This window comes from Synechococcus sp. R50.1 (genome assembly GCF_047462115.1).
Classification (GTDB): Bacteria; Cyanobacteriota; Cyanobacteriia; order Thermostichales; family Thermostichaceae; genus Thermostichus.
Window position 1 is genome coordinate 1 of the sequence record NZ_JANSIN010000015.1, and the last position, 49,404, is coordinate 49,404.

The 49,404-nt window shown below is 58.2% G+C and carries 44 protein-coding genes, 1 pseudogene and 1 riboswitch; of the genes and pseudogenes, 28 read left to right on the plus strand and 17 right to left on the minus strand.

The features are described from left to right. Positions 1-207 precede the first annotated feature (207 nt). Positions 208-4,335, plus strand: coding sequence for a hypothetical protein (locus NW870_RS05730; protein ID WP_414374400.1), 4,128 nt, complete (start codon positions 208-210; stop codon positions 4,333-4,335). Between the two features lie 27 nt (positions 4,336-4,362). Here NW870_RS05730 and NW870_RS05735 read toward each other — a convergent pair whose 3' ends face one another. From NW870_RS05735 to ffh, 3 genes are read right to left on the minus strand one after another with little or no spacing between them, the layout of a single operon-like run. Continuing rightward, positions 4,363-5,424: a histidinol-phosphate transaminase gene (locus NW870_RS05735; protein WP_011431927.1), complete on the minus strand. Its 1,062-nt coding sequence runs from the start codon at positions 5,422-5,424 to the stop codon at positions 4,363-4,365. Between the two features lie 48 nt (positions 5,425-5,472). Beyond that, a complete protein-coding gene (locus tag NW870_RS05740; protein WP_011431928.1) occupies positions 5,473-5,931 on the minus strand; it encodes a tRNA (cytidine(34)-2'-O)-methyltransferase in 459 nt (152 codons plus the stop codon). 9 nt (positions 5,932-5,940) lie between these two features. Then, positions 5,941-7,404, minus strand: coding sequence for a signal recognition particle protein (gene ffh / locus NW870_RS05745; RefSeq protein ID WP_011431929.1), 1,464 nt, complete (start codon positions 7,402-7,404; stop codon positions 5,941-5,943). A gap of 166 nt (positions 7,405-7,570) precedes the next feature. Between ffh and NW870_RS05750 the strand changes: the two genes are divergently transcribed. From NW870_RS05750 to NW870_RS05780, 7 genes and pseudogenes are all read left to right on the plus strand, one after another. After that, positions 7,571-9,019 carry a carotenoid oxygenase family protein gene (locus NW870_RS05750; protein ID WP_414374402.1) on the plus strand — a complete coding sequence of 483 codons (1,449 nt, stop codon included), beginning with the start codon at positions 7,571-7,573 and terminating at the stop codon, positions 9,017-9,019. Positions 9,020-9,489: 470 nt separating this feature from the next. Next, complete coding sequence (locus tag NW870_RS05755) at positions 9,490-10,452, plus strand: hypothetical protein (protein WP_414355376.1); 963 nt, start codon at positions 9,490-9,492, stop codon at positions 10,450-10,452. An 82-nt stretch (positions 10,453-10,534) separates the two neighbouring features. Beyond that, the gene (locus NW870_RS05760) at positions 10,535-10,825 is read left to right on the plus strand and encodes a hypothetical protein (RefSeq protein WP_414355373.1); all 291 of its coding nucleotides are present in this window, start codon (positions 10,535-10,537) and stop codon (positions 10,823-10,825) included. 87 nt (positions 10,826-10,912) lie between these two features. Beyond that, positions 10,913-12,640, plus strand: a complete 1,728-nt coding sequence (locus tag NW870_RS05765; protein ID WP_414374404.1) for an ABC transporter permease — start codon at positions 10,913-10,915, stop codon at positions 12,638-12,640. A 28-nt stretch (positions 12,641-12,668) separates the two neighbouring features. Then, on the plus strand, positions 12,669-14,042 hold the full coding sequence (locus NW870_RS05770; RefSeq protein ID WP_414374406.1) for a nitrate/sulfonate/bicarbonate ABC transporter ATP-binding protein: 1,374 nt from the start codon (positions 12,669-12,671) through the stop codon (positions 14,040-14,042). A gap of 331 nt (positions 14,043-14,373) precedes the next feature. Next, positions 14,374-14,487 (plus strand): annotated as a pseudogene (locus tag NW870_RS05775) (macro domain-containing protein); the annotation flags it as partial. 96 nt (positions 14,488-14,583) lie between these two features. Then, a complete protein-coding gene (locus NW870_RS05780) occupies positions 14,584-15,201 on the plus strand; it encodes a hypothetical protein (protein WP_414374408.1) in 618 nt (205 codons plus the stop codon). 63 nt (positions 15,202-15,264) lie between these two features. Here NW870_RS05780 and ndk read toward each other — a convergent pair whose 3' ends face one another. The 3 genes from ndk to NW870_RS05795 all read right to left on the minus strand — a co-directional run bounded on the left by ndk (position 15,265) and on the right by NW870_RS05795 (position 17,035). Then, the gene (gene ndk / locus NW870_RS05785; protein ID WP_011431937.1) at positions 15,265-15,714 is read right to left on the minus strand and encodes a nucleoside-diphosphate kinase; all 450 of its coding nucleotides are present in this window, start codon (positions 15,712-15,714) and stop codon (positions 15,265-15,267) included. 87 nt (positions 15,715-15,801) lie between these two features. Beyond that, the gene (locus NW870_RS05790; protein WP_011431938.1) at positions 15,802-16,473 is read right to left on the minus strand and encodes a HupE/UreJ family protein; all 672 of its coding nucleotides are present in this window, start codon (positions 16,471-16,473) and stop codon (positions 15,802-15,804) included. A gap of 49 nt (positions 16,474-16,522) precedes the next feature. Then, positions 16,523-17,035 carry a hypothetical protein gene (locus NW870_RS05795; RefSeq protein ID WP_011431939.1) on the minus strand — a complete coding sequence of 171 codons (513 nt, stop codon included), beginning with the start codon at positions 17,033-17,035 and terminating at the stop codon, positions 16,523-16,525. Between the two features lie 61 nt (positions 17,036-17,096). Between NW870_RS05795 and NW870_RS05800 the strand changes: the two genes are divergently transcribed. The 7 genes from NW870_RS05800 to NW870_RS05830 all read left to right on the plus strand — a co-directional run bounded on the left by NW870_RS05800 (position 17,097) and on the right by NW870_RS05830 (position 23,961). Next, the gene (locus NW870_RS05800; RefSeq protein ID WP_414329999.1) at positions 17,097-17,450 is read left to right on the plus strand and encodes an MGMT family protein; all 354 of its coding nucleotides are present in this window, start codon (positions 17,097-17,099) and stop codon (positions 17,448-17,450) included. Positions 17,451-17,662: 212 nt separating this feature from the next. Beyond that, a complete protein-coding gene (locus tag NW870_RS05805) occupies positions 17,663-19,615 on the plus strand; it encodes a bifunctional metallophosphatase/5'-nucleotidase (protein ID WP_414374435.1) in 1,953 nt (650 codons plus the stop codon). A 345-nt stretch (positions 19,616-19,960) separates the two neighbouring features. Next, positions 19,961-20,488, plus strand: a complete 528-nt coding sequence (locus NW870_RS05810; protein ID WP_011431942.1) for a hypothetical protein — start codon at positions 19,961-19,963, stop codon at positions 20,486-20,488. Positions 20,489-20,539: 51 nt separating this feature from the next. Further along, positions 20,540-21,004 (plus strand): GUN4 domain-containing protein, encoded by a 465-nt coding sequence (locus tag NW870_RS05815; RefSeq protein WP_414374409.1) that lies wholly within the window; start codon positions 20,540-20,542, stop codon positions 21,002-21,004. A gap of 40 nt (positions 21,005-21,044) precedes the next feature. Then, positions 21,045-21,782, plus strand: coding sequence for a DUF1995 family protein (locus NW870_RS05820; RefSeq protein ID WP_414374411.1), 738 nt, complete (start codon positions 21,045-21,047; stop codon positions 21,780-21,782). 112 nt (positions 21,783-21,894) lie between these two features. Continuing rightward, positions 21,895-21,995, plus strand: a riboswitch (TPP riboswitch). A gap of 5 nt (positions 21,996-22,000) precedes the next feature. Next, a complete protein-coding gene (gene thiC, locus NW870_RS05825; RefSeq protein WP_414374413.1) occupies positions 22,001-23,368 on the plus strand; it encodes a phosphomethylpyrimidine synthase ThiC in 1,368 nt (455 codons plus the stop codon). 206 nt (positions 23,369-23,574) lie between these two features. Continuing rightward, positions 23,575-23,961: a VOC family protein gene (locus tag NW870_RS05830; RefSeq protein ID WP_414330014.1), complete on the plus strand. Its 387-nt coding sequence runs from the start codon at positions 23,575-23,577 to the stop codon at positions 23,959-23,961. Between the two features lie 138 nt (positions 23,962-24,099). On the opposite strand, the gene psbM is transcribed toward NW870_RS05830, so the two are convergent. Together psbM and NW870_RS05840 are read right to left on the minus strand one after the other, a co-directional pair. Next, the gene (gene psbM, locus NW870_RS05835; RefSeq protein ID WP_071818137.1) at positions 24,100-24,207 is read right to left on the minus strand and encodes a photosystem II reaction center protein PsbM; all 108 of its coding nucleotides are present in this window, start codon (positions 24,205-24,207) and stop codon (positions 24,100-24,102) included. An 86-nt stretch (positions 24,208-24,293) separates the two neighbouring features. After that, the gene (locus NW870_RS05840) at positions 24,294-24,590 is read right to left on the minus strand and encodes a 2Fe-2S iron-sulfur cluster-binding protein (protein ID WP_414350488.1); all 297 of its coding nucleotides are present in this window, start codon (positions 24,588-24,590) and stop codon (positions 24,294-24,296) included. A 360-nt stretch (positions 24,591-24,950) separates the two neighbouring features. Between NW870_RS05840 and psbB the strand changes: the two genes are divergently transcribed. The 3 genes from psbB (at position 24,951) to NW870_RS05855 (ending at position 27,517) form a co-directional block, all read left to right on the plus strand. Further along, positions 24,951-26,483, plus strand: coding sequence for a photosystem II chlorophyll-binding protein CP47 (gene psbB / locus NW870_RS05845; RefSeq protein WP_011431948.1), 1,533 nt, complete (start codon positions 24,951-24,953; stop codon positions 26,481-26,483). 125 nt (positions 26,484-26,608) lie between these two features. Next, on the plus strand, positions 26,609-26,707 hold the full coding sequence (locus NW870_RS05850) for a photosystem II reaction center protein T (RefSeq protein WP_011431949.1): 99 nt from the start codon (positions 26,609-26,611) through the stop codon (positions 26,705-26,707). A gap of 399 nt (positions 26,708-27,106) precedes the next feature. Then, the gene (locus tag NW870_RS05855; RefSeq protein WP_414343594.1) at positions 27,107-27,517 is read left to right on the plus strand and encodes a response regulator; all 411 of its coding nucleotides are present in this window, start codon (positions 27,107-27,109) and stop codon (positions 27,515-27,517) included. Positions 27,518-27,547: 30 nt separating this feature from the next. On the opposite strand, the gene purQ is transcribed toward NW870_RS05855, so the two are convergent. Next, positions 27,548-28,225 carry a phosphoribosylformylglycinamidine synthase subunit PurQ gene (gene purQ / locus NW870_RS05860; RefSeq protein ID WP_414374415.1) on the minus strand — a complete coding sequence of 226 codons (678 nt, stop codon included), beginning with the start codon at positions 28,223-28,225 and terminating at the stop codon, positions 27,548-27,550. A gap of 115 nt (positions 28,226-28,340) precedes the next feature. Continuing rightward, complete coding sequence (gene purS, locus NW870_RS05865) at positions 28,341-28,598, minus strand: phosphoribosylformylglycinamidine synthase subunit PurS (RefSeq protein ID WP_011431952.1); 258 nt, start codon at positions 28,596-28,598, stop codon at positions 28,341-28,343. A 62-nt stretch (positions 28,599-28,660) separates the two neighbouring features. On the opposite strand from purS, the gene NW870_RS05870 reads away from it, so the two are divergent. Together NW870_RS05870 and NW870_RS05875 are read left to right on the plus strand one after the other, a co-directional pair. Continuing rightward, entirely contained in the window at positions 28,661-29,434 is a 774-nt protein-coding gene (locus tag NW870_RS05870) for an ABC transporter permease (protein ID WP_414330211.1), read from the plus strand. A 16-nt stretch (positions 29,435-29,450) separates the two neighbouring features. Beyond that, positions 29,451-30,179, plus strand: coding sequence for a 2-phosphosulfolactate phosphatase family protein (locus NW870_RS05875; protein ID WP_414374436.1), 729 nt, complete (start codon positions 29,451-29,453; stop codon positions 30,177-30,179). A gap of 136 nt (positions 30,180-30,315) precedes the next feature. Here the strand turns inward: NW870_RS05875 and NW870_RS05880 are convergent, their stop codons facing one another. Further along, entirely contained in the window at positions 30,316-30,600 is a 285-nt protein-coding gene (locus NW870_RS05880) for a hypothetical protein (protein ID WP_011431955.1), read from the minus strand. Between the two features lie 228 nt (positions 30,601-30,828). On the opposite strand from NW870_RS05880, the gene argC reads away from it, so the two are divergent. The 4 genes from argC (at position 30,829) to NW870_RS05900 (ending at position 36,251) form a co-directional block, all read left to right on the plus strand. Continuing rightward, positions 30,829-31,935 carry an N-acetyl-gamma-glutamyl-phosphate reductase gene (gene argC, locus NW870_RS05885; protein WP_011431956.1) on the plus strand — a complete coding sequence of 369 codons (1,107 nt, stop codon included), beginning with the start codon at positions 30,829-30,831 and terminating at the stop codon, positions 31,933-31,935. A 38-nt stretch (positions 31,936-31,973) separates the two neighbouring features. Then, positions 31,974-33,440 carry a hypothetical protein gene (locus NW870_RS05890; RefSeq protein WP_414374417.1) on the plus strand — a complete coding sequence of 489 codons (1,467 nt, stop codon included), beginning with the start codon at positions 31,974-31,976 and terminating at the stop codon, positions 33,438-33,440. Between the two features lie 299 nt (positions 33,441-33,739). Further along, a complete protein-coding gene (gene murD, locus NW870_RS05895; RefSeq protein ID WP_414374418.1) occupies positions 33,740-35,182 on the plus strand; it encodes a UDP-N-acetylmuramoyl-L-alanine--D-glutamate ligase in 1,443 nt (480 codons plus the stop codon). Then, complete coding sequence (locus tag NW870_RS05900) at positions 35,127-36,251, plus strand: FtsW/RodA/SpoVE family cell cycle protein (RefSeq protein ID WP_414374419.1); 1,125 nt, start codon at positions 35,127-35,129, stop codon at positions 36,249-36,251. Before murD ends, NW870_RS05900 begins: the two co-directional genes overlap by 56 nt. A 428-nt stretch (positions 36,252-36,679) precedes the next feature. On the opposite strand, the gene NW870_RS05905 is transcribed toward NW870_RS05900, so the two are convergent. Continuing rightward, entirely contained in the window at positions 36,680-37,303 is a 624-nt protein-coding gene (locus tag NW870_RS05905; protein ID WP_414374421.1) for a hypothetical protein, read from the minus strand. A 346-nt stretch (positions 37,304-37,649) separates the two neighbouring features. On the opposite strand from NW870_RS05905, the gene NW870_RS05910 reads away from it, so the two are divergent. Continuing rightward, complete coding sequence (locus NW870_RS05910; protein ID WP_011431964.1) at positions 37,650-37,829, plus strand: hypothetical protein; 180 nt, start codon at positions 37,650-37,652, stop codon at positions 37,827-37,829. A 204-nt stretch (positions 37,830-38,033) separates the two neighbouring features. Here NW870_RS05910 and NW870_RS05915 read toward each other — a convergent pair whose 3' ends face one another. Then, positions 38,034-39,620: an NAD(P)H-quinone oxidoreductase subunit 4 gene (locus NW870_RS05915; protein ID WP_414374422.1), complete on the minus strand. Its 1,587-nt coding sequence runs from the start codon at positions 39,618-39,620 to the stop codon at positions 38,034-38,036. Positions 39,621-39,873: 253 nt separating this feature from the next. Beyond that, the gene (gene pdhA / locus NW870_RS05920) at positions 39,874-40,875 is read right to left on the minus strand and encodes a pyruvate dehydrogenase (acetyl-transferring) E1 component subunit alpha (protein ID WP_011431966.1); all 1,002 of its coding nucleotides are present in this window, start codon (positions 40,873-40,875) and stop codon (positions 39,874-39,876) included. 326 nt (positions 40,876-41,201) lie between these two features. On the opposite strand from pdhA, the gene NW870_RS05925 reads away from it, so the two are divergent. Continuing rightward, complete coding sequence (locus NW870_RS05925) at positions 41,202-42,014, plus strand: phosphatidate cytidylyltransferase (protein ID WP_414374424.1); 813 nt, start codon at positions 41,202-41,204, stop codon at positions 42,012-42,014. A gap of 60 nt (positions 42,015-42,074) precedes the next feature. On the opposite strand, the gene NW870_RS05930 is transcribed toward NW870_RS05925, so the two are convergent. After that, entirely contained in the window at positions 42,075-42,242 is a 168-nt protein-coding gene (locus NW870_RS05930) for a hypothetical protein (protein WP_414374426.1), read from the minus strand. A 574-nt stretch (positions 42,243-42,816) separates the two neighbouring features. Between NW870_RS05930 and NW870_RS05935 the strand changes: the two genes are divergently transcribed. Continuing rightward, a complete protein-coding gene (locus NW870_RS05935) occupies positions 42,817-45,555 on the plus strand; it encodes a valine--tRNA ligase (RefSeq protein ID WP_414350735.1) in 2,739 nt (912 codons plus the stop codon). A 246-nt stretch (positions 45,556-45,801) separates the two neighbouring features. After that, positions 45,802-46,125: an RNA recognition motif domain-containing protein gene (locus NW870_RS05940; RefSeq protein WP_414374428.1), complete on the plus strand. Its 324-nt coding sequence runs from the start codon at positions 45,802-45,804 to the stop codon at positions 46,123-46,125. 206 nt (positions 46,126-46,331) lie between these two features. Here NW870_RS05940 and cobN read toward each other — a convergent pair whose 3' ends face one another. Beyond that, positions 46,332-48,548: a cobaltochelatase subunit CobN gene (gene cobN / locus NW870_RS05945; protein WP_414374430.1), complete on the minus strand. Its 2,217-nt coding sequence runs from the start codon at positions 48,546-48,548 to the stop codon at positions 46,332-46,334. After that, positions 48,536-48,802 carry a hypothetical protein gene (locus NW870_RS05950; protein ID WP_414374432.1) on the minus strand — a complete coding sequence of 89 codons (267 nt, stop codon included), beginning with the start codon at positions 48,800-48,802 and terminating at the stop codon, positions 48,536-48,538. Before NW870_RS05950 ends, cobN begins: the two co-directional genes overlap by 13 nt. Positions 48,803-49,404 lie beyond the last annotated feature (602 nt).

Consider the following 49,404-nt stretch of genomic DNA (forward strand, 5'->3'; position numbering starts at 1 on the left):
TTAGCTGTCCTCTGGGGCCGCTAGGGATTGGGATAAAGCCCGCACCCTGCGCATAGCGCGGGTGTCGGGTAGTTTACAAAAGCTTGAATCGAGATGTTTTGTGAGTTTGCAAATGGCTACATAGGTAGTTGTGGGCTACGTGGGGATTATGAAAAAAATTAAGACTTTTGGCACAGCGGCAATTTTCGCCAGTAGTCCGGCACTAGGATGGCTTCCAGGTATACCCGGCGGGATCCCATGTATGTATATTGCCCGGAGGAGTTTCTGGGAAGCAAAACCCAGTGCAACCTAGAAGCATTGATAGAACGGCTGGAAGAGGGGGGTCGCACCCTTTTGAGCCAGTTGTTTGACGTTCGTTACCCTTACTGGAAGCGTAATCTCCGCAACAACATTCGCTTGGTGGGGGAGCTGCGCTATGTAGGCGAGGTACCCGTTCTGGTTTTGTTTGGCCTCTGGCCGAGAGGCAGTCACGAATACCGGGAGTTCTTAGACCGACGGCGAGATCCGGATTATCAAGAGCGGGTGCGGAGCTGGGTGCCCGATGACCGGTTGCAGGCGTGGCTGGCGCAACGGCGGGAACCAGTGGATCCGCCAAACCATCTCCCCCCTCTGCCCGACGAGCTGTATGAATGGACACAGTTCTTGAATGCTCCCAATCCGCAGGAGCGGCTTGTGTTGGAAAGCGGGGAATGGGTTCGGCAAGTGCAAGCCCTTTCTCTAGAACAGCGGCGCCAAGTGTATCGGGCGGTAGAGCAATTCATTGGCGATGAGAAAGGGAATCTCTACTGGAAACTACCACTGTTTTATCCAGAAACTGAGGTTAGGTGCTGGCGGGAAGGCTCGATACATCTGGCTATCAGCCTGGTGCAGGTATGTGAGCAGGAAAAAGTCTTATCTCCATTTTTAATTGGAGTTTACGACCACGCTCCGGAGCAGAGAGAGCGGTTTGACCTGGGGCGCCGAACTTGCCTATTTGGGAGGGGGGCCGATCAGCCGGATATTCTCCAACACCCACAATCTTTAGAGATTTGGAAGCGATATGCCCGCCGCGCCTACCCCGACTACATGGTGATGGATGAGACCATTTGGTTGGAAATGCAGGAGATCACAGAGGGAAATTTGGCTTTGTCCATGGAGGAGGAAGAAATCCTGCAGAGTACATCCATGCCCCTACTGATCAACGGAAGGGCCGGGAGTGGCAAATCTCTGATGTTGTACTACCGCTTTGCCGACTATTGCAGCCACTACCTCAAAACTTCAAAACAGAGACCTCTTGAGTACCGCCCTCTCTTTTTGACCTACAGCCCCAGTTTGGTGCAGCAAGCCCGCGACAGGGTAAGTTCAATTTTGCGCATCAGCCACCGCTATCGGGAGAAGGGGTGCAGCTTCTCCACGGAGGAAATTCAGCAATGTCAAACTTTTTTTAGCACTTTTCAGGATTACCTGCTGAACTGCCTTCCTGCCGAGCGGCAAGAACGCTACCAACCGGATCGGTATGTCAATTTTTATCGATTTCAGAGCTGGTATTGTGGTCGCCGCGATGTAGAGCTGGCTTGGCACACCATTCGCACGCTGATCAAAGGCTATGAGGTCAGTGACTATTTGGATCCCGATAGCTACCGAGAATTGCCTGAGGCCGACCGCAGTGTGGATGAAGAAGCCTTCGAGCGGATTTACGAAGAGATTTGGCCGGGTTACCGGGATCGAACCACCCATGAGGGCTACTGGGATGACCAAGATTTGGCCAGAGATGTGCTGCAGAATGGCACTCTTAATCCTATTCATCCAGTCATTTTTTGCGATGAGGTTCAGGACTTTACCCAACTTGAGCTGAATATCATTTTTTGCTTATCTCCTTGGGGAAAATACAAGTTGGATTGGGCTATTGAGCGCCTGCCCTATGCCTTTGCCGGGGATCCCTTGCAAACCATTAACCCGACGGGATTTCGTTGGGCTGCCCTGAAAAAATACCTCTACGAGCATATCCGCGCCTACTTGTTGCCGAGCCATCCCTTTGAGATTGCAGGCCCACAGGAGCTGAGAAACAACTATCGCAGCAATCCACAAGTTACTCGTTTTAGCAATGTAGTCAACCTGTGGCGGCGAGTTCTCAGCAAGAGTCGAGAAATCTATCCCCAACAGCCCTGGCGTCCCCATGAGCAGGGCATGCCGGTTCAAAGGTTTGTGCTGGATGGTCAGGAAAGAAACTTAATCGAAGATGAGCTTAGAAAAATGCTTAGTGATCTCACAGGAACAGTCTGTATCTTACCCTGTCCTGTGGGAGAGGAGCTGAACTACGTGCGTCAGGATCCCGAACTCCAGAAGATCTTTGCCGAGGAATTGAAGCAGAATCTTAAACCACCGCTCCTGCAAACTGCTACGTCTGTTAAGGGAATGGAGTTCAAAAAAGTTATCCTCTACAAGTTTGGAAACGCCTATCGACAAAACTTTAACCGGCAGCTTAATTATTACGCCCGAGGAGCTGGGGAGGCGATATCCCTGCAACTCCATTATTTTCTCAACCAATTGTATGTCGGCATTACCCGCCCCATCGAGGCCCTGGCCATTGTGGACACCTCTGCCGGTTGGCGGGAGTTCTGGGATCCAAGCTTAGAATCCAACTCTTGGCTCGATCATCCTTCTCTGCAACCGGATCGGTCGGAATGGGAGACCGACCCACCGGTATTGGGTTACCCTGTCAAAGGCATCAATATCCAGTACTGGACCAATACAAGCTTGGAAGATCTGCAGGAGGCAGCTCTTGAGCTTCTCAGGCGCGGCATCGAGGAGGGCAACCTCAAACTTCTGGAGGATGTTCAAACTCTGGCGCGGAAGGCAAAAAAACCACCTCTAGAACAGGAATGTCAGGCCTGGCTCCTCAAGCTCCAGAGGGATTACGTTTCCGCAGGGCAAAAGTTCCTGAGCCTGGAGCAGTCTGCTTTGCCCAACAAAAATCTCCAACGAGAAGCCTGGGAGTGCTTTTGGAGAGGGAAGGCCTGGTTGGAGCTGCAGCGTAACGCCGCCTACTTTGCTGGATGTCCTGGGATCCCAGACTACAGCCCCTTGGTGGACTTGATGGTGGTGGTGCAAAAAAACTCCGCCAAGCCTGCAGAGCGCTTTCGACAACTGGTGCGGGTGCGAGATTGGCTGAGCGTTGAAGTCAGCCCCAAAGATAGGGACTTCGTCCCGCTTACACGAACGGATTCCACCTGGAAAGAGTGTGTACAGCAATTTTTGGCAGAGCTTGAGCAAGTTCTCAACAACTTGGGAACTTTCTGCCCCCAGGAAGAGGCCCGCAGCTGGTTTTTGCAAGAGACCCTTGAGGCTTTGAAGGGACGTCTGGCCTTTCTCGGCCAGCGGCAGCCGTTCGCGAATCAGTACTACAAGATTTGGGGTATCTGTCACTTCTATCGGCAGGAATTTGAGCGGGCGGTAGAGGTTTGGGATCAGGGGGGCCAAACGGAGCATTCCCCCTACTACCGGGCCAAGATCCACCTGGAACCCCTTCCCGGCAAGGTGAGGTGGCTATCCAAAGACCGCCAAGACTCGGTGGTGCTGGACCGATGGCAGGAGGCGGGACGTCCCCTCACAGGCGAGTGGGCAGAGTACATCGGCGACGTCGTCACCAGTCTGGAGCGCTTGAAAGACTGGCCGCTGATGCTGCGAGTTCTGATCCAGTGCCGAGAGTGGGAGAAGCTCTGGAAAAAGGTGCAGGCCCATCCTCAGGCGTGGCAGCGGGGACACGATTACGAGCTGGTGGCCTGCATGGCCCGGGACACCCAGACCAACTGGGAAGAGCTGAGGCGACAATTGCCCGGCCTGCGAGATTTCCTGCACGAGGTGGTTACCAGCACACAGATGGAGCGGGCCTGGTGGCTACAGCCCCTGGAGGTGGGCTTGGCTTGTGAGCGACTGGGCCACTACCGAGATACGCTCAGGTTTTACGAGCGCTTTACCGAAAGCAGAACCGGCAGGCAGCAACGCTCTCAAATCCGGCAGCGCTGGCTGGTGACCCACCAAAGGTATCAGGAGTTTCTCCAAGCAGAAGGACGCCCAACAGACCGTTTGGCAGAGGAGTTTCGACAGGCTCAAGAGCGCTGGGGGGAGCAACTGCCCCAGGCAGAACCTGAGCTGGACGAACGGGATCCCTGGGCGTTTGACTTTGTGGAGTACCCCAGCCCGATCCAAAGTTGGCTGCTGCAGCGGGCCCAAACCGACACCCAGAGCCGACTCAGAGCGGAAATCGCCCAGGCGCTGGAGCATCTGGACGAACGACACTTGCAGCAGGTGCACAGCTTGATCCAGCGCTTTTCGCGCGCCGACCCATCCACCTAGGCTGGCTCCGAACGCAGGCCGGGAGGCCTATTGCAGGATTTGGCGCAGGCGCTCCAAGGCCCGTCGGTTCTCTTCAGGGGTGCCCACCGTCAGACGCAGCCCCCCACCCGTGTAGCGCACACCAGTCCCCAGCTCCTGCCAGGCCCGCTGCAGCTCTTGGGGATCCCAGCCGGCCACCCGGAAGTAGAGGAAGTTGGCTTGGCTGGGCCACACCCGCACCCCTGGCAGCTCCTGCAGAGCTTGATAAAGGGCTTCCCGCTCCTGACAAATTAGCGTCACGTCGGCCAAAAGCTCCTCGGCATGCTCCAAAGCCATCTGAACCGCCCACTGAGAAAGGGCCGTGAGGTTGTAGGGCAGGCGGATCCCATCCAACACTTGCATAAGCTGTGGATGACCCACAGCATAGCCCACCCGGTGGGCCGCCAGGCGAAAGGCTTTGGAGAAGGTGCGCAAGATTACCCAGTTGGGATGCTCCGCCAATTTGGGCAGGGCTGTGTGCCGGCTGAACTCAAAATAGGCCTCATCCAAAATCACCAGAATCTCTTCGGGCAGCCCTTCCACCCACTCCCACTCTGCAGCCGTCAGGCCATTCCCCGTCGGCGAGTTGGGATCCACCAGGCACACCACCCGAATCGGATGCTCCCTCAAAGCCTGTTGACATCGCTCTAGATCCAGAGCAAACGTCTCCGGGTCGCGGGGAACCCGCACCACTGGGATCCCCAGGCTCTGGGCCAGGATGGCGTACATGGAGAAGGTGGGCTCTGCCACCAAAATGCCGCCCCGCCCGCCCAGACAGGTGGCAATCAGCAGGGAGCGGATCAGCTCATCCGACCCATTGCCCAGGCTGATCTGCTCTGGCTCCGCTCCGGCATAGGCGGCGATGGCCTGCTTCAGGCCCCGGTGGTGGGCATCGGGATAGCGGTTGCTGGGGATCCCCTTTTCCCAAAGGAGGGAGAGCTTCTGCTTAAAGCCCGCCGGCCAATCGAGGGGGAACTCATTGGCATCCAGCTTGTCGGCAGCCGGGGCAGGCACGGCGTCGTAGGGCTTGAGGTAGAGCAAGTCGGGGCGCAGATACTGCAGAGCACACATCTTCCTGACGGGGAGAAGTAGCTATTATATCAGGGCCAACCCGACCACTTATTCTTTTGTCAGGGATCCCTGCTGACGTAGCGCCTCAAAAAGGGCAATCGCTACGGCATTGCTGAGGTTCAGGCTGCGCACCGGCCCCCGCAGTGGGATGCGCACGCTGGGATAGGTTTCCAAGAACAGAGGATCCAACCCCCGGCTTTCGCTGCCGAACACCAACCAGTCTCCCGGCTGATAGGTTACTTCCGTATAGAGGGCTTTGCCGCGCACACTAAAACACCAGAACCGGGCCTCAGGGTGGGCCTGCACCAGAGCAGACCAAGAGGGGTAGCGATACAGTTGGACGTGCTGCCAATAGTCCAGCCCCGCCCGCTTGAGGTAGCGATCCGAAAGGCGAAACCCCAGAGGATCCACCAGATGGAGAGGCGTATCGGTGGCTGCACAGGTGCGGGCGATATTCCCCGTGTTGGCCGGGATCTCTGGGGCAACCAAAACAACGTGGAAGGGCATAGTCCTATCCTACTTGCCCCCAAATCCGCGGTTGCCGCCCCCTTTTTTGCCCCCACCTTTGCCCGGTTTGCGGCTGGGCTGTTGCCGAGAGGGAGAGGCCGTTGAACGTCCGCGCCAACTGGGATCCCCGCCGGGAAGAGAGGTACGCCCACCCCCCCAACCCATACCGGGAAAACCGCCACCCATGCCCATGTTGCGCATCATGTCGCGCATGCGTTGAAAATCACTGACCAGTCGGCTGACATCCTCCAGCTTGTGGCCAGATCCGCGGGCCACCCGTCGTTTGCGGCTGACGCTGCGGGCCAACAGATCCGGGTTGCGCCGCTCTTCGGGGGTCATGGAGTTGATCATGGCTTCGGCGCGGGCCAGTTGGTCTTGTCCCTTTTGCAGTTGTTCCTCGCTGATTTTGCCCATCCCTGGCATCAGTCTCAGCAGCCCTGCCAAGGATCCCATGCGTTTAATTAGGCGCATCTGCTTGAGGAAATCGGTGAAATCAAACTGGGCAGTCATCATCTTCTCCGCCATGCTGGCGGCATCTCCCAGGTCGATTTCCTCTTGAGCTTTTTCCACCAAGCTGAGGATATCCCCCATACCCAGAATGCGGGAGGCCATGCGATCCGGGTAGAAGGGATCCAGCGCTTCCACCTTTTCGCCAACACCGATGAACTTGATGGGCTGACCGGACACTTGGCGAATGGAAAGGGCGGCCCCACCGCGGGTGTCCCCATCCAGCTTGGTGAGAATGGCCCCAGTGATGCCCAAGCGCTCGTGGAAGGCTCGGGTAAGGCTGGCTGCCTCTTGGCCGATCATGGCATCCACCACCAGCAGGATCTCGTGGGGCTGCACCGCCGCCTTGATCCGCTCCAGCTCCGCCATCATCTCCAGGTCGATCTGCAGGCGACCGGCAGTGTCCAAAATCACGTAGTCGTAGCCCTGCTGCCGGGCCGTCTCCACCCCCTGCCGGGCAATCTCGACGGGATCTGCTTTGCCCAGGTCGAAAACGGGGATCTGAATTTGCTGGCCCAGCGTCTTGAGCTGGTCGATGGCCGCCGGACGGTAGATGTCTCCGGCCACCATGAGAGACTTCTTGCCCTGCTTGCGCAAATACAGAGCCAACTTGGCGCAGGTGGTGGTTTTCCCGGATCCCTGCAAACCGGCCATGAGGACAATGGTGGGAGGCTGCTCCGCTTGGGCAATGGGCACGTTGGCTTCCCCCATCACTTTCACCAGCTCGTCGTGGACGATCTTGATGAACTGCTGATCCGGCGTCACCCCCAGGATGACCTCGGATCCCAGGGCAGCTTCCCGCACATCCTCGATGAACTGCTTCACCACCTGCAAGTTGACATCCGCATCCAGCAGGGCTCGCCGCACCTCCCGCAGAGCTTCTTGAATGTTGGTTTCGGTGATCTTGTCCTGGCCGCGCAGCTTTCTCCAGGCCAATTCCAACTTCTCGGAGAGGGCATCAAACATGGGTGCTGTCTATCCTGTCAGGCGCTTCGGGGGCATTTTCTACCATAGTCCAGTTGGCGGGACTCCATCTTGGGGATCCCCACCCAGGAGACCATCCCGGCCCAGAAAAACTGGCGACTTCACAAAAGTTTAAGCAACAATAGAGGGCGTTGCATGCAGATCTTCCATGGTCAGCGTCGCTTCCCTTCCCTACAGCACCACCGACTGGCAATTGGGCTATCGCTCCCTATCCCAGGAGTACGACTATTGGATTACGGAGATCGAAGGACGGATCCCGGCAGGGTTGCGGGGAACCCTGTTTCGCAACGGCCCGGGCAAGCTGGAGGCGGGATCCCAGCGCTACGGGCACCCGTTCGATGGCGATGGCATGGTCTGCGCCATCACCTTTGTGGAGGGGAAGGTTCATTTTCGCAACCGGTTTGTGCGCACCCGCGAGTTTGAAGCAGAGGAAAAAGCCGGTCGGGTGCTCTACCGAGGGGTGTTTGGCACCCAAAAGCCGGGCGGCTGGTGGAGCAACTTTCTCGACTTGCGGTTTAAAAATCCCGCCAACACCAATGTCATCTACCAGGGAGACAAGCTGCTGGCCCTGTGGGAGGCCAGTGCCCCTTACCGGCTGAACCCGGCCACCTTGGCCACCGAGGGGATCGAAACGTTTGCAGGAGGGATCTCGGCCAGCCAGCCTTTCACTGCCCATCCCCGGCGGGATCCCCACACGGGAGATCTCATTGCTTTTGGGGTGCGGGCTGCCCAGAACTCCACGTTGCTGTTTTACCGTCTGGACTCGCGCGGGCGCTTGGTGGAAAAGCGGGATTACCGCCTGCGGGGCTTTGCCTTTCTGCATGATTTTGTCTGGACACCCCGCTACCGCATCTTTTTCCAAAATCCCTTGGCTTTCAACCCCCTGCCGTTTGTGTTGGGCTGGCAACCGGCGGGCACCTGTCTGACCTTGAAACCGGGGGAGCCGACCCGCATCTGGCTCTTTCCCCAGGGCGATAAGCCGCTGCAACTGGAAGCGGAGCCGGGGTTTGTTTTCCATTTTGTCAACGGCTACGAAGTCGGGGATCGGGTTGTGGTGGATGCCGTCCTCTATGAGAACTACCCTGCCCTGGAGCCGGATGCCGATTACCTGCAGATTGACTTTGCCCAGATTCCGGCGGGCAAGCTGTGGCGGTTCTATCTGGATCCCAAGGGGGGCAGCGTGAAGCGGGAACTGCTGCTGGATCGCTCGGTGGAGTTTCCGGCCATCCACCCGGCTCAAATGGGGGGATCCCACCGCTACATCTACATCGGGGCCACCCATGCTCCTGGCCCCAATGCTCCCCTACAGGCCATCCTCAAGCTGGATACCGCCACAGGCCGCACACAGCAGTACAGCTTTGCCCCCCGCGGCTTTGTGGGAGAACCGGTGTTCATCCCCGATCCAGAAGGTCAGGGCGAAGAGGCAGGGTGGATCGTGACGGTGGTTTTTGATGCGGCCAGCCAGCGCTCTCAAGTGGTGATCCTAGAAGCAGCCGACCTGACAGCCGGCCCCGTCGCGCGTATCCCATTGCGGCACCACATTCCCTATGGCCTACACGGCAGCTTCACTCCGCAGGTGTGGGCAACGCCCGCCTAAACGGTGAACCCCAGGAATGGCTAATGGATCCCATCGGCTCGGGAAAGATCATGCGCCCCAGCCTTTGCGGGAGCCCTGGGGATCGGCCAGTTGGATCCCGGCTGTGCAAAAACACCTCTATTGGCTCCAGTCAGCGTTGCTGGAAAAAACTACAGATACTCATCAATATCAATGGCCCTGTCTGGGGAATAGACATCCTGCAGCCTGAGAACCATTCCCTTGGAACAGTTGCTAGTATTGGCTACACGTCGGCTACAGTGTTGACAACTGCTGGCTCCCCAGTTCCCGACGAGGGCACCTGCTGGGAGTTTGTCAATGGAAGCAGGATGGAAAGACGCTGTTGGGCGTTGTTAGGCTAGTGAATGGTGTGTTGAGCAGGTCTTGGGTCAAGAGCAAAGTTATGGCCTGTTTTTGCAACGGTAAATGTCTGCCGCCGAGCATTCTGAATTGACAGCAACGGAACCGTCACAATGTCCTCCGATCTGAGACCTCCCTTTCGACCTGTACGGCCCCCCAGACCCAGCTCAACCGGCGAGGCCAAGGGATCCCTGTCGTCGGCAAAAGCTCAGGATCCTGGTGCTGCTCGCGACAGCGGGACGGAGTCCTTGCAGCCCGTTGTCAGCACCACCGCTACCTTGGGGGAAAAGAAAGCGGCAGAAAGAGAGCGAGTCTGTTTGGAACCCATCCCCCCGCCTGGGGAGAAGATGCAATACCGAGCCATCGGCCTCATCGAAGGGCAATACATCCCCTCCCCAGAGCACTTTACCCGCGGGATTTTGCGCACCTCGGATGGCCTGGATCTCAATGCCGTATTGCTGGGCCGGGTGATGAGCCTGGTACGCAAGCATCTACGGCCGGAACGCAACTATCTGTGGGTGGTTTATCCTCGCACCCGCGACAAAACCGAAGATCTGCACGTGCAGTTGCTGGGGGTGTGGGCCCCAGAAGAAATGGGGCGAACTCTCCCCGAGGGATCCCGTCCAACAGTGGTGCCGGATTGGTTTTCCATCCGGGGCGAGGTCGTTTTTCAATCCCAGGAGAAAGGGTTCATCATCGTCAAGATCCGTCAATCGGGCAAAAAAGCTTCCGCCAACTCTCCCTCTCAGCGAGTCCAGAAGGATGGAGCCGCAGCCCCCAAGCCCCAAGCCTTCAAATTGCGCCTGATTGGATCCCTGCCGGGCAAAGGGGTAGGCAATTTCTGGGATCTGCAGGTGCGCCGCCGCGGATCCCTGCTCTATGTGGAGGCGGGCACTCCCATCGGCCCAGTACTCAAAACGCCGCCGCGCCCACGCCTGAAGCGTTCCCCCCCCCAACCCAAAGCCAGGAAGAGTTCCACCCCCTCGACACGTGGGGAAGCGTCTATTCAAGAGCCGTTTTATCCTCTGCGAGATCCCACAAAAGTACCCAAGCCGGTTAAGAGAAAACGCCCATAAACTGGGCTAGTAGATCCTGCTTTAATGGAGCTTTTCATGTTGACCTTCTTGTTGTGAACCATTCTTTTACCCTGGTTAGGCCGTGGCAGAACCAACTCCTCCCAACAAACCTCCCAACAAAGATGAATTCATTTCGCCTCGCTATCCCTACTGGGGCGAAGTGAAGCCGCAGAACCTAGTTTTTGATGCCAACCTGCAGGAATTTAGCAATAAAGTGTCCTTGATTTGTAGCTTGGAAACCGGGGGCAAAATTACCCCGGAAGAAGCCTACTGGCAAATCAAGGAGCTGTGGAAACAACTCAAGCAGACCAAAAAAGCCATCTTGGACGATCCCCAGTGGAAGGAGTCTCCCCCCGACTTGCCGGAAGAGTAGCCGGCTGGATCCGGGAGCTCGCAACTCCTCCCGGATCAACCGCAAACGGTATACACTGGGCGCGGACGCCGGGCTTAGTCAGGGAAGATGAGGACTTTTCCTTCGCCGGAGGCGCTTCGTCGGCTGCCAGCGGGGGCTGCCGATGGGGCCATCATTCTGGGCACGTTGGTTCTCCTGGCCTTGGTGGCGCAGGTGGGGGTAGGGGCTTTTGAGCGGTTTCAGCCCCCGGCGGTGGTGCCCCGGATCGACTTGGATCCGCGCAACCTGCCCTACTATGCGGCCCGCTCCACCTTGCGCATGTTCATTGCCTTGGCCTTTTCCACCCTTTTTACCTTGATCTATGGCTACATTGCTGCCAAAAGCCGCTGGGCCGAGCGAATTTTGATCCCCCTGTTGGATATCTTGCAATCGGTGCCGGTGTTGGGGTTTCTCTCCATTACCGTCACCGGTTTCATTGCTCTGTTTCCCGGCAGCTTGCTGGGGCTGGAGGCGGCTTCTATCTTTGCCATCTTCACCAGCCAAGTCTGGAACATGACCTTTTCCTTCTACCAATCCCTGCGCACGCTGCCTCAAGAGTTGGTGGAAGCGGCTACCTTGTATCGCCTGTCGGGGTGGCAGCGCTTTACCCAGTTGGAAGTGCCGGCGGCAATGGTGGGCCTCATCTGGAACGCCATGATGAGCTTTGGCGGAGGGTGGTTCTTTGTGGCAGCCAGCGAAGCCATCAGCGTGCTCAACCAGGAATACACGCTGCCGGGCCTGGGATCCTATGTGGAAGCGGCCGTCCAGGCGGAGGATCTGCCCAAGCTGGGCTGGGCGCTCCTGACCATGGCCGGGGTGATCCTGCTGGTGGATCAGCTCTTCTGGCGACCTTTGGTGGCTTGGTCGGATAAGTTTCGCCTGGAACAGAGCAGCGGGGCTGCTGCCCCCGAATCCTGGCTGTACGATCTGCTGACCACGGCGCGGATCCCGCGGCTGATCGGCAGTTGGCTGTCCCCCTTGGCAGAGTTGGTGGATCGGCTGTTGTCCCACTTAACTCGCCCCCGTTGGGTGGATCCCCTTAGTCCTGAGGTCGAGCGACGCCGCGAGCGGCTGCTAACCCAGCTTTCCTGGGCAGCTATTGGCGGCATTGGGATTTGGATTGTTTATTTTGTGGCTACCACTGTGGGCTTTGGAGAGGTGATGCTGACCTTCGGGCTAGGGATCCTCACCCTGCTGCGGGTTAGCGTGTTGCTGGTGTTCGCCACGGTGATCTGGACTCCCATTGGGGTGGCCATTGGCTTTAATCCAAAACTGGCGAAACTGCTGCAGCCGGTGGTGCAATTCCTGGCAGCTTTCCCGGCCAATTTCCTTTTTCCCTTTGCCACGTTGTTTTTTATCCGCGCCCAGATCAGCATTGAGTGGGGCAGCATTTTGCTCATGTCGCTGGGAGCACAGTGGTATATCCTTTTCAACTCCATTGCCGGTGCCCAAAGCATCCCCACGGACTTGCGAGAAATGGCCGTGGATGTGGGCTTACGAGGATGGCAGCGCTGGCGAAAGCTGATCATTCCAGGGATCTTTTCCGCCTGGGTCACCGGGGGAGTCACGGCCAGCGGCGGCGCTTGGAACGCCAGCATTGTCTCGGAGATTGTGGCCTGGGGATCCACCACCCTGACGGCTACGGGGTTGGGCACCTACATTGCTGAGGCAACGGCGGTGGGAGACTGGCCCCGCATTACCTTGGGCATTGGCATGATGAGCTTGTTTGTGGTGGGCATTAACCGTCTGTTCTGGCGACGGCTGTATCAGTTGGCGGAAGAAAAATATCACCTTTAGTCTTTTCAGTTTCTGAGGCAATCTCTCTATGAGCTCTGCAGCTTCCCCCGTTTTAATTGAGGTTGAGAAAGTCTACAAGCGCTTTCCTTTGCCAGAGGGCAAGGGGGAGTTTACCGTTTTAAGCCAAATTGATTTGCAAGTGCGGGCAGGGGAGGTCTTGGCTCTGCTGGGCCGCAGCGGCAGTGGCAAAAGCACCCTTTTGCGCATCATGGCGGGCCTGATCCCCCCCAGCCAAGGGCGGGTGCTGAGCAACGGCCAGCCTCTACGCGGGCCTAACCCCGATGTGGCGATGGTGTTTCAGAGCTTTGCTCTCCTACCCTGGCTGACCGTGCAAGAAAATGTGGAGCTGGGGCTGCAAGCCCAAGGGATCCCCCGCGAGATCCGCCGGCAAAGGGCCCTGAAGGCCATTGACTTGGTGGGCTTGGATGGGTTTGAGAACGCTTACCCCAAGGAGCTTTCGGGGGGGATGAAGCAGCGGGTGGGCTTTGCCCGCGCCTTTGTCCTAGAGCCCAAGGTGCTGTTTATGGATGAGCCTTTTAGCGCTTTGGACGTGCTGACGGCGGAAAACCTGCGGGGGGAAATTGATGAGCTGTGGAATGCGCAAGCCTTCCCTTCCCAAAGCATCCTCATCGTTACCCACAACATCGAAGAGGCGGTGTTTTTAGCGGATCGGGTGGTGATTCTGGGATCCAACCCGGGGCGGATCCGGGGGGAGGTGAGAATAGATCTGCCGCGGCCCCACGAGCGCACGGATCCCCGCTTCAAGTCCTTGGTGGACTACATCTACGAGATCATGACCAACCCCGAAATTGCTGTTACCGGAGAGGTGGCTCTGCCTGCGCTGGCTGGTGATAAGACCACTTCCCCCTATGCCCTGCCTCTGCCCCATGCGCGGGTGGGCGGGATCAGCGGTCTGCTGGAGTTGATCGTGGAGTGGCCGCAAGGGCGGGCGGAGATTGCCGATTTGGCCGAGCGGCTGCAACTGGCCGTGGACGATCTGCTGCCGATTTTGGATGCGGCGGTGCTGTTGGGCTTTGCCGAGGTGGCCAGCGGGGTGGTGCAACTGACCGAAATTGGCCAGGACTTTGCCAACACCACCATCCTGCGCAGCAAGGATCTCTTCCGACAACAGCTATTGGCACGGGTTCCCGTGTTCCGCAGCATCTTGCAGACTCTGGAAGAAAAAGGCAGCCGCTCCATGCGAGCGGACTTCTTCTTGGATCTTTGGGACGAACACTTCCCCCACGCTGAAGCCGAACGGCAGTTTGCCACCGCCATTGACTGGGGACGCTATGCGGAGCTATTTGAGTATGACGCCTCGGAAGAACGTCTCTATCTGCCCGAGCCAAGCGAGAGCTCCACTGCTCAAAAGCCTGTCGGTCTCAACTCTCGTTCCGACTGAAGCGCATCTGGCTCTGCCTTTTTCAAAGCTGCATCGTGGAGCGGAGGTATGGCGCCAATTCCAGAAAGTCCCAAAATCTACCACATTACCCATGTAGACAACTTGCAAGGGATTTTGACATACCCCCCCGCTTTTAGGCAGGGGATTCTTGTTACTGGTTCTGCGACAGCACTTGAAATCATGGCCTGGGAACTTCAAGGCCTATGCCGCAGCCTGCCGGCGGGGGGAAGTTCAGCCCGGTAAACTATTGGTTTTCGAGACGGGAAAGCTGACTAATCCTCGCTATATCATCAATTTTCCCACCAAGCGCCACTGACGGGGGAAGTCGCGGATCGAGGATATAGAAGCTGGGCTGAAGTCCCTTGCCGAGGAGATCAGGCATCTTGGTCTGCGCTCAGTCGCTTTGCCACCCCTAGGCTGCGGCCTCGGGGGTCTTCATTGGCCCGATGTGCGCTCCCGCATCGAGCAGGCGCTAGCAGAACTTCCCGACGTCCACATCCTTGTCTTTGAGCCCACCGGGCCTCAGCCTTTACCGAAGAGCATGCGCCGCGGCCAGATCCCTTCCTTGACGCCGGGAAGAGCGGTGCTGGTGGGCCTTATGGAGCGCTATGTAAACGGTCTACTTGTTCCGTTTGTCTCTTTGCTTGAGCTGCACAAGCTGATGTACTTCCTGCAGGAAGCCGGGGAGCCGCTTCGCCTGCGATTTACAAAGGGCGTTCATGGACCCTACGCCGAGAACTTGCGGCATGTTCTCAAAGAAATCGAGGGATATTACATCTCTGGGTACGGCTCGGGCGGTGATCGACCAGACAAGAAGCTGGAACTGGTGCCCGGTGCTGTCGAGGAAGCCCATAGATATCTCGCTGGACAGCCAGAGACGAGAGAACGCTTTGAGCGTGTCAGCGACCTCGTGGAGGGCTTTGAGTCGCCCTATGGTCTAGAATTGCTGGCTACTGTCCACTGGATCGTGACTCGTGGGCACCCTTCCACGACGGCAGAGTTGGTGGAAAGCTTCTACGCCTGGGGAGATAGAAAACAACAATTCAGTAGCAAACAGATCCTGCTTGCCGCTCGAGTTTTGGCAGAGAAGGGGTGGTTCAAGGCACTTCCAACAGAGCCGCTTGCGGCCAGCCGAAGCCAGTTCGAAACACGGCCCTAGCGCTCTGCACTACTTCCGGTCTGGAACCTGCGAACACGACTACCCCTTGCCTGCAGCAAGTACCTACTCATAAATCCAGCTTTGGGCAACCGGTGTCCAGCTCACCAATTCCGACTCATCGAACCAAAGGGCGATCTCCCGCTGCGCGGTTTCAACTCCATCGGAGCCGTGAATGAGGTTGCGGCCAATGTCGATGCCAAAATCGCCGCGAATGGTGCCCGGTTCTGCCTCCAGGGGGTTGGTCTTGCCGATGAGCTTACGGGCGGCAGCAATCACCCCTTTGCCCTGCCAGACCATAGCCACCACCGGCCCCGAGGTAATGAACTTCACCAAACTGTGGAAGAAGGGGCGCTCCTTGTGTTCGGCGTAATGGGCTTCCGCCAGCTCTTGGCTCACTTGCACCAGCTTCAGGCCCACCAATTGGTAGCCCCGGCTCTCCAGGCGCTGGATGATGGTGCCCACCAGCCCCCGCTGCACGCCGTCTGGCTTGATGGCAATAAAGGTGCGCTCCATGGGATCTCCCCTCGTTTTACAGATCTTCACCGCTATCCTTGTACCGGATCGGGGATCCCGAGCGCAAGGGAGCAAAATTAGCGCTTTTTACGCGCCCACCACTGCCAAGGTCAGGAAGGCAGCCCCCACCACTGTAATCGCCCAGCCGGCCCAGCGAGTTAAGCCAGGGATCCGCAACCCCCAGCGTTCTGCTGCCCAAAGGGCCAGGAGAGCTACCCCATACTGGACGGTGCTCAACCCCAGTAGATATCCCACCCAAGGCATGGGTTGGGCGCCGATAATGGTTTCGGCGTAGGCATAGCCATGGAATAGCCCCGCCAGGGATCCCCCTATTAGCAAGAGCCAACTTGGGATCTGCCGCGGTTGCACCAGCAGCAAGCCGAAGAGAACCACGGAAGAGGCAATGGCCAGCTCCGTCAGTCCCAGGGGATCCCAGCCGGCCAGGTGGATCCCAGTGCCCACCAGACCCGCTAGCACAAAGCCCAGCGGGATCCCATAGCGCCAGGGCTGCCCCGCCGCCACAAGACCGATGGCCACGACGAAGGCCAGGTGATCCAAGCCAATGACAGGGTGAGCCAGCCCGGAGAGAAATCCCTCCCAGGCCGTTGCAGGCAGTTTCCCTCCCAGGGCGTGGTGGGCAAAAGCCGGCGAAAAAAACCCCGTAACTGCCAGTGCACCCCCAGCAGCGGCAAAGCTGGGGATCCCTTCCTTCCGCCACCGCCCAAGCGGCGATGGGACTTGCTGCCACAGCCAAGACATGCTTTTGGACCTCCCTGAGTTCTCTCAATAGCTGCCCAGATCTCCCAGTCTAGGGGCGCTCTCTGTACCCTTGCAGATTTTCCGGCTCAAACTGGCGCAAAATCCGCGTGGCTTCGCGGAGGCGGGTTTCGTTCTCTTCTTCCACAATGAGCACGTACTTGCCCGCAGCGAGGCGGTTGCGGTAAGCCAAAGCATCGCCGGAGCCACCAGACAAGCCCACTCCGCCGCCGACGAAAAAGCTGCCCATGGCCCCGCCCATCGCGCCCAATAGGCCGCCGATCAGGTGGTTGCCTATAGGTCCCGCCCAGGCAAAGGTATCCAAACCACTCAAAACGCTGAACCCCACCCCGGCCAAAAAGCCAAAGGGCACCAACCAAATGGCCAGGCGCCGCATCTGACGGCGGGCCGCTTGGGCCGGGTCAATCAGCCCAAACTCGTCGGCACTCTTGTAGCCTCGCCCCAGCAGATGCAATCGCTCCAGGGAAAAGCCGGCTTGTTCCAGGGCGCTGTAGGCCGCCTCAGCGGCTATGCGATCCGGCAGTACCGCGATTAAATAGCTCATGGACCCGGGGATCTAATCCGTTCCACATCTTATTGTCTGCCAAGTTTGAGCGAGGATCCCTGTGACCCAGTCTGGCTCCACTAGCGCTCCATCTACTAGCCTCTACCAGCGCTTTTACGAAGTGGTGCGGCGGATCCCGCCGGGCCGAGTGGCCACCTATGGGCAGGTGGCGCGGGTTGCCGGTTACCCCGGCTATGCTCGCCAGGTGGGCTATGCTTTGTTTCGCCTGCAAGGCCAAAACACCGACATCCCTTGGCACCGGGTGATCAACGCCCAGGGCTGCATTTCCTACTCCCCTTTTCGCCTGGGCTACGACGACCTGCAGAAAGCGCTGCTGCAAGCCGAAGGGATCCACTTCGACGCCGAGGGCCAGGTGGACTTGCAACAATTTGGCTGGGATCCAGGGGAAGTTTAACCTAGGCTTGACCTAACCTTAAACAGGTCATAGCGAAACCCCAATCCCAGCCTTGGTAACGTGAACGCGGATGCGTCCTCTCTTGTGGATGGAGTGAAGGAATTGTCATGAAACCAGCTTGCCGTGCTCGAGGGTCTGCCCCTGCCAAGAGATGGCTCCCGGATTGGCTGAACCCTCTGGCCAGGTCCCTGTGGGTCGGGTTGTGGTGTTTGGTGCTGAGCCTGGCCAGCGCCTGCGGTAGCAGCAGCTCGGTTCCCCCAACCGGCGGAGGGGCTGGGTTTATCGCCTCGGATCCCAATGTGGCTCTCTCGACTCAGCCGCCCGCTTTTACCCTGCAAATCCTACATGCCAGCGACTTGGAAGCCTCGATCGCTGCCGTACAAGATGCGCCGCGCTTCTCGGCGGTGGTGAACGCTCTGCGCCCCCAATTCCCAAATACGGTGGTGCTCTCCAGTGGGGACAACTATATCCCCAGCCCCTTCTACAACGCCAGCACGGATCGGTCTCTGCAAGGCCGTTACAACCTCACCCCTGGCAAAGCCGATATCGAGATCATCAACGCCATTGGCTTTGAGGCGGCTGCCTTCGGCAACCACGAGTTCGACCAGGGCACGCGCCAAATTCGCGACCTCATCCGGCCCGACACTGGCCGCGGCTACGCTGGGGCTCGTTTTCCCTACTTGAGCGCCAACCTCAGCTTCAGCGGTACCGGCGAATTGGCTAGCTCTGACTTTGCTGCCGATGGCCAAGAGGCCAGCTCTATCCGCGGCAAGATCGCCAAGACGGCGGTGATCACGGTAGGAGGGCAGCGGATCGGTCTGGTGGGAGCCACCACCACCCGTTTGGCGGCCATCTCTAGCCCCGGCCCCGAGGTGAGGGTAGAAGGCAGGGTGGACGATACTGACCAGGTGAGTGCCGCTCTAATCCAGGGCTTCGTCGATCAACTCACCGCTCAGGGCATCAACAAAATTATCCTCCTAGCCCATCTGCAACAGTTGCAAAACGAGGTAGCCCTGGCCAGCCAATTGCGAAATGTGGACATCATCATTGCCGGCGGATCCCACCGGGTGATCGCCAAGCCCACCGATCGCCTGCGCACTGATTTGCCCGATACCCGCACGGGTGACTACCCCATCTTGCGCTCCTCCGCCAGTGGTCAACCGGTGGCGGTGGTCAACACCGGCTCCAACTATCGCTACGTGGGCCGCCTGGTGGTCAGCTTTGACGCCAACGGGGTTATTGCCCGCATTGACCCGGTGAGCGGTGCCTATGCCACCGACGACCAAGGGGTAGCAGCTGTCAGGGGCACCCCCAATCCCGACGTAGTGCGGATAGCCAACGAAATTGGCAACATCATCCGCACCAAAGATGGCCGCACCTTCGGCTCCACCACACAATTTCTCAACGGCCTGCGGGCAGAGGTGCGCACTGAGGAAACCAACCTGGGCAACCTCACTGCCGATGCCAACTTGGCCTACGCCAGAACGGTCGATCCTTCTACGGTTATCTCCCTGAAAAATGGCGGTGGCATTCGCGCTCCCATTGGGGCTACCACCGGCGGCGGCGGCGGTGAGCCGGTGCGGCGCATCCCACCGGTGGCTAACCCTGAAGCCGGCAAGCAGTCCGGTCAAATCTCTCAGCTGGACATCGAAACGGCCCTTGCTTTTAACAACGGCCTCTCTCTGTTGACTGTTACCGCTGAGGAACTGAAGCAGATAGTGGAACACGGGGTGGCGCAAACCCAGCCGGGAGCTACGCCGGGCCGCTTCCCCCAAATTGGCGGCTTTGCCTTTAGCTTTGATCCCTCGCGGCCACCGGGATCCCGCGTCCTCTCCTTGCGGGTGGATACGCCCACAGGTCGGGATGTGGTGGTGCGCAACGGCCAAGTGCAAGGGGATCCCAGACGCACCTTCCGCCTGGTGACCCTGGACTTCTTGGCCAACGGTGGGGATGACTATCCCTTCCCTCGCCTGTCCAACCCCAACCGGGTGAACTTGGCCCCCAGTTCCGGCATCACCTTCGATACCCCCGGCAGCGAGCAAGATGCCTTGGCTCGGTATTTGCGGCAGATCGGCGTGTTCACCGAACCGGACACCCCGCCGGCCCAGGATACCCGCATCCAGAACCTGTCGGCCCGCCCAGATACGGTGCTGCAAGGTCTGTAGATTGGGTTAACAGACTGGGGCAGATTGGTCCAGAGGAGTGGTAATCCGGTGCCGGGCTTCCTTCTTGCCAAAGGGGAGATTGGCTTGGATGAGTTGCCTCAGCAGCGTGCCGGAGAAATGTCTTGAGCTTTTTAGGAAGGGATCCCTGGCCAGTGTCAAGGATCCCTTTTCTTTTTCCTACTCCTATCCCTGCTGGTGTTACTTGGCAACGTTTACCGGGGTGCCCAGGCGGGCCGTGAACCTTGCGGGCATTGCCCACAATAGGTGGATTTGTATACGGATTGAATTGCTTCCTCAAGGAGGAATCATTACCATCAAGGGTGACGTTCGCTCCTTTTGCTGTTCATGACTCTGGAGACGTTTTTTACCCAGCTCAACGCCAATGGCTTAGCCATTGCGCTTTTGCTCTTTGCCACCCCTTGGGTGGTTTGGGTTCTCTGCGACTGGATCCCAGGCCAATGGGAGGAACCTTTTTTGCTCAGCTTAAGTATCGGCTTGGGAGCGGTAACTCTTGTCCTCTGGGCGGGCTACTTGGCCTATGCCACCAACACCGCCGGCTGGCAGGCGGTGGTGAAGCAGGCGGATATGTTCTTGCTGCTGGTGCCTCCCTGGACTTTTCTTAGCTCCATCTGGGTGGCGCGGCAGCGCATGCCTCTCTCGCGGGTGCCGGCTTTTCGCACCTTGCAAGGGATCGGCATTTTGGCGGCAGTCTATCTTATTTTTTCTTGGCTCAGTCGCCGGGTTTATCTTGTCTTTTTTTCCTACATGCCCTTTTCGGCTTTCTTGTGGATCCTGGCAGGGCTGTTGGGGGTGGCGTACATCGGCTATCGCATCATCTTCGGGGATCCGCCCAAGTACCCGCCTGAAACCTGAGGGGACGGACAGCAGGGACTAAAATCAAGGGAGACCTTTTGCAACTTGGCAATGGTGACCGTCCCTCTGACTTCAGCCCTGAATATCGACTATCGTCCTCTGCGGGAGCTGTTATCGGCGGGAGCCTGGCTGGAGGCGGATCGGCTGAGCCTACAACTGCTATGTCGGGCGGCGGGAGAGGGGGCAATGCGGCGGGGCTGGCTGTATTTTTCTGAGGTGAGCCGGATTCCGGTGGAGGATTTGCGAACGATTGATCACCTGTGGCGAGTGGCCTCTGGGGATCGCTTTGGCTACTCTGTGCAGCGACAATTGTGGTTGGGGGTGAATCGCAACTGGGAGCGCCTTTGGCCCCTCATCGGCTGGAAACAGGGCTACCACTGGACTCGCTACCCTGACGAGTTCATCTGGGATCTCTCCGCCCCCAAGGGCCACCTGCCCCTTTCCAACCAACTGCGGGGGGTGCGGGTTCTGGAGGAGTTGCTCACCCACAAGGCTTGGGAAGAAGTGTCTGGCTGAGCATCCCTGGTTACTGGCTGAATCATAATTGGACTAGACTGTGGCCGAGCAACTGCAACTAACCCAATTTCCCAACTTGCCCATCGACCTGGCCCAGGCCTGTGAGCAGGCCATCCAGGCTACACGGCTGGCTATGCAAGCAGGATATCGCCGCCTGCTCATTGAGATCCTGGCTCCTGAGATTAAACCGGAAATCTTGGCCCGTCCGTTTTTGGAGCTGCTGCAACCGCCTGCTTTGGTGCTATTCAGCGATGCCGGCGGAGCGGCTCTGGCGCAGCGGGAATGGGGATCCCTACCCGAAGGGATCGAATTGCAGAGCCTGACTTCCCGCACTCAACCTACCCCAGAACAGAGCATCCTGCTGGTGATGCCCGCGGTTTACAGCTTGGATCAGGTGGAGCGGGTTTGCCAAGCGGTCAGTGGCGGGGATCCCTCTGGGCTGGCTTCCAAAGGACGGGATCCCAAACCCGTCGTGCTGCTCAACCCCCAATTGCAGGATGCCGCCACCGTGGGTGTGGGTCTGGCCGGTCGCCGTCTGCGCCAGCGGTTTCTGAGCACCTTCGAGACCAGCTACTACCTGCGCTCATTGGTGGAGGGAGCCCTGTTTCGCGCCTATCCGGATCCCTGGAGCGTGTGGCAGCAGGAAGAGCCCGGCCTCTACAGCGTCTTGAAGACTTTTATTGCCCAGCCCACCGGCGAGGAAGTGGCCGAACTGTTCAGGGCCAGCAAGGGAAAGGATCCCTGGTGGAGCTGGCGGCGCTGGCTGGGATCCCTGTGAGGGTCAGGATCTCATGGGGAGAGAGGCCAGGGGTGAGGGTTAGTACTATCTCAAACTCTTTTAATAAAGACTATAAAGCTCCCCGCCTCATCTCTATTTCGGTGATATGATCACACCACGCTAGGAGTGTCTGGGGATTATCCCCAGGCTGAGATTACATCCTCAGAACCTGATCTGGTTCATACCAGCGTAGGAAAGCGAGCACTGGAGTTGACAACATGCGCAGCGAATGGGTTGCCCGTCGCCGTGGGCAAGCAAATGTAACGCAGATGCACTTTGCCCGTCAGGGCGTGATTACCGAAGAGATGGAGTATGTGGCCCAGCGGGAAAACCTGCCGGCGGAACTGATCCGCTCGGAAGTGGCCCGGGGTCGCATGATCATCCCTGCCAACATCCATCACACCAACCTGGAGCCGATGTGCATTGGGATCGCTTCCCGGTGCAAAGTCAATGCCAACATTGGCGCTTCCCCTACTTCTTCCGGCTTGGCCGAAGAGCTGGAAAAGCTGAAATTGGCCATCAAATACGGCGCCGATACCGTTATGGATCTGTCCACCGGCGGGGGCGATTTGGATGAAATTCGCACAGCCATTATCCAAGCTTCTCCAGTGCCCATTGGCACGGTGCCCATCTACCAAGCCCTAGAAAGTGTGCACGGCAACGTCGAAAAACTTTCTGCAGAAGACATCTTGCATATTATCGAAAAGCAGGCCCAGCAGGGGGTGGACTACATGACCATCCATGCCGGGATCCTGATCGAATATCTGCCGTTGGTGCGCCATCGCCTGACGGGAATTGTTTCCCGTGGAGGTGGGATCCTAGCCCGCTGGATGTTGGCCCACCACAAACAAAATCCTCTCTATACCCACTTCCGCGATATTATTGAGATTTTCAAGAAATACGATGTTTCTTTCAGTTTGGGAGATTCTTTGCGACCGGGATGCTTGCACGATGCTTCTGATGAAGCACAACTGGCGGAGTTGAAAACCCTGGGCCAGTTGACCCGCATGGCTTGGGAGCACGATGTGCAGGTCATGGTGGAAGGGCCCGGCCACGTGCCGATGGATCAAATTGAATTCAACGTGCGCAAGCAAATGGAAGAGTGCGATGAGGCTCCCTTCTATGTTTTGGGACCTCTGGTAACCGATATTGCGGCAGGCTATGACCACATCAGCTCCGCCATTGGAGCAGCCTTAGCCGGTTGGTACGGGGCAGCCATGCTTTGCTATGTCACCCCCAAAGAGCACCTGGGTTTGCCCAATGCAGAGGACGTGCGCAACGGCTTAATTGCCTATAAAATTGCCGCCCATGCTGCCGACATTGCCCGTCACCGGCCTGGGGCCAGGGATCGCGATGATGAGATGTCCAGAGCTCGCTATAACTTCGACTGGAACCGACAATTTGAACTGTCTTTGGATCCGGAGCGAGCTCGAGAATATCACGACGAGACCTTGCCAGCAGATATCTACAAAACGGCAGAGTTCTGCTCCATGTGTGGGCCAAAGTTTTGCCCCATGCAAACCAAAATGGATGCAGAGGCTTTGAGTGAGCTGGAGCGGTTCTTGGCCGCGCAGCCAACAGGATAAGTCTTGGTTCATCCCCAATCCAATGGGTTGAAACCATCTTCTGTCCTGCCTATGGACTGGATTGGGATCCCAGCCTCAAGCTGTCAAAAAGTTGGGTCTAAAGTTCTGTCCTACCGCAGGGATCCCTACCCTTCGGGGTGGGGAGTGTGTCAAGCTGATCTGGAGGAGAACCGTTGCAGTTGGCTCACTTGAGCACAGAGGATGACATGGCACTTAGACAACTCGGGCATGTCGCCATCCGGGTAGAGGACATTCCCAAGGCGGTGGAGTTCTACCAAAAGCTGGGCATGGTCAACGTCTGGCAGGATCCCGACTGGGCCTACATGAAGGCGGGAGAGGATGGGCTGGCACTGCTGGGGCCGGGCTATCGCGCAGCAGGGCCCCACTTTGGCTTTGTCTTCGACAACCTGGAGGAGCTTCGGCAAGAGCACCAGCGCCTGAAATCCCAAGGGATCCTGGTGGGGGAAATCCACAGCCACCGGGATGGCACTGCCTCTTTCTATGGCAAGGATCCCGACGGCAACCTGTTTGAGTTTTTGTATGAACCTGCGGGAACCTTCGACCAAGCCAAGGCAGCCCAAGCCACAGCTTGACTTAGCACCTTGAGGGCGCTCCCCCAAGTACTCTCAGTTTGTCCAACGCAAAGGGATCCCCTCCTACACAGGGGATCCCCTTTTTGACCGGCTTTAGGAATACCCCTTGCCCAATTTGAATCGGCAGGAGCTGCCCACTCAGTCACCAGATCTGCTGGAGGTTTGCACGTACAAAATCACCAGGAAGATGGCGGGCACCAGAACAACTAAGAGGGTGGCCAAGATGCCCAGGTAGTTCGTCTCCATAACTCACAAATGCCACAAGCCCAACTGGCAGTCAGCATACCACTCTGAGGTGCGACTTGCCCAAAGGGAAAACAGGCGGGCCAAGGCTAGGGCTTTGTTTTGACGGAAACATCCCCCAGCACTTTGGTCTGGCAGGCAAGGCGGTAGCTATCGGGCTTGCGCTTGAGCTTGCGGTTTTCTGCCTCGGTGCGAGGGGAGAGATGCTCGGATCCCTCGACAATCTCCACCACACAGGTGCCACACTGGCCGTTGCCGCCGCAGTTGAGCAGCTTGGCCATCATTTTGTAGAGATCGATCTGGTTTTCCAGAGCCTTCAGGCGCAAGTTAGCGCCTTCAGCGACGAAGATCTCTCGGTTCTCGTTGACGAAGCGAATCGTTGCCATACCCCTGCCAGAAACCACGACACCTTTCAGCCTGAGCCAGGAGAGCGCTCACAGTTGCTAATTATTGTAACATTTTAAGTCATATTTTTAATCTCTGGCGAGAGATCTGGGATGATGATGCCTAAAGTGAGACGGCATCCTGCCTGAAGCCACTCAGGTCGGTAGCGTTTCGTTATACTGTTTGATGCCCGCGATGGAAATTCTGAGAGCGATATCCTCTTGGGTGCGCTCAGGGGTTCAAGCGGGTGCGGCACCCCCCGACTCTGAAGAGACTGCTCAGGTCAGGATCCCAGGTAAGATGTCGGCTTAATTTTGACTGGATATCGCGCAAGTGTTGGAGAACGTGGAGGACCGAGCTTTATGGGACTACCGTGGTATCGGGTCCATACGGTTGTACTGAATGACCCAGGTCGCCTGATCGCGGTTCACCTGATGCATACCGCTCTGGTAGCAGGTTGGGCCGGGTCGATGGCGCTCTATGAAACGGCCATTTTCGATCCGTCGGATCCTGTCCTGAATCCGATGTGGCGTCAGGGCATGTTTGTCATGCCATTTATGGTTCGCCTGGGGGTGGTCAACTCCTGGGGCGGTTGGAATATCTACGGCGAGAGCGTAGCCAATGCGGGCTTCTGGACGTTTGAAGGGGTAGCCACTGCCCATATCGTTTTGTCCGGCTTGCTCTTCTTGGCTGCCTGCTGGCACTGGGTGTACTGGGATCTGGAGCTGTTCCGGGATCCCCGCACCGGCGAGCCGGCTTTGGATCTGCCGAAAATATTTGGGATCCACCTGCTGTTGGCCGGGATCCTCTGCTTTGGGTTTGGCGCCTTTCACCTGACGGGGGTGTTTGGCCCGGGGATGTGGGTGAGCGATCCCTATGCGACGACGGGACACGTCCAGCCGGTAGCACCGGAATGGGGGCCAGCCGGTTTTAACCCCTACAACGCCGGAGGGGTGGTGGCCCACCACATTGCTGCAGGCATCGTGGGCATCATTGCAGGTCTATTTCACATCACGGTACGCCCACCCCAGCGCCTCTATCGCGCTCTGCGAATGGGGAACATCGAGACGGTGCTTTCCAGCTCGATTGCGGCGGTGTTTTTTGCCGGTTTTGTGGTGGCCGGAACCATGTGGTACGGCAGCGCCACTACCCCTGTGGAGCTGTTTGGTCCCACCCGCTACCAATGGGATTCTGGCTATTTCAACCAGGAGATTAACCGCCGGGTAAATGCGGCTATGGAAGCCGGGATGACCCGCAGCGAGGCCTACAACTCCCTGCCCAAATCTTTGCTCTTCTACGACTACGTGGGCAACAGCCCGGCCAAGGGGGGTTTGTTCCGAGCTGGCCCCATGAACAAAGGGGATGGCATTGCCATCGAGTGGCTGGGCTACCCAGTGTTCCGTGACCGCGAAGGGCGGGAGCTGACGGTGCAGCGGATGCCCAATTTCTTCGAAACCTTCCCGGTTATCCTGCGGGATGCCGATGGCGTGGTGCGGGCAGACATTCCCTTCCGTCGGGCAGAGTCTCGCTATAGCTTTGAGCAGGTGGGCGTGACGGTGGAGTTTTACGGCGGCAAGCTGGACGGTCAGGTGTTTACCGACCCGGCAACCGTCAAGAAATATGCCCGCCAGGCCCAGTTGGGTCAGTTGTTTGAGTTCGACCGAGAAACTCCCAAAGCGGACGGCACCTTCCACACCAGCCCCCGCGGTTGGTTTACCTTTGCTCACGCGGTCTTTGCCCTGCTGTTCTTCTTTGGCCACATCTGGCACGGCGCTCGCACTCTCTTCCGCGATGTGTTCGCCGGTATTGACCCGAATATGAGCGAGGAAATGGTGGAGTTCGGCGTCTTCCAGAAAGTAGGGGATCCCACTACCCGCAAGGTGCAGGAAGCCTAGAGCCCTTTTCGGCGATGCCGTCGGCACTCTGCTTCACTTTGGAGATGGGGTGCTGGCGGCTCTGAGTTAATCTGGAATCAAGCCCCCCTTAGCAATCCTTAGCAATTCTGACTTGGAGGTTTCGTATGGAAGCCATCACCTACACCTTTATCCTGTTTTTGACGTTGGGCCTTTTGTTTTTCGCAGTTGCCTTTCGGGAAACTCCGAGAATTACCAAGAAGTAACCCAGGGTAGTGGCTGCCGTTCCTGCTGTGCCGGGCTCAAGCAAGGCAGAGGGAAGGTCAGTCTCTTTTGAGATTTGTGGTTTAGGCTTAGTTCTGGATGGGGCCGGAGCTCTCTCCGGCTTTCCTATTTGCGGTTGGGTAGCGGCAACTCGGAATGGAGTGATTCCAAAATAAGATTCCAAAATAAATAGTCAAGTAGCGGCAACCTGAGGATCCTTCCTTTTGGGAGAGGAGGGGGGAGTTCTCAGAGCTACTGAGACCCTTTTCGGTACTCTTCAGTACTCTGTAGGAGAACGCTTGTCCTACTGCTCAAATTGAACTCGCTAAGGATGCCTTAGGATGGCTTTTGGGATCCCAGAGACAGCTTAGCTTGGGTTCAGATTCAAGATTGGGTTAACGATGGCAACAGTGCTGCTGGTGGAAGATGATCCGATCAACGCCCGTGTTTTTGAGAAGGTGTTGCGACGGCGGGGAGGTTTTGAGGTCTTTCACAGCCAGGATGTGGAGCAGATTTTGAAGCTGGCCCAGGGGCACGAGGTGGATGTCATTTTGTTGGATGTTTCCCTGTCCCAGAGCACCTTTCGCGGCGAGGCGGTGGACGGGATCCGCATTGCCCAACTGCTGAAGGGGGATCCAAAAAGCCGCTCCATCCCCATTATTTTGGTGACGGCCCACGCCATGCGGGGCGACCGCGAGGCATTCTTGGCCCAGAGCGGGGCGGATGGTTATATCGCCAAGCCAGTGGTGGATCACGAGGAGATGGTGAATCAAGTTCGCCAGGTGTTGTCTCAAGGGCCGAGGCAGGAGTGAGCTGTCCCGGAGAAGAATGGAGAAGAAGAATTAGGCGGCGAAGCTGTGCAAAATCGACTGCCAGAAGGGGATCCCATCCTGCCCTGGCAAATCAGGATCTGCTGCCCGCTCGGGGTGGGGCATCAAACCCAAGATCCGACCGCTGGGATCGCAAATGCCGGCGATGTTGTCCACAGAGCCGTTGGGCGCAACCGGAGCATAGCGAAAGACGATCTGCCCTTGATCCTGCAATTGCTTGAGGGTATCCGGGTCGCAGGTATAGCGGCCTTCCCCATGGGCGATGGGCAGGGTTAGGGTGGATCCCTGGGGATACGCGCTTGTCCAGGGAAGATCCTGCCGTTCTATACGGATCCCCACTCGGTCGCAGATAAAGTGCAGGTTGGCATTGCGCACCAGCGCCCCCGGCAGCAGGCCCGCCTCTGTTAAGATCTGAAAGCCATTGCAGATGCCCAGCACATAGCCCCCTCGCGCTACGTGCTCCTTCAGGGATCCCATCACCGGAGCAAAACGAGCGATGGCCCCACAACGCAAATAATCCCCATAGCTGAAGCCCCCCGGCAGCACCACCACATCCAGCTCCGACAAATCCGTCTCTCGGTGCCAGATCAGCCGCGTTGGGCAGCCCAAGAGGCCGCGGGTTACCCAGGCTACATCTCGGTCGCAGTTGGAACCCGGAAAAACAACAACGCCAAACCTCACGCCAGCCATTGGGATCCCTTAAGTGAGAGGAAAGAAGATGGTCAGATTAGAGGGATGGAAGAGGGGTTGGGGGTATTTTTGGAATGGCCATCAGATCAACCCCAAATCGCGTGAACCCATCAAATTAACCACCGATGGCAGCCACTTGGATTTGATAAGTCTCAATCACCGGGTTGGCCAGCAGTTGATGGCACAGCTCATCCACCTGGCGGTGGGCGGTCTCGGCGTCGGGGGCCTCTAGCTGCAGTTGGATATGCTTGCCAATGCGCACCTGCTGTACCTGGGTATGCCCCAGCTGATGCAAGCTGGACTGAACCGCAGCCCCGGCGGGATCGAGAACAGAGGGGCGTAGGTGAATCTGAATCTGGGCCTGGAACTGCATAGAATAAAGGCTGGATCTGTTACCAGTGTACCAGTCGAATCATCACAGCTTTGGGTTCAGCCATGGATGCGTCGCGCGTGGTGGCCATTGCCCACAACGTTTTCCGGGAAACGATTCGGGATCGGATTCTCTACCTGGTGATGGTATTTGCGGTGGCCATGCTGGGAGCCACTGTTTTGATCCCGCAGGTGGCCAACCAGGCCCACAACAAAATCATTGCCGACCTGGGGTTGGCAGCCATTCACTTCTTCGGCCTGATCGTGGCCATTTTCGTGGGCACAGGGCTGGTGAATAAGGAGATTGAAAAACGCACGGTGTATGTGCTGATCGCCAAACCCATGAGCCGGGCAGAGTTCATTGTCGGCAAGCATCTGGGCCTATCGGCGCTGCTGTCGGTGCTGGTGCTGCTGATGACGGTCGTGTTTCTGCTGAGCTTGCTGCTGGTGCAGGCCCCGATCCCCCTTTTGGCCATTCTCTGGGCAACAGTCTTCACTTTCTTAGAGCTGGTGCTGATTGTTGCCGCAGCCCTGCTGTTCGGGGTTTTCACTTCCTCGATTCTGGCCACCCTCTACACCATTGCCCTGTTCCTGATGGGCCATGCCAGCCGCGCCCTGCTGCAACTGAGCAAGCTGGTGAAAGATGCCGGATTTGGCAAACTGTTTGAGGTGATTTATTTGATCCTGCCGGATTTGGAGCGCCTCAATTTGAGAGATGCTGCGGTTTACGGCCAAGTTCCGCCCCCAGCAGAACTTCTCGGAGATGCACTGTACGGCTTGGTTTACACCCTTTTGCTGCTGATTCTGGCAGTGTTGGTGTTCGCCCGGCGTGAGTTCTGACGTTACCTCTTCCCCCATGCGTTTTTTCCACTTCTATACGCCCGAACAGGTGCCTTCATCTGGGATCCCGGAGTGTGCGGTGGCCATTGATGTGCTGCGGGCCACCACCACCATTGCCACAGCGCTGGCAGCAGGAGCAGAAGCGGTACAGGTGTTTGCCCACCTGCAGCAGCTCCAAGAGGCAAGCCAAAACTGGCCGGCTTCCCAGCGGCTTTTGGCCGGGGAACGGGGGGGCAAAGCGGTGGCGGGGTTTGATCTGGGCAATTCCCCTCTCGACTACACCCCCGACCGCGTGCGGGACAAGCGCATCTTCCTGAGCACCACCAACGGCACGCGCAGCCTACAGCGCCTGGAAGGGATCCCGGTGGTGATCACAGCAGCCCTGGTGAACTTGGGGGCCGTGGTGGATTTTCTCAGACGGGGCTCCTTTGCCGAGGTGTGGCTGGTGGGATCCGGGTGGGAAGGGGCCTTTTCGCTGGAAGATACTGCCTGTGCCGGAGCCATCTTGCATCGCCTGGGCTGCTCTTTGAACCAGTTGGGCAACGACGAGACCTTGGCGGCCTTGGCCCTCTACCAAACTTGGCAGGACGATCTGCTGGGTTTGTTGAGGCGCTCTAGCCACGGGCAACGGTTGTTGGGTCTGGGGCCGGAAAACGATAAGGATCTGGCCTATTGTGCCCAGCTGGATCGTCTCTCGGTGGTGCCCCGACAGGTTCAGCCAGGGGTTTTGGCCAACGGCAGGTAGATTCTGGACAGGTGGAGCGACCTGTGGATCCCACCACCCTCTGAGCTGGAAGTAGGCGGCCATTGTCAGCATGGGCTGGATCTCAACAGGCCGGGCGTAGGCTTGGGGATCCTTCCACGCCAGATATGGTCTTCGGCTAACCTGCTTGTGCCGTGTCGGGAGCGATGCCCAGCGCTTTCTGGTGCAGCCACGCCTGCCATTCCCCTGGGATCAGCTTGTTGTTAAACGCATCGCCAGAAACAAACATATCCCGCTGATTCTGGGCCAACACAAAAATGGAGCGGCGATCGAAATGGGAAGTGAGCTTGTAGAGGGTGTAGGGGCCTTCTGAGTAGAGGGTCAGAGTTTCCTGATCCAGGCCATGGCGGCTGCTTTGGCCATAGGCCCGCAAGACCATGTTGATCAATCGCTCATAGTGCATAGACCGCAGATTAGAAAGCTACACAGAACATAGACAGATATTACGGAAGCCGCTGCCAAGGCCCGAGCGGCTCAGGTGAACCCAGCATAACAAATCCCCCTGGATGGCCACGCAACGCTAACGCGAATGAAAACGCGAATGGACAAGATGCAGCGTCAAATGGGGTAAGAAAATGCGATAGAACTTAGGGCAGACCCTCATGTAACCCTCTTGCACAGGCAACCCCCCATGGCCAACATGGCGCCCCGCCCACCCCACCCCACAGAGCCTGTCCGCATTGGCATTGTCGGCGCTTCCGGCTACGGAGGGGTGCAGTTGGTGCGGCTGCTGAGCGAGCATCCCGGCGTGCAGATCACCTACCTGGCTGGGCAAGACAGCGCCGGCAAGCGCTACGGGGATCTCTATCCCCAGTTGGCCCAGGCCGTGGATCTGACCGTTCAGCCGGTAGAGGTGGATCGCATTGCCGCCAACAGCGATGTGGTGTTTTTGTCTCTCCCCAATGGGCTGGCTGCTGAGCTGGCTCCGCCTTTGCTGGCCAAAGGGTGCAAAGTCTTGGATTTGTCGGCAGATTACCGCTTTCGCAACCTGGCCACCTACCAATCTTGGTACCGCATGGGTCAGACGGATCCCAACTGGCCCAGCCCTGCCTATCGCCAGGCCAATGAGCAGGCGGTCTATGGGTTGCCGGAACTTTACCGCGAGGCGATTGCCCAAGCCCAACTGGTAGGCTGTCCCGGCTGCTATCCCACTGCCTCGTTGTTGGCGGTTGCCCCTCTGCTGCGGCAGGGGTTGGTGGAGCTGGACAGCCTCATTTTCGATGCCAAATCCGGCGTTTCGGGGGCAGGTCGTACCCCCAAGGTGGGATCCCTGTTTGCCGAAGTGGACGGCTCTCTGGCAGCCTATGGAGTGGCCCAGCACCGCCATACGCCCGAGATCGAGCAAGCCTGCACCGACCTGACCCACACCCCCATCACCGTGCAATTTACGCCCCATCTGGTGCCCATGGTGCGGGGGATCCACGTCACGTTGTATGCCACCCTGCGGGATCCCGGCTTTGTGGGGGAAGATTTGCTCACCATTTACAACGCTTTCTATCGCCAATCTCCCTGGGTGAAGGTGCTGCCGCGGGGGGTCTACCCGCAAACCAAATGGGTCTCCGGCACCAACACCTGCATGATCGGGGTGGAGGTGGACAGCCGCACCAACCGCGTTATCGTCCTGTCGGTGATCGATAACCTGATGAAAGGGCAAGCCGGGCAGGCAGTGCAGTGTCTCAACCTGATGATGGGATGGCCGGAAACGTTGGGTTTGCCTCGGCTGGCGTTTTACCCCTAGCTATAATGCCCGTGATCCCCTTGAAGCGGATTCTGTCCATGTCTGAACCCCTGAATCCCCCTTTCCATTCCGAGCCCCAAAACGCCTCGCCCAGCTCAAAGGTTGCCTCAGATGCCGTCAATGGCGCTGCTGAGGGCCTGAACTGGGAGGAGCTGTGGCGGCAGCTGGAAGCGGGCTGGCAGGATCTACCCCGTCGCTCCGAAGAGACGGTGCAACAGACCCTGGCTCGCCTGCAACTGGAGTGGGGCGGGCTGTGCCGAGAGGCGCGGGATCGGCTGCAAAGCGCTCTGGAACAGTCGAGAACGGCGGGATCCCCAGAGCCCATCCACCGAGAGCTGCAAGCGCTCTTGCCCCTGCTTAACCCCTGCCAATGGGAAGTGGTCATCGGCTCTTTGCGGCAGGCTGCGGATCGCGCCTGGGTGGCCAGCTTGCTGTATCACGGCTTGCAGGAAGCGGCCTATCCAGAGGCGGAAAGCCACGGGATCCCTTCTTGGGCTCAGACGCTAACCTCTGACCAACGCTCTGCTCTAGAGGCGATGAGTGCCCGTGCCTATGGCAACAGCCGCCTGCCTCTCGTGGTCGCGACAGCGGTGCAGAGCAACATGGACAAAGCCGGCCAGATCCAGGTGAAAGCCTCAGCCGCCTTGTTGGCCGCCTTGATCGCCATCGAGATCGGCAGTGTGGGTTCGGCAGGTGCCTTGTCCTTGCTGGGCACACCGGAGCTGCGCAAGCTCTTGAATGCCGAGGGCAAGCTGCGGCGAACTGGCTTAAAACAGGGACGAACTGCCCTCACAGAAGAAGAATGGCAAACGCTGCGCCGTTGGCTGGATCCCAAGGGATCTCCTCCCGACTGGTATCTCAATCTCACTCAAGTGGGGATCCAGACCACCCAAGTGGGGGACTATGCGGCACGGCGGCTGCGGGAGTTTTTCCAGAGTGAGTGGATTAAGCTCGTGATCCCCCCCTTGTATCACCTGGTCATCGATGCAGTGCGGCTGCTGACGGGAGAAGTGTTTCTCAGCGTGGGCACCACCCTGGAATCGGCTTTGGAATCGGCAGAGGCAGAGCGGCGACTGGAGTTGGTGCTACAAGCCTTGCCCCAAGCGCGGAATATTCCCAGACCCAACCAGATCCAGGCTGCCATCCCTGCTGTGGTGGAAGCTGCCGAGAAAATCCTCAGACCCCTGCTGGCCCGCCAGTTAATGACGGTGGCGGACATCTTCGATCCGCCCATTCGCAACGAGAGCCTAAATGAATTGGGGCGGCAGCTCAACCTCTGGAACCCCTTCCAGTTTTTGCTCACCTGGAGCACGGCCGGCTGGCTGGAGGCCCTTCTGGATCAGATCAGCGAGTTGCAGCAGACCTACCCAGAAATGCCCCTGTGGGAGAGCTATCGCCAGGGCCTTGAAACGGCAGTGCAAGCTCCACGGGTGATGGATCAGGCGGAGGCTCTGCGTCTAACGGCCAAGAGTCTGGATCCCAAGTTGGATCCCTTGGAAGATTGAGTAGATGATGCATAGGGAAGAAAATTTCCTACAGCATCCACAAAGTGAGGCTGGCAGGCTAGGTGGAATCTTTTCTACGCCAAAGACAAATCTGCACGGGTTGTAGAGGGTGGCCGGCGGACTGGTCTCCAGCCTATTCCCAAGTTAGCCATCCAGGCGGCTAGGAAAACTCCATCCACTCCACCAACTGGTTACCCCCATAAGCAAGGGGAGTGTCGAACAAAAACATGCGGGTCAAGGACGTGACCGGTAAGATCCAAGCAGGGATCCCCAAATAAAGAAACGAAGTAGAAACCAACGTGCAACATCAAGTTTTGGGGTTAGGCATTGCGGGGCTGGCGGCAGCGCGACTGTTGCGGGCCCAGGGCTATGAAGTGCTGGTTTGGGATGAGCAAGATTCCCCTCTTCTCAGACAGCGGCAGGCTGAGCTCAATCAAGAAGGGATCCCGGTTCGGCTGGGGCAGCCTTTTCAACTGGCCGAAGGAGTGGAGCAGGTGGTGGTCAGTCCGGGCATTGCCTGGGATCACCCGCTGCTGCAGGCGGTGCGTCAACAGGGGATCCCGGTGGTGGGAGAGGCGGAGCTGGCCTGGATCTATCTTGACCACCTACCCTGGGTGGGGATCACCGGCACCAACGGCAAAAGCACCACCACGGCTCTGGTGGCGGAAATGTTCAAGGCGGCGGGGTTGCAAGGGATCCCCTGCGGCAACATCGGCCTGCCCCTGTCGCAGGTGGCTTTGGCAACGCTCCAGGGAACGCTAGAGCCGGACTGGATCGTGGCGGAGCTGAGCAGCTATCAGTTGGAAGCCAGCAGCCGCCTCATGAGCAGCACTCCTGGAGGCCCGCCGCGTATTGGGGTGTGGACCACCTTCACTCCCGATCACCTAGAACGGCATGGGACGCTGGAGCGCTATGCCAGCTTCAAGGCTCGCCTTTTGGATCGGGCCCAGTGGCGGGTGCTCAACGGCGAGGATCCCTACCTGTGCCGCCGCCGGCAGGACTGGGAAAATACCTATTGGACTTCCCTTGTTGCTACCCAAGGCTGTTGTGACCGGGATCTCACTGCAACCGTTGACCTGCGGGAAAACCGCCTCTACATCCAGGGGGAGATGGTGGCGGAGCTGGAGGACTTTGCAGAACGCTGCCCTGGCCAACACAATCTGCAAAACCTGCTCTTGGCGGCGGCAGCAGCGCGTCTAGCTGGGCTCCCCAACGTTGCCATTCAAAAAGCCATCCGATCTTTTGCCGGCATGCCCCATCGACTGGAGCGGGTGGCGCAAATCCAGGTGGGAGCCACCCCCATCCGCTTTGTCAACGACAGCAAGGCCACCAACTACGAAGCCGGCTGGGTGGCACTCAACGCCCTCTCCCCACCCATTATTCTGATTGCCGGGGGAAGGGCCAAGCAGGGGGATCCCGGCGCCTGGTTGCGGTTGATTCGGGCCAAGGTGGCCCGCGTGTTGCTGATGGGGGAGTCTGCCCCAGTGCTGGCAGAGGCCCTCCAGGGGATCCACTATACTGACGTTGAGCTGGTGCCAACCCTAGATGTAGCGGTGGAAAGAGCCTTTGCAGCGGCTTGTTCCCTTTCGCGTCAAGCTCAGAGCTTGGGGAAGCCCGCTCAACCCATCACCATTTTGCTGTCCCCCGCCTGTGCCAGTTTTGACCAGTACTCCAGCTTTGAACACCGTGGCAACCATTTCCGAGCCTGCTGCCAAGCCCTCCAGGGATCCCTGGAATGCTGAGGCTCGCTGGCTGCGCTGGCTCACCTTGATCTGGCTGGTGCTGGGGCTGCTGATGCTGTTTTCTGCTTCCTACCCGGTGGCTCAGCGGATCACCAGCGATGGCCTCTACTTTTTCAAGCGCCAATTGCTCTGGGCCGGGCTGGGTCTGGGCTGTTTCTGGGCTCTGGTGCGGATCCCATTGCGGCGCTGGTTCCCCTGGGCCGGGATCCTCTGCTTGGTGGGAGTTGGCTTGGTGTGGGCCACCCAGGTGCCGGGGTTGGGGGTTTCCCGCCTGGAGGCCAGCCGCTGGCTGGATTTGAAGGTGATCCCTGTTATCCAGCCCTCGGAATTGCTCAAGCCCCTGTTGGTCTTGCAGGGATCCTGGGTTTTTGGCCGCTGGTTTCACCATCCCCTCTGGTTCCGCGTCCTCTGGGCGGGCATCTTCGCCTTTGCGCTCTTGGGGATCCTCGCCCAGCCCAACCTGGGCACCACGGCCATCTGCGGCCTCACCCTCTGGGTCATGGCTTGGACCGCCGGGATCCCAGCTTTCACCCTTTTGGCCACAGCGGGGCTGGGGATTCTGGCGGCTGTGGTGAGCATTCTCAGCAAAGATTACCAACGGCGGCGCATCTTGGCTTTTTTGGATCCCTGGGGTAACGCCCAAGGGGATGGCTACCAGCTGGTGCAAAGCCTGTTGGCCATTGGCTCCGGCGGCCTGTGGGGCAAGGGATATGGCCTCTCCCAGCAAAAGCTGTTCTACCTGCCCATCCAATACACCGACTTCATCTTCTCGGTGTATGCAGAAGAGTTTGGCTTGGCCGGATCCCTGTTCTTTCTGGGGTTGCTGACCTTCTACACTCTGCTGGGCTGGCGGGTGATGGGGCGCTGTCGAGAGCTGACCATTCGCTTAGTAGCCTGTGGCTGCCTGATGTTTTTGGTGGGGCAGTCGCTGATGAACATCGGCGTGGTCACCGGGGTTCTGCCCACCACAGGTGTGCCCCTGCCTTTGTTCAGTCATGGCGGCAGCTCTATTCTGGCAGGGCTGATCACAGCAGGATTGTTGGTGCGGGCAGCCCGCGAAGCAAGATGAAGGGATCCTTTCACGCAAGCAGCAAACCCAGAGGGCCAGGGATCCCTATTGGATTGGTTAGTCTCTGCTTTAGAGCGGCTTCTTATGCAGCAAAACCAAAGCTGAAGTTGAAACCGAGCCTAGATCCAGCCCATTTCATCCAAAACGAGGGTAAACACCGTCGCGCAACAGGCCACCAACAGCGACACATAAGCCGGCTGACCGTGGGCAATGCAAACACCGGCTGCCACCGAAGCGCCCGCAGCTGCAGAAAAGGTACGACCTGCCCAATTGCCTTTGGAGGGTTTGTCAGAAGGATTGAATTTGTTAAACATTTTTACAGCAGAAAGAGGATTCAAAGGGAATCAATTCCATAGGAAACGGCCTCAGGTTATCACCCCCCGACTCGATTCCAGAGGGATCCAAGGCCATTCTCAATATTTCTTCGCTTAGGCTTCAATCTTTCGTAAAATTGCGCTGAGATGCTCATAATCATCCCGCAACAGAGAGCTCAACTGCCGACCTGCCTGTAAAAGCCAGTTGCGATCTCGGTTCAGGATTCGGTAAGTCTGGCGGATCACGGCAGCCACCAGCTCATCGGTTGGGATCCCGTTAACCTGTAGCAGGGTGCGCAAAAACTCGAAAGAGCGGCAAAATTCCCTCACTTCCGTATCGGAGCAGAGATAAACCGGCTGGTGAATCTGGGGAGGCCGTGGCGGCAAGTACTGGTAGACTCGTCCCCCGCTGACAAAGCCGACAATGGCCGCGCGGAAATCGGTGCGCAACATGGCAAAAATTTGGGGCTGTTGCTCCCGCAGCTCCTGAGGGGAGAGGCCCAAAGCCCTGGCGCGGTGGACGGTGTCGATGGGGGCGATGGCGGCATAGCAAACCACCCCGTAGATTAGGTTGCCGGTCTCTTCGTCTTGGGAGCGCGTCCAACTGCCGAGAGCAGGCATGGGTGGGAAGGTCAGACGTTCCGGCTCGAAGCACTGGGCCACAAAGGTTGTGGTGTTGGCTTCCACCACTTCTCCAAAAGCAGAGGCTGGCTGGGGAGAGATGGCCTTGGCTCTCATCGCGATCTCAGGCTCCTCAAGGGTTGCTGCTGCAGAGGCCGGCGAAGGGAGGTGGAATTCAGACCCACAGACAAGTCAAGAGAAAATAGAATCTTTCTAGGTTTTAAGACTTGTGAAGATAGGGGCAATCCCCTCGCCCAACCTTTTACCCCTTCTGCAACATTTTTCCCATCCCCGGACGGCAAATCGGCAACTCAACGGCCTATGAGATCCTCATTGCTAAGAAAGTTAGCCGACTCTGGGGATCCCTGCGTAATATATTTTTTCACACGCTCCCGCGCAAATTCGCCATCCTAAATATTAGCCATTCTAAGTATTGAGCAGTTGGCGAGCGGAGGGAAAAACAATGAATGCTCAGCAACGCGGCCAAATCATCGCTTCTGAGTGGATGATCGACAGCCAAAACCCAGTACACTCCATTTCTCGGCTCAAGCGTCGGGCGACCTACTCCGATGTAACCCTCTGGTGGTTGGTGGTGCAGCTAAACCTGATGGAACAAAACTCTATTCATACCGATCACCGATAGAATGGACGGCGCAAGAACAATCGGCCACAAGAAAATCCCAGCCCAGGGATATCCCGGATCCCAAACCCAACCTTAAAACTTAAAAAAAACAAAAGAAGAGCTGAATGTTGAGTGGGGCTGCTCCTCAAACACCAGCTCTTCTGGACAGAGAAGAAGTAGATAGAGAAAGACCGAACAAAGGGAAGCCGAGCCCTCGACCTCCTTTCAATCCTCCAGGGGCAGAGCTGCCACCTGGGCCGGTTGCACTGGCGAGGGGAAGAAAGGCCGCTGCACGATTTCAGTTGCCAACACACTGCGCAACTGGGCAGCTACCGCCACCGTCGTGACATCGTAGGTTTGGGTAGCCAGGCGCGGGTAGAAGCCAATGCCGAGAATCGGCAACAGCAGACAGAGGGCCACCGCCATTTCCCGCGGGCGCATATCCCCCAGGTAATCTTCCAAAACTAGGCCGGGATCCTGAGCCCCGTAGAACACCTGCCGCAGCATGGAGAGCAAGTAAATGGGCGTCAGAATGATGCCCACTGCCGCCAGCAGGGCAATTCCAGCTTTGAAGGTCGGCGCATAGGCATCGCTGGTGGTCAAGCCCAAGAACACCGTCAGCTCACCCACAAATCCGCTCATCCCCGGCAGCGCCAGAGAGGCCAGGGATCCCGCCGTAAACAGGGCAAAAGCCTTCGGCATCTGCTTGGCCAACCCTCCCAACTTGTCGAGGGCAAGGGTGTGGGTGCGCTCGTAGGTGATCCCCGTCAGGAAGAACAAAACTGCAGCGATCAGACCGTGGGAGATCATTTGCAGCACTGCCCCATTGATGCCCAGCTCCGTAAAGGCGGAGATCCCGATCAACACAAAGCCCATGTGGGCGATGGATGAATAGGCCAAGCGCCGCTTGAGATGGTTCTGACCGAAGGCGGCCAACGCCCCGTAAATGATGTTCACCACACCCAACACCGCCAGCACAGGGGCGAAGTACACGTGGGCTTCCGACAACATGCCCACATTCATGCGGATCAGGCCATAGCCACCCATCTTGAGCAGAACTCCCGCCAAGATCATGGAAATGGGAGCAGAGGCTTCGCTGTGGGCATCCGGCAGCCAGGTGTGCAGCGGAAAAATCGGCAGCTTCACCCCAAAGGCGATCAGCAAAGCCGCATAGGCCAACAGCTCCAAGGCCACCGGGTAAGACTTAGCGCTCAGCTCTGCCATCTCCAGGCTAAAGCCCTCGCCGTAGAAGGCCATCGCCAGGGATCCCACCAAGATAAAAATGGAGGCGGCGGCGGTGTAGAGGATGAACTTGGTGGCGGCGTACTGGCGCTTCGGCCCACCCCAGATGGAGATGAGCAGATAGACCGGCACCAGCTCAATCTCCCACATCAGGAAGAAAAGGAGCATGTCCTGCGCCAGAAATACGCCCACCTGGGCACCGTACATCAGCAGCAGCAAGAAGAAAAACAAACGCGGCTTATGGGTGAGATTCCAAGCCGCCACAATCGACAGGGTTGTGATCAAACCCGACAGCAACACCAGCGGGAAGGAGAGGCCGTCCACCGCCAGCGACCAGTGGAATCCAATTTGGGGCACCCAGGCGTAGCGCTCTGCCAGTTGCAGAGAAAAGTCCTGCAGGTCATAGTGCCGCGCAAAGACATAGACCATCAGGCCCAAATCAAAAGCCCCCACAGCGAGGGCATACCAACGCACCCAACGGCTCTGGGGGATCAAGGGGATCCCGAAGGCTGCCAGCAGAGGCAAGAGCACCAGCACCGACAGCCAGGGAAACTCAAGAGGATTGCTCATGACCGGGAATAAATACTCATGCTCGATACCTCAATGATATGAAGCTGTGTAAACAAATGGGAAGCGATATTTACAAAAAAATCTGCGCAATAGCGCAGATCTCGAGAAGGTTTCTCCAATGCCAATCATCGAGGATCCTCAAGGGATCCGGCGCGATAGCGCTCCGTCGGGTGGATAGGCCGCCCGAGCTGGCCAGGGATCCTCCGGCCAAGCAAGATCTCGGCTCCTGAACTCCCCCGGTACCTGGGGGGGTCTACTCGTCTTCGGCAAAGACAAAACGGTGCAGCTCGTCCAGGGTTGGCTCTGGGCTTTCCAGAGCAAAAAGAACCGCGTCCTCAATCACGGCGCTGACCTCCGCGTGGATGGCTTGGAAGTCTGCCTCGGTCATTAGGTTGTGCTCCAGGGCATAGCGTTCCAGTTGCTTGATGGGATCCCGCTGCCGCCAGAACTCTTTTTCCTCAGGACTGCGCAGCTCGTCAGGGTCGGCCAGAGAATGGCCCCGGAAACGATAGGTGATGCACTCCAGCAAGGTGGGGCCTTCTCCGGCACGGGCGCGGGCGATGGCCTGTTGGGCGGCCTCTCGCACTGCTAGCACATCCATCCCATCCACCTGGTAGCCGGGCATGCCAAAAGCCGGGCCTTTGCGGTAAATATCGGTGTCGGAAGTGGCGCGTTCATGGGCCATGCCAATAGCCCAGAAGTTATTTTCCACCACATAGATGATGGGCAACTTCCAGAGGGCAGCCATGTTGAGGCACTCGTAAAACTGGCCGTTGTTGCAGGCTCCATCCCCGAAGAAGCAGGCGGTTACCTGGTCGGTGCCCCGATATTTGGCAGAAAAAGCAGCCCCCGTCGCCACTGGGATCCCTTCGGCCACGAAGGCATAGCCCCCCAAGAAATTGTGCTCCGCCGAGAAGAGGTGCATGGAACCACCCCGACCCTTGCTGCAGCCGGTGGCCTTGCCGAACAACTCTGCCATGACCGCCCGCGGCGGGATCCCGGTGCTGAGGGCATGCACATGATCGCGGTAGGTGCTGCACACGTAGTCGGTGGGCTTGAGCGCCTTGATCACCCCCGTAGAGACGGCCTCTTGGCCGTTGTACAGATGCACAAAGCCGAACATCTTGCCCTTGTAGTACATTTCGGCGCACTTGTCTTCAAACAGGCGGCCCAGCACCATGTCTTCATAAAGAAGACGAGCCTCTTCGGCAGAAATGCGAGCAGTTGTGGAGCGCGAAGTAAGTTCTTGAACCATGCTGCGGTGCAACGAATCAGAGGTATCTTAGGCGGTCAGCAGTGAGCTTTGCGGTTTGCCCATTATCTCATGCTCCAGTCTGTCTGCCACCTTACCTGGAAATCCCATCCTGCAGGGCCGAAAGCGGTTGTTTCGAGGTCAAGGGAGTTAAACTGAAAGGCTAGGGCAAGAGGCGTTTCCATTGCAGCAGCCGCATCAGGACTCCGTCCCGCAAACGCGAATCTTGAACACCAGAGGGGGGGTTTCTTCTGCTCTCGGCTTGGACGTCGATCTGCTGGAGCCGGGGGCGAGAGGTATTTGGCCAGCCAACGTGACGGGGTGCGCCCATGGGAGCCCGTTGGGTTAGCGGTTTTGCGGCGGTGTTGTTTGCGTTGGCGGTCACCCTGCTAGGGGGCTGGTATTTTACTGCAGCCATTGGGCTGATCATTTTTTTGGCCCAACTGGAGTTTTTTCGCTTGGTGCAAGCCAAAGGCAATGCGCCGGCCATGCGCACCACCATGTTTTCCAGCCAGGTGCTGGTTGTTTTACAGCAGGTGAGGCCGGAGTGGACCAGCCCTGCCTTTATCGTGGCGGGATCGATCATCTGTTTTTATTTGCTCTTTAAGCCCAAGGTGGCCACCATTGCCGATATTGCCACCTCGATTTTGGGGTTGTTCTACTGTGCGTTGCTGCCCAGTTTTTGGATTCGGGTCAGGGCCTTGTCTTTTGCGCAAGGGCTGGGCGAAGGGCTATGGATTACGCTGCTGGCCATTGGCTGCGTGATCGCTGCCGATGTGGGGGCCTACCTGTGTGGTCGGGCCTTTGGGCGCACCAAGCTCTCCATCCTCAGCCCGAAGAAAACGGTGGAAGGGGCGGTAGCCGGGATTGCCGCCAGCATGACCCTTGCGGTGGTTGGAGCCTATTACCTGGGCTGGCCGTGGAGCTGGTTGAGTGGGGGCATTCTGGGGTTTTTGATTGGGTTAACCAGCCTGCTGGGAGATCTCACAGAATCTCTGATGAAACGGGATGCAGGGGTGAAAGATTCCGGGGATCTGATCCCGGGCCACGGTGGCATCTTGGATCGGGGAGACAGCTATGTGTTCACCGCGCCACTGGTGTTTTACTTCATGGAATGGCTCAACGCTTACTCTGGGCTCTAGAGCCATCTCGTAAGCCTGCCAAAACCCAAGAACGCACACCAGTTACAAGTGGAGGAGTCCTCAATTCAAAATGGCTTGGCACTCGGGAGCCTCTAAAAACTCGTCCGGCGAAATGAGGTATCCTGGAGGCGCAGTCACAGGCACGAACCCCTCCAAGTTCAACTCGGTTTCGTCGTAAACCACCAGTTGGCTGAAACCGGCAACAGGATCCCCAGGATCCCCCTCCACCTCGAGAATGCGGGCCTTCTGCCGGATAATCTGGGGGGTTTCTACTTCTAGTTCAGAAGGGGTTGAGGGGCTATCTAGGCCAAAGATGAGCTCTCCACTTCGACCGACGAGAATTGCCTCCAGGCTACCGGGCTTTCCTGCACCTACAAAGCAAAAAGAGTAGTCAGCGTGCGGGATAAAATACAGGCCTATCAGGGGTAGTAGAGGCGGCCAGGATTGTTCATCCGGATGAAGGCGAGCACTGAAGCAAGCTTCATAACCTGCCAGAGAGCCTGGTTCAAAAGGCTCCCCACGACAAAGTAGGATGTCTCTCTCTGATCTCTTCCAGTCCTGTTGCGCCAAGGCAGGGATCCCAGGGGATAGAGCCATCAGAGCCATCAGGACCGTTGCCGTCAATGATCTGGACATAACGCAGTACCCAAACGCTGAGGATGGCAGTACCCTAGCTCGGAATCCCTCTCTAGCTGTGTGATCGGGGTCAAGACCGATGGGCCGCCCTATCCCGAAGAGCAGAGAGCTAGACTGCTACTCTATAAGGTGATCCGTCCTTCTCAGCCGTTGGCCTATCCTCCCTATGACTGCTGCAATTTCCTCCGCCAACCTGCCCAGCCAGTACAACCCCTTCGAGACCGAGCCGAAGTGGCAGCGCTTTTGGGAGGAGAAGGGCTTTTACGTGGCGGATCCCAAGGCGCCGGGAGAGGCCTTTAGCATGGTGCTGCCCCCGCCCAATGTGACGGGCAACCTGCACATGGGCCATGCTTTTGCCTTTACCCTGCCGGATGTGGTGACGCGCTACAAGCGCATGCGCGGCTACAACGTGCTCTGGCTCCCCGGCACAGACCATGCCAGCATCGCCGTGCACACCATCCTGGAAAACCAACTGCGCCAAGAGGGCAAGACCCGCTTCGATCTGGGCCGCGAGGCTTTTCTGGAGCGAGCCTGGGCTTGGAAGGAGCAGTCGCAGGGAGCCATCAAGAGCCAGTTGCGGCGGCTGGGCCTATCTCTGGACTGGACGCGGGATCGCTTTACCCTCGACGAGGGGTTGAGCCGGGCGGTAACCGAGGCGTTTGTGCGGCTATACGAGGCGGGGTTGATTTACCGGGGCGAGTATTTGGTGAACTGGTGCCCGGCCACCCAGTCGGCGGTGTCAGACATTGAGCTAGACGACAAAGAGGTCAAGGGCCACCTGTGGCATTTTCGCTATCCCTTGGCCGAGGATCCCAGCCAGTATCTGGTGGTGGCCACCACTCGGCCCGAGACCATGCTGGGGGATACGGCGGTGGCGGTGAACCCCCAAGACGAGCGCTATTGCCATCTCATCGGCCAGTTCATTCGCCTGCCCATTAAAAATCGCCTCATCCCCATCATTGCGGATGAGTATGTGGATCCCTCCTTTGGCTCCGGGTGTGTGAAAATTACCCCGGCCCACGACCCCAACGACTTTGAAATCGGCAAACGGCACCAATTGCCCTTCATCAACATCCTCAATAAAGACGGCACCCTCAACGAAAACGGGGATCCTTTCACCGGCCTAGATCGCTTTGTGGCCCGAGAAAAGGTGGTGCAGTGGTTTGCCGAACATGGCCTGCTGGAGAAGGTGGAGGACTACACCCACACCGTTCCCCACAGCGACCGCGGCGGCGTGCCCATCGAGCCTTTGCTTTCCATTCAGTGGTTTTGCGATGTCTCGGGGATGGGGGCTCGCTGTTTGGAAGAGGAATACCAACGAAATAGCCCCCGCTTTATCCCTGAGCGCTGGACCAAAGTCTACACGGGCTGGCTGGAAAAGCTGCGCCCCTGGTGCATTTCTCGGCAGTTGTGGTGGGGCCATCAGATCCCAGCTTGGTATCCAGTCCTCAATGGCCAGCTTCTCGAGGATCCCCAAGCTTTTGTGGTGGCCCGCAACGGCGAGGAAGCGCTGCTCAAGGCACGGGAAAAGTTTGGCCCAGAAGTTGAGCGGGTGGAACAGGATCCCGATGTGCTGGATACCTGGTTTAGCTCTGCTCTGTGGCCCTTTTCAACCCTGGGCTGGCCGGAAGAGACCGAGGATTTCAAACGCTACTATCCCAACTCCCTGATGTCCACGGGCTTTGACATCATTTTCTTCTGGGTGGCCCGCATGGCCATGATGGGATCCCAATTTACCGGCCAGATTCCCTTCAAAGACGTGTACATCAATGGCCTGGTGCGGGATGAGCACGGGGCGAAAATGTCCAAAACCAAGGGAAATGGCATCGATCCCCTGGAGCTGCTGGACAAATACGGCACCGACGCCCTGCGCTATGCCCTGGTCAAGGAGGTGGTGGGGGCAGGGCAGGATATCCGCCTGGCCTACGACCGCAAGACGGGGGAGAGCGCCAGCGTGGAGGCCGCCCGCAACTTTGCCAATAAGATCTGGAACGCCTCCCGCTTTGTGCTCATCAACTTGGAGGGACAGACCCCCGCCCAGCTGGGATCCCCTGCCCCCGAAGCGCTGGAGCTGGCCGATCGCTGGATCCTGTCGCGGCTGCACTCCACAGCCACCCAAGTCATCGCCGAGCTGGAAGCCTATGGCCTGGGCGAGGGGGCGCGCCTGCTCTACTCTCTCATTTGGGATGACTTTTGCGACTGGTACATCGAGCTGGTCAAGCCCCGGCTGCGGGGAGAAGACCTGGCTTCCAAACGCGCAGCGCAGCAGGTGCTGGCCACCGTTTTGGAAACCATTCTCAAGCTGCTGCACCCCTGGATGCCCCACATCACCGAGGAGATCTGGCAGCTGCTCACCCAGGCCAACCAAACCACCTCTATCTCCGTGCAGCCCTATCCCACCCCAGATCCCAGTTGGATCGACCCTCAACTGGAGCGGGAGTTTGGCTTGGTGATCCAAACCATTACCAGCCTGCGCAACCTGCGGGCAGAAACCGGCCTCAAGCCCCATCAGACCATCAGGGCCCTTTTGCTCACTACCGATCCCGCCGAGCAGCGGATCCTGACGGCTGCCCAAGCTTATATCCGGGATCTGGTTAAGGCCGAGGCTTTGGAGATTACGGGATCCCTGGCCACGGAGCCCAAACAGGTGGCGGCTGCAGTGGTGGGCACGGTGCAGGTGCTGATGCCCTTGGCAGGACTGGTGGATGTGGAAGCGCTGCGGGCCAAACTGCAAAAAGACCTGGCCAAACTGGAAAAAGAGGCCCAAGGGATCCGCGCCCGCTTGGAGAACCCCAATTTTCTCAACCGGGCCAACCCTGAAGTGGTGCAAGCCAGTCAGGAACAACTGGCAGAGCTGGAAGCCCAGATGAGGTTACTGGGATCCAGGCTGGAGAAGCTGGGCTGAGATGGCGTCAGCGCAGGTAGGGCAGCGGAGTGTTTGGGCCGGGCCAGTTGGGGTGTGAAGGCAATGTCCCCAGAATTTCGCGAAATCGAAGTGGTGAACCCCTGCTTCTGTGTTAGGATAGAAGCTGAGATTGTTATCGGTTGTAGTGCTCGTTTCTTCTGGTCTTGACGGATTTTCACGTTTTGTATTGGCAGACGGCTCTCCGAACATCTCACCCTTTGTTACTCTCTCTTTCGGAGATCGTCTATGTCGATTTATGTTGGCAACCTTTCCTTTAAGGTGACAGAAGCGGATTTGACCGCTGTTTTTGCTGAGTACGGTTCTGTCAAGCGGGTGCAAATCCCCACTGACCGCGAGACAGGCCGCATTCGGGGCTTCGGGTTTGTGGAAATGAGCTCTGAAGCAGAGGAGCAGGCTGCCATTGCTGCTCTGGATGGGGCAGAATGGATGGGGCGCGACCTCAAGGTGAACAAAGCTCGCCCGCGAGAAGAACGCCCCACCTCAGGTTTCCGCTCTGGTAACGGGAACAGTGGCGGCGAGCGGCGGCGGAGTTTTCAATCTCGCTATTGAAACGCCCGCTAGGGCTTCCCGGTAGCTGGCCAGGGGGCACCTAGGCGCGAGCCGGTCTTGGGCTACGATTCCGGGATCCAGCTGTTTCTCTAGCCTGCTTCCATTGTTCCAACAGAGGAGTTGATGAGGGATCCCGATCAACTCCTCTTAACTCTTAAGATTCTTCCTTGCTCCCTGAGAGAGGAAAATAAAACGCTTGGCTTGGGTTACGGCGAGTTCGGGGATCCCTCTGGCCAAGGATCTGTCAGGTCGGCGGTCAAGGGATCCCAGTCCCATCCCCAATCGCGGGCAATGGCCTGAGTAATCCCCAGTTGTCCGTGGCCGGGGTAGCGGGCCAGCGCTACCACCAGATCGATAAGCTGCTCGCCGGCAGGGATCCGGCCAAAGATGTGCAGCCCATCGCGAATCTGAGATTCTTTTAGCTCGCAGAGATAGCCATCCAGGCGATTCCAATCTTCTTCTTTTTCCAGGTTGAACTGTTGGTCTAGATGCTCTGCTCGAACCAGCTCCTGAATCTGGGCGCGAATCAGGGGACAACGACTGGGATCCAACTGTTGGGCCTGCACGTACTCATCCATCAGCCGTTCCAAATCCGCCAGGGGGCCGTACAGCTCGGCGCGGGTAAGGGGCGGGGTGAGGTGGTCGATAATCACTGCCTGGGCTCGCCGCTTGGCCTGGGATCCCTCTCCTGGGTCGTTGACGATGAAGGGGTAGAAGTGGGGCATTGGCCCCAGAGCAACCTCCGGGTAGCAGGTGGCGGAAAGGGCGGATCCCTTGCCGGGCAGCCATTCCAGGTTGCCGTGCTTGCCCACATGCACCACCGCTTGAGTGCCGAAGACCTGCCGCAACCACAGGTAAAAAGCCAGGTACTCGTGGGGGGGGACCAGATCCGGGGCGTGGTAGTTCAACGAGGGATCCCGGTCGTAGCCTCGCGGGGGCTGAATGCCTACAAACACCTGCCCTAACTGCAGTCCCACCACGGGAATATCTCGAGAGGGCGGATCCCCCCACTGCCGGACGAGGTCGGTCTGGATGGGCTCAGGCAAGCGGGCAAACCACTCTCGATAAAGGGCAGCAGAAAGGCATTGCCGAGCCGGGCGCAGGGATCCCAAGGGGTCGTAGGTCTGGCCTTCGGTTAGCCAATGGATGAGTTCATCTCCAGTCTGGGGCAGGGGATCTACTGAGTAGCCAGCTCCCGCCAAAGCTTTGAGAATTTCCACACAACTGGCAGGGGTATCCAGACCCACCCCATTGGCCAGTCGCCCGTCCCGACTGGGGTAGTTGGCCAGGATCAAAGCCAGTCGCCGCTGGGAAGGGGGGGTACGCCGCAATTTCACCCAGTTGGCCGCCAAATCGGCTACAAACTCCACCCGATCCGGCACAGTCGCATAGGCCACCACCTCCGTTTGCAAGTGGGGATCCCGCTGTTGAACCGCCTTGAAGGAAACGGCGCGGCTGATGATGCGCCCATCCACCTCCGGCAAAGCCACATTCATGGCCAGATCCCGCGCTCCCAGTCCTCGCGTGGAGTCCTCCCAGCTCTGGCGGGATCCACCGCTGAGGATTACCTGCAAAACAGGCACATCCAACTCCTGCCACAGCCTCACGTCGGGCTGGTGGCTGTCCAACCGCGCCAGAGAAAAGCTGGTGGTGTTGAGCAACAGGTCAATCTGGCTGCCAAAGTGATCCCGAATGGCCTGGGGCAAGTCGGGATCTTGAAGGCTGTAGGTGTAAAGGCACAGAGTCTGCAGCCCCCGCTCCACCAAGGCTTTTGCCAATTGATCCACCGGCTCTGTATTCCCCGCCAGAACATGGGCCCGGTAGAGTAAAATCCCCACCTTGGGAGCTTGGGGATCCGTCGGCGAGGCTACGGGAGGTTGGTAGATCCCAAGACGAGGCAACCCTTGTGGATCCGGCGCCGAATATTGGCCCCCCAGAAACTCCCTAGCCAGAAACAGCAGACAGGCAGCCACATTCTCCGCTCCCCCCTCCAGCCAGTACCGCCACACCCGATCCGCCACCGCCAGAGGCACAGTGGAATGGCTTACCAAATCCCAGTCCGGGCGATCGTCCCCAGGAATGACGATTAGGGTGGATCCCTCCTCGGCTGCCACCTGCTTGGCCACCTCCAGGCCATAGCTCCAGTAGGCCCTTCCCCCCAACAGGCGAAGGAGCACCACCTGCGCCCGCCGCAGCACCCTCTCGGCATAGTCATCCAGGCTTAGGGGCTGTTGCAACTGCAGCAGATTAGCTGCCCGTATGGCCGGAAAGTCTTGGGGCAAAAGACGGATGGCCGCGCTCAAAGCCGTCAGGTCCGTATCGGCTGCCGAGAGAACAACAATGGGAGCAGGATCCTGCTCCAGGAAAATGACGCCGGATTGGGAAGGATCCCATCCCCCTGGCAAAGCAGCTATTCGGTGCATGGCCGCTCTCCCAAGGGAAGGAAGCTCAGGCTTAGCGACTGTACTTGAAGCACAGAAGCACCCCAGCTCCCAGCGCTCAACTGGTCAGGAAGGGCTCCCGTAGTGGTTCCCGCTACCCAAGCATTGCCCTGTCCAAAGTGCTCCGCACCGCTGGCGCGAAAGTGCTCCGCACCGCTGGCGCGAAAGTGCTCCGCACCGCTGGCGCGAAAGTGCTCCGCACCGCTGGCGCGATCGACAGCAATAGAGTCAGCCACCTCATTCGCAGGAGTTCCGAACTGGCGAGCCCACTCGATTGAATGCGAACCGTAGGCTCTCAGAAGAATTGAACTGGCAAAAAAAGTTAAAGCACTTGCGAAAACTACCCTGCCCACCCTTTTTTTCATATCCTTCAAGTCCCCCCTTGCCGACTAGGGCAGCACCGCCTAGAGCCTAGCATGGGGCAGCTTTCTGCTGGCTACTGGGGTGTTGAGCTGCCGCAGAGGGATCCCGCCCTGGCAAAGCCTCAGCCTAACGAGCGTATTTGAGTACCAAGACATCTTTCATGCCCGCAAGGACTCCGTCCCGCTGACGCGAAAGGACTCCGTCCCGCTGACGCGATCGGGGTTGGTCAGGAAAGGCTCCCCGAGTTACCCCCGCCACCCAAAGATTTCCCCTTCTATCCGAAGCAAGAGAACCGATCCATTGACATTCTCTCCCGCCTAAAGGCGAGGGATTCTTTCCCGGTTTGTGAAACGACTTTCACTTGCCGGGCTACATTGGGCGTGAGGCCAATACCTCAACCCAATGGGGGATGCCATCACCCCAACTACTGGGACATCGAACTGCCCCAGATACTTCCGTCTCAAATTCACTGCAC

Bases quoted from the DNA above. Each gene is read 5' to 3' on its own strand.
- NW870_RS05730 (WP_414374400.1), top strand. From the start codon at position 208: ATGGCTTCCAGGTATACCCGGCGGGATCCCATGTATGTATATTGCCCG.
- NW870_RS05735 (WP_011431927.1), bottom strand. From the start codon at position 5,424: ATGTGTGCTCTGCAGTATCTGCGCCCCGACTTGCTCTACCTCAAGCCC.
- NW870_RS05740 (WP_011431928.1), bottom strand. From the start codon at position 5,931: ATGCCCTTCCACGTTGTTTTGGTTGCCCCAGAGATCCCGGCCAACACG.
- ffh (WP_011431929.1), bottom strand. From the start codon at position 7,404: ATGTTTGATGCCCTCTCCGAGAAGTTGGAATTGGCCTGGAGAAAGCTG.
- NW870_RS05750 (WP_414374402.1), top strand. From the start codon at position 7,571: ATGGTCAGCGTCGCTTCCCTTCCCTACAGCACCACCGACTGGCAATTG.
- NW870_RS05755 (WP_414355376.1), top strand. From the start codon at position 9,490: ATGTCCTCCGATCTGAGACCTCCCTTTCGACCTGTACGGCCCCCCAGA.
- NW870_RS05765 (WP_414374404.1), top strand. From the start codon at position 10,913: ATGAGGACTTTTCCTTCGCCGGAGGCGCTTCGTCGGCTGCCAGCGGGG.
- NW870_RS05770 (WP_414374406.1), top strand. From the start codon at position 12,669: ATGAGCTCTGCAGCTTCCCCCGTTTTAATTGAGGTTGAGAAAGTCTAC.
- NW870_RS05780 (WP_414374408.1), top strand. From the start codon at position 14,584: ATGCGCCGCGGCCAGATCCCTTCCTTGACGCCGGGAAGAGCGGTGCTG.
- ndk (WP_011431937.1), bottom strand. From the start codon at position 15,714: ATGGAGCGCACCTTTATTGCCATCAAGCCAGACGGCGTGCAGCGGGGG.
- NW870_RS05790 (WP_011431938.1), bottom strand. From the start codon at position 16,473: ATGTCTTGGCTGTGGCAGCAAGTCCCATCGCCGCTTGGGCGGTGGCGG.
- NW870_RS05795 (WP_011431939.1), bottom strand. From the start codon at position 17,035: ATGAGCTATTTAATCGCGGTACTGCCGGATCGCATAGCCGCTGAGGCG.
- NW870_RS05810 (WP_011431942.1), top strand. From the start codon at position 19,961: ATGACTCTGGAGACGTTTTTTACCCAGCTCAACGCCAATGGCTTAGCC.
- NW870_RS05815 (WP_414374409.1), top strand. From the start codon at position 20,540: ATGGTGACCGTCCCTCTGACTTCAGCCCTGAATATCGACTATCGTCCT.
- thiC (WP_414374413.1), top strand. From the start codon at position 22,001: ATGCGCAGCGAATGGGTTGCCCGTCGCCGTGGGCAAGCAAATGTAACG.
- NW870_RS05830 (WP_414330014.1), top strand. From the start codon at position 23,575: ATGGCACTTAGACAACTCGGGCATGTCGCCATCCGGGTAGAGGACATT.
- psbM (WP_071818137.1), bottom strand. From the start codon at position 24,207: ATGGAGACGAACTACCTGGGCATCTTGGCCACCCTCTTAGTTGTTCTG.
- NW870_RS05840 (WP_414350488.1), bottom strand. From the start codon at position 24,590: ATGGCAACGATTCGCTTCGTCAACGAGAACCGAGAGATCTTCGTCGCT.
- psbB (WP_011431948.1), top strand. From the start codon at position 24,951: ATGGGACTACCGTGGTATCGGGTCCATACGGTTGTACTGAATGACCCA.
- NW870_RS05850 (WP_011431949.1), top strand. From the start codon at position 26,609: ATGGAAGCCATCACCTACACCTTTATCCTGTTTTTGACGTTGGGCCTT.
- NW870_RS05855 (WP_414343594.1), top strand. From the start codon at position 27,107: ATGGCAACAGTGCTGCTGGTGGAAGATGATCCGATCAACGCCCGTGTT.
- purQ (WP_414374415.1), bottom strand. From the start codon at position 28,225: ATGGCTGGCGTGAGGTTTGGCGTTGTTGTTTTTCCGGGTTCCAACTGC.
- purS (WP_011431952.1), bottom strand. From the start codon at position 28,598: ATGCAGTTCCAGGCCCAGATTCAGATTCACCTACGCCCCTCTGTTCTC.
- NW870_RS05870 (WP_414330211.1), top strand. From the start codon at position 28,661: ATGGATGCGTCGCGCGTGGTGGCCATTGCCCACAACGTTTTCCGGGAA.
- NW870_RS05875 (WP_414374436.1), top strand. From the start codon at position 29,451: ATGCGTTTTTTCCACTTCTATACGCCCGAACAGGTGCCTTCATCTGGG.
- NW870_RS05880 (WP_011431955.1), bottom strand. From the start codon at position 30,600: ATGCACTATGAGCGATTGATCAACATGGTCTTGCGGGCCTATGGCCAA.
- argC (WP_011431956.1), top strand. From the start codon at position 30,829: ATGGCCAACATGGCGCCCCGCCCACCCCACCCCACAGAGCCTGTCCGC.
- NW870_RS05890 (WP_414374417.1), top strand. From the start codon at position 31,974: ATGTCTGAACCCCTGAATCCCCCTTTCCATTCCGAGCCCCAAAACGCC.
- NW870_RS05905 (WP_414374421.1), bottom strand. From the start codon at position 37,303: ATGAGAGCCAAGGCCATCTCTCCCCAGCCAGCCTCTGCTTTTGGAGAA.
- NW870_RS05910 (WP_011431964.1), top strand. From the start codon at position 37,650: ATGAATGCTCAGCAACGCGGCCAAATCATCGCTTCTGAGTGGATGATC.
- NW870_RS05915 (WP_414374422.1), bottom strand. From the start codon at position 39,620: ATGAGCAATCCTCTTGAGTTTCCCTGGCTGTCGGTGCTGGTGCTCTTG.
- pdhA (WP_011431966.1), bottom strand. From the start codon at position 40,875: ATGGTTCAAGAACTTACTTCGCGCTCCACAACTGCTCGCATTTCTGCC.
- NW870_RS05925 (WP_414374424.1), top strand. From the start codon at position 41,202: ATGGGAGCCCGTTGGGTTAGCGGTTTTGCGGCGGTGTTGTTTGCGTTG.
- NW870_RS05935 (WP_414350735.1), top strand. From the start codon at position 42,817: ATGACTGCTGCAATTTCCTCCGCCAACCTGCCCAGCCAGTACAACCCC.
- NW870_RS05940 (WP_414374428.1), top strand. From the start codon at position 45,802: ATGTCGATTTATGTTGGCAACCTTTCCTTTAAGGTGACAGAAGCGGAT.
- cobN (WP_414374430.1), bottom strand. From the start codon at position 48,548: ATGCACCGAATAGCTGCTTTGCCAGGGGGATGGGATCCTTCCCAATCC.